At 52.7% G+C, this 57,671-nt stretch carries 53 protein-coding genes (2 of these 53 only partly in view); 29 read left to right on the top strand and 24 right to left on the bottom strand.

Going from position 1 to position 57,671, the window contains the following annotated elements:
- Both METH11B_RS0122655 and METH11B_RS0122650 read left to right on the top strand, forming a co-directional pair.
- On the top strand, positions 1-223 hold the 3' portion of the coding sequence (locus METH11B_RS0122655) for a transaldolase family protein (RefSeq protein WP_026604001.1). 452 nt of this gene lie to the left of the window's left edge; only the last 223 of its 675 coding nucleotides appear in the window; its start codon lies beyond the left edge, outside the window; it ends in the stop codon at positions 221-223.
- Positions 224-539: 316 nt separating this feature from the next.
- The gene (locus tag METH11B_RS0122650) at positions 540-2,201 is read left to right on the top strand and encodes a L,D-transpeptidase family protein (RefSeq protein WP_026604000.1); all 1,662 of its coding nucleotides are present in this window, start codon (positions 540-542) and stop codon (positions 2,199-2,201) included.
- A gap of 65 nt (positions 2,202-2,266) precedes the next feature.
- Here METH11B_RS0122650 and METH11B_RS0122645 read toward each other — a convergent pair whose 3' ends face one another.
- Positions 2,267-3,244 carry a YcbK family protein gene (locus METH11B_RS0122645; protein WP_026603999.1) on the bottom strand — a complete coding sequence of 326 codons (978 nt, stop codon included), beginning with the start codon at positions 3,242-3,244 and terminating at the stop codon, positions 2,267-2,269.
- A gap of 573 nt (positions 3,245-3,817) precedes the next feature.
- Here METH11B_RS0122645 and METH11B_RS29605 point away from each other — a divergent pair.
- From METH11B_RS29605 to METH11B_RS0122630, 3 genes are all read left to right on the top strand, one after another.
- Positions 3,818-4,039 carry a hypothetical protein gene (locus METH11B_RS29605; protein WP_020485396.1) on the top strand — a complete coding sequence of 74 codons (222 nt, stop codon included), beginning with the start codon at positions 3,818-3,820 and terminating at the stop codon, positions 4,037-4,039.
- Between the two features lie 286 nt (positions 4,040-4,325).
- Positions 4,326-5,648 (top strand): DUF3422 domain-containing protein, encoded by a 1,323-nt coding sequence (locus tag METH11B_RS0122635; protein ID WP_026603998.1) that lies wholly within the window; start codon positions 4,326-4,328, stop codon positions 5,646-5,648.
- Positions 5,649-5,890: 242 nt separating this feature from the next.
- Positions 5,891-6,061: a rubredoxin gene (locus METH11B_RS0122630; protein ID WP_020485394.1), complete on the top strand. Its 171-nt coding sequence runs from the start codon at positions 5,891-5,893 to the stop codon at positions 6,059-6,061.
- Between the two features lie 70 nt (positions 6,062-6,131).
- Here METH11B_RS0122630 and METH11B_RS0122625 read toward each other — a convergent pair whose 3' ends face one another.
- Positions 6,132-7,841, bottom strand: a complete 1,710-nt coding sequence (locus METH11B_RS0122625; protein WP_026603997.1) for a proline--tRNA ligase — start codon at positions 7,839-7,841, stop codon at positions 6,132-6,134.
- 163 nt (positions 7,842-8,004) lie between these two features.
- Between METH11B_RS0122625 and METH11B_RS0122620 the strand changes: the two genes are divergently transcribed.
- Positions 8,005-8,643, top strand: a complete 639-nt coding sequence (locus METH11B_RS0122620) for a response regulator (RefSeq protein ID WP_026603996.1) — start codon at positions 8,005-8,007, stop codon at positions 8,641-8,643.
- A gap of 43 nt (positions 8,644-8,686) precedes the next feature.
- Here the strand turns inward: METH11B_RS0122620 and METH11B_RS0122615 are convergent, their stop codons facing one another.
- From METH11B_RS0122615 to METH11B_RS0122605, 3 genes are all read right to left on the bottom strand, one after another.
- On the bottom strand, positions 8,687-9,592 hold the full coding sequence (locus tag METH11B_RS0122615) for an NAD(P)-dependent methylenetetrahydromethanopterin dehydrogenase (protein WP_036276354.1): 906 nt from the start codon (positions 9,590-9,592) through the stop codon (positions 8,687-8,689).
- A 47-nt stretch (positions 9,593-9,639) separates the two neighbouring features.
- A complete protein-coding gene (locus tag METH11B_RS0122610) occupies positions 9,640-10,548 on the bottom strand; it encodes an NAD(P)-dependent methylenetetrahydromethanopterin dehydrogenase (RefSeq protein WP_026603994.1) in 909 nt (302 codons plus the stop codon).
- 86 nt (positions 10,549-10,634) lie between these two features.
- Positions 10,635-11,429, bottom strand: coding sequence for an inositol monophosphatase family protein (locus METH11B_RS0122605; RefSeq protein ID WP_020485389.1), 795 nt, complete (start codon positions 11,427-11,429; stop codon positions 10,635-10,637).
- A gap of 90 nt (positions 11,430-11,519) precedes the next feature.
- On the opposite strand from METH11B_RS0122605, the gene METH11B_RS0122600 reads away from it, so the two are divergent.
- The 5 genes from METH11B_RS0122600 to METH11B_RS0122580 all read left to right on the top strand — a co-directional run bounded on the left by METH11B_RS0122600 (position 11,520) and on the right by METH11B_RS0122580 (position 15,218).
- Positions 11,520-12,245, top strand: coding sequence for an RNA methyltransferase (locus METH11B_RS0122600; protein ID WP_036276353.1), 726 nt, complete (start codon positions 11,520-11,522; stop codon positions 12,243-12,245).
- A 4-nt stretch (positions 12,246-12,249) separates the two neighbouring features.
- On the top strand, positions 12,250-13,002 hold the full coding sequence (gene cysE / locus METH11B_RS0122595; RefSeq protein ID WP_026147227.1) for a serine O-acetyltransferase: 753 nt from the start codon (positions 12,250-12,252) through the stop codon (positions 13,000-13,002).
- Positions 13,003-13,290: 288 nt separating this feature from the next.
- Entirely contained in the window at positions 13,291-13,776 is a 486-nt protein-coding gene (iscR, locus tag METH11B_RS0122590; RefSeq protein ID WP_020485386.1) for a Fe-S cluster assembly transcriptional regulator IscR, read from the top strand.
- Positions 13,776-14,879, top strand: a complete 1,104-nt coding sequence (locus tag METH11B_RS0122585; RefSeq protein ID WP_026603992.1) for a cysteine desulfurase family protein — start codon at positions 13,776-13,778, stop codon at positions 14,877-14,879. The genes iscR and METH11B_RS0122585 overlap by 1 nt, the downstream gene beginning before the upstream one ends.
- Positions 14,880-14,894: 15 nt before the next feature.
- Positions 14,895-15,218, top strand: coding sequence for a HesB/IscA family protein (locus tag METH11B_RS0122580; protein WP_026603991.1), 324 nt, complete (start codon positions 14,895-14,897; stop codon positions 15,216-15,218).
- Positions 15,219-15,268: 50 nt separating this feature from the next.
- Here the strand turns inward: METH11B_RS0122580 and METH11B_RS0122575 are convergent, their stop codons facing one another.
- Positions 15,269-15,613, bottom strand: coding sequence for an HvfA family oxazolone/thioamide-modified RiPP metallophore (locus METH11B_RS0122575; RefSeq protein ID WP_020485383.1), 345 nt, complete (start codon positions 15,611-15,613; stop codon positions 15,269-15,271).
- A 198-nt stretch (positions 15,614-15,811) separates the two neighbouring features.
- Here METH11B_RS0122575 and def point away from each other — a divergent pair, with 198 nt between their 5' ends.
- From def to METH11B_RS0122555, 4 genes are read left to right on the top strand one after another with little or no spacing between them, the layout of a single operon-like run.
- Positions 15,812-16,339, top strand: coding sequence for a peptide deformylase (gene def, locus METH11B_RS0122570; RefSeq protein WP_026603990.1), 528 nt, complete (start codon positions 15,812-15,814; stop codon positions 16,337-16,339).
- A gap of 11 nt (positions 16,340-16,350) precedes the next feature.
- The gene (locus tag METH11B_RS0122565; RefSeq protein WP_026603989.1) at positions 16,351-17,265 is read left to right on the top strand and encodes a quinoprotein relay system zinc metallohydrolase 2; all 915 of its coding nucleotides are present in this window, start codon (positions 16,351-16,353) and stop codon (positions 17,263-17,265) included.
- Between the two features lie 18 nt (positions 17,266-17,283).
- Positions 17,284-18,117, top strand: a complete 834-nt coding sequence (locus METH11B_RS0122560) for a quinoprotein dehydrogenase-associated SoxYZ-like carrier (protein WP_026603988.1) — start codon at positions 17,284-17,286, stop codon at positions 18,115-18,117.
- Positions 18,117-18,455, top strand: coding sequence for a DUF2845 domain-containing protein (locus METH11B_RS0122555; RefSeq protein ID WP_020485379.1), 339 nt, complete (start codon positions 18,117-18,119; stop codon positions 18,453-18,455). The genes METH11B_RS0122560 and METH11B_RS0122555 overlap by 1 nt, the downstream gene beginning before the upstream one ends.
- Before the next feature lie 108 nt (positions 18,456-18,563).
- On the opposite strand, the gene METH11B_RS0122550 is transcribed toward METH11B_RS0122555, so the two are convergent.
- The 5 genes from METH11B_RS0122550 to METH11B_RS0122530 form a co-directional block, all read right to left on the bottom strand.
- Positions 18,564-19,466 (bottom strand): EAL domain-containing protein, encoded by a 903-nt coding sequence (locus METH11B_RS0122550; protein WP_026603987.1) that lies wholly within the window; start codon positions 19,464-19,466, stop codon positions 18,564-18,566.
- A 28-nt stretch (positions 19,467-19,494) separates the two neighbouring features.
- A complete protein-coding gene (locus METH11B_RS0122545) occupies positions 19,495-20,493 on the bottom strand; it encodes a sulfate ABC transporter substrate-binding protein (protein WP_026603986.1) in 999 nt (332 codons plus the stop codon).
- A gap of 297 nt (positions 20,494-20,790) precedes the next feature.
- The gene (locus METH11B_RS29870) at positions 20,791-21,519 is read right to left on the bottom strand and encodes a VPLPA-CTERM sorting domain-containing protein (RefSeq protein ID WP_026603985.1); all 729 of its coding nucleotides are present in this window, start codon (positions 21,517-21,519) and stop codon (positions 20,791-20,793) included.
- 576 nt (positions 21,520-22,095) lie between these two features.
- Positions 22,096-23,598, bottom strand: coding sequence for a hypothetical protein (locus METH11B_RS0122535; RefSeq protein ID WP_026603984.1), 1,503 nt, complete (start codon positions 23,596-23,598; stop codon positions 22,096-22,098).
- A gap of 503 nt (positions 23,599-24,101) precedes the next feature.
- Positions 24,102-24,503 carry a hypothetical protein gene (locus METH11B_RS0122530; RefSeq protein ID WP_026603983.1) on the bottom strand — a complete coding sequence of 134 codons (402 nt, stop codon included), beginning with the start codon at positions 24,501-24,503 and terminating at the stop codon, positions 24,102-24,104.
- Between the two features lie 330 nt (positions 24,504-24,833).
- Between METH11B_RS0122530 and METH11B_RS0122525 the strand changes: the two genes are divergently transcribed.
- From METH11B_RS0122525 to METH11B_RS0122490, 7 genes are all read left to right on the top strand, one after another.
- Positions 24,834-25,220: a hypothetical protein gene (locus METH11B_RS0122525; RefSeq protein ID WP_036276348.1), complete on the top strand. Its 387-nt coding sequence runs from the start codon at positions 24,834-24,836 to the stop codon at positions 25,218-25,220.
- A gap of 433 nt (positions 25,221-25,653) precedes the next feature.
- A complete protein-coding gene (ftsH, locus tag METH11B_RS0122515; RefSeq protein ID WP_026603981.1) occupies positions 25,654-27,549 on the top strand; it encodes an ATP-dependent zinc metalloprotease FtsH in 1,896 nt (631 codons plus the stop codon).
- A 226-nt stretch (positions 27,550-27,775) separates the two neighbouring features.
- A complete protein-coding gene (locus tag METH11B_RS0122510) occupies positions 27,776-29,314 on the top strand; it encodes a TolC family protein (protein WP_026603980.1) in 1,539 nt (512 codons plus the stop codon).
- Positions 29,315-29,457: 143 nt separating this feature from the next.
- Entirely contained in the window at positions 29,458-29,928 is a 471-nt protein-coding gene (locus tag METH11B_RS0122505; protein ID WP_026603979.1) for a MarR family winged helix-turn-helix transcriptional regulator, read from the top strand.
- Between the two features lie 166 nt (positions 29,929-30,094).
- Positions 30,095-30,358 (top strand): YtcA family lipoprotein, encoded by a 264-nt coding sequence (locus METH11B_RS27285; RefSeq protein ID WP_036278150.1) that lies wholly within the window; start codon positions 30,095-30,097, stop codon positions 30,356-30,358.
- Positions 30,359-30,373: 15 nt separating this feature from the next.
- Positions 30,374-31,528 (top strand): efflux RND transporter periplasmic adaptor subunit, encoded by a 1,155-nt coding sequence (locus METH11B_RS0122495; RefSeq protein WP_026603977.1) that lies wholly within the window; start codon positions 30,374-30,376, stop codon positions 31,526-31,528.
- On the top strand, positions 31,525-33,798 hold the full coding sequence (locus METH11B_RS0122490) for an FUSC family protein (RefSeq protein WP_026603976.1): 2,274 nt from the start codon (positions 31,525-31,527) through the stop codon (positions 33,796-33,798). Before METH11B_RS0122495 ends, METH11B_RS0122490 begins: the two co-directional genes overlap by 4 nt.
- A 186-nt stretch (positions 33,799-33,984) precedes the next feature.
- Here METH11B_RS0122490 and METH11B_RS0122485 read toward each other — a convergent pair whose 3' ends face one another.
- The 5 genes from METH11B_RS0122485 to METH11B_RS0122465 all read right to left on the bottom strand — a co-directional run bounded on the left by METH11B_RS0122485 (position 33,985) and on the right by METH11B_RS0122465 (position 39,097).
- Positions 33,985-35,094: a HupE/UreJ family protein gene (locus tag METH11B_RS0122485; RefSeq protein WP_026603975.1), complete on the bottom strand. Its 1,110-nt coding sequence runs from the start codon at positions 35,092-35,094 to the stop codon at positions 33,985-33,987.
- 152 nt (positions 35,095-35,246) lie between these two features.
- A complete protein-coding gene (locus METH11B_RS0122480; RefSeq protein ID WP_036276344.1) occupies positions 35,247-36,425 on the bottom strand; it encodes a hypothetical protein in 1,179 nt (392 codons plus the stop codon).
- A gap of 63 nt (positions 36,426-36,488) precedes the next feature.
- Entirely contained in the window at positions 36,489-38,129 is a 1,641-nt protein-coding gene (locus METH11B_RS0122475; RefSeq protein ID WP_026603973.1) for a DUF4331 domain-containing protein, read from the bottom strand.
- A 92-nt stretch (positions 38,130-38,221) separates the two neighbouring features.
- Positions 38,222-38,911, bottom strand: coding sequence for a DVUA0089 family protein (locus METH11B_RS0122470; protein ID WP_026603972.1), 690 nt, complete (start codon positions 38,909-38,911; stop codon positions 38,222-38,224).
- 12 nt (positions 38,912-38,923) lie between these two features.
- The gene (locus tag METH11B_RS0122465) at positions 38,924-39,097 is read right to left on the bottom strand and encodes a hypothetical protein (RefSeq protein ID WP_155931181.1); all 174 of its coding nucleotides are present in this window, start codon (positions 39,095-39,097) and stop codon (positions 38,924-38,926) included.
- 283 nt (positions 39,098-39,380) lie between these two features.
- Between METH11B_RS0122465 and METH11B_RS0122460 the strand changes: the two genes are divergently transcribed.
- On the top strand, positions 39,381-39,998 hold the full coding sequence (locus METH11B_RS0122460) for a sigma-70 family RNA polymerase sigma factor (RefSeq protein ID WP_026603970.1): 618 nt from the start codon (positions 39,381-39,383) through the stop codon (positions 39,996-39,998).
- A gap of 5 nt (positions 39,999-40,003) precedes the next feature.
- Entirely contained in the window at positions 40,004-40,843 is an 840-nt protein-coding gene (locus tag METH11B_RS0122455) for a cupin domain-containing protein (protein ID WP_026603969.1), read from the top strand.
- A gap of 38 nt (positions 40,844-40,881) precedes the next feature.
- On the opposite strand, the gene METH11B_RS0122450 is transcribed toward METH11B_RS0122455, so the two are convergent.
- On the bottom strand, positions 40,882-42,474 hold the full coding sequence (locus METH11B_RS0122450; protein ID WP_036276341.1) for an ABC-F family ATPase: 1,593 nt from the start codon (positions 42,472-42,474) through the stop codon (positions 40,882-40,884).
- Between the two features lie 145 nt (positions 42,475-42,619).
- Between METH11B_RS0122450 and METH11B_RS0122445 the strand changes: the two genes are divergently transcribed.
- Positions 42,620-43,306, top strand: coding sequence for a glutathione S-transferase (locus METH11B_RS0122445; RefSeq protein WP_081733863.1), 687 nt, complete (start codon positions 42,620-42,622; stop codon positions 43,304-43,306).
- A gap of 12 nt (positions 43,307-43,318) precedes the next feature.
- Positions 43,319-43,621: a hypothetical protein gene (locus tag METH11B_RS0122440; protein WP_026603966.1), complete on the top strand. Its 303-nt coding sequence runs from the start codon at positions 43,319-43,321 to the stop codon at positions 43,619-43,621.
- A 97-nt stretch (positions 43,622-43,718) separates the two neighbouring features.
- Here METH11B_RS0122440 and METH11B_RS29600 read toward each other — a convergent pair whose 3' ends face one another.
- Positions 43,719-43,880: a hypothetical protein gene (locus METH11B_RS29600; RefSeq protein ID WP_165786391.1), complete on the bottom strand. Its 162-nt coding sequence runs from the start codon at positions 43,878-43,880 to the stop codon at positions 43,719-43,721.
- A gap of 205 nt (positions 43,881-44,085) precedes the next feature.
- On the opposite strand from METH11B_RS29600, the gene METH11B_RS0122430 reads away from it, so the two are divergent.
- On the top strand, positions 44,086-44,370 hold the full coding sequence (locus tag METH11B_RS0122430) for a hypothetical protein (RefSeq protein ID WP_026603965.1): 285 nt from the start codon (positions 44,086-44,088) through the stop codon (positions 44,368-44,370).
- A gap of 73 nt (positions 44,371-44,443) precedes the next feature.
- Complete coding sequence (locus METH11B_RS0122425; protein ID WP_026603964.1) at positions 44,444-45,697, top strand: hypothetical protein; 1,254 nt, start codon at positions 44,444-44,446, stop codon at positions 45,695-45,697.
- 58 nt (positions 45,698-45,755) lie between these two features.
- Here the strand turns inward: METH11B_RS0122425 and METH11B_RS0122420 are convergent, their stop codons facing one another.
- The 6 genes from METH11B_RS0122420 to METH11B_RS0122395 form a co-directional block, all read right to left on the bottom strand.
- Positions 45,756-50,180: an EAL domain-containing protein gene (locus METH11B_RS0122420; protein ID WP_026603963.1), complete on the bottom strand. Its 4,425-nt coding sequence runs from the start codon at positions 50,178-50,180 to the stop codon at positions 45,756-45,758.
- A gap of 5 nt (positions 50,181-50,185) precedes the next feature.
- Positions 50,186-51,130: an ABC transporter substrate-binding protein gene (locus METH11B_RS0122415; protein ID WP_026603962.1), complete on the bottom strand. Its 945-nt coding sequence runs from the start codon at positions 51,128-51,130 to the stop codon at positions 50,186-50,188.
- A 49-nt stretch (positions 51,131-51,179) separates the two neighbouring features.
- Positions 51,180-53,330, bottom strand: a complete 2,151-nt coding sequence (locus tag METH11B_RS0122410) for a TonB-dependent receptor plug domain-containing protein (RefSeq protein ID WP_026603961.1) — start codon at positions 53,328-53,330, stop codon at positions 51,180-51,182.
- Positions 53,331-53,536: 206 nt separating this feature from the next.
- Positions 53,537-55,261: a bifunctional protein-serine/threonine kinase/phosphatase gene (locus tag METH11B_RS0122405; RefSeq protein ID WP_026603960.1), complete on the bottom strand. Its 1,725-nt coding sequence runs from the start codon at positions 55,259-55,261 to the stop codon at positions 53,537-53,539.
- 19 nt (positions 55,262-55,280) lie between these two features.
- On the bottom strand, positions 55,281-55,724 hold the full coding sequence (gene cynS / locus METH11B_RS0122400; RefSeq protein WP_026603959.1) for a cyanase: 444 nt from the start codon (positions 55,722-55,724) through the stop codon (positions 55,281-55,283).
- A 77-nt stretch (positions 55,725-55,801) separates the two neighbouring features.
- Positions 55,802-56,611 (bottom strand): formate/nitrite transporter family protein, encoded by an 810-nt coding sequence (locus tag METH11B_RS0122395; RefSeq protein WP_026603958.1) that lies wholly within the window; start codon positions 56,609-56,611, stop codon positions 55,802-55,804.
- A 523-nt stretch (positions 56,612-57,134) separates the two neighbouring features.
- Between METH11B_RS0122395 and METH11B_RS0122385 the strand changes: the two genes are divergently transcribed.
- Positions 57,135-57,671: the 5' end (the start) of a hypothetical protein gene (locus METH11B_RS0122385; protein WP_155931180.1), read on the top strand. Its footprint extends 666 nt past the window's final position; the window shows 537 of its 1,203 coding nt (coding positions 1-537); the start codon lies at positions 57,135-57,137; its stop codon lies off the right edge, out of view.

Here is a 57,671-nt window from a genome sequence, read left to right as displayed (position 1 = left end):
AGCCTTAATCGACCACTACCAATTGCCCAGCAAACTTTTGGTTGCCAGCTTCAAAAACGTCAATCAGGTTTTGCAGGTGTTAAAACTCGGCGTGGGCGCGGTAACCTTGCCGCTGGACATTGCCCAGCAAATCTTGACCACTCCAGCTACCGACACTGCCGTTGCGAAATTCAGCCACGACTGGCAAGCGGCATTTGCCGATAAACTGTCTTTTGAAAGCTAAAGAGGAATGACGAGGAAATTTAGGGAACTCGGTTAACAACTTCGCCCTTTCCCTGATACCCCAAATTACAAAGCTTTGGCAAGCTTTTCGCGTCAATTGTTGTCATAACAGGGTACAATTAGACTAACATTATATTGCTTAGCTTTGCGGCCTGTCTTAACCGTAAAGCATACGATAAACACCCAATTCGAACCCTATTCGTGTAACCATGACAACTCAATCGCACGCCCTGAAAGATTCGCGCCATAGGTATGCTCGGTTAGCGTTGGCGGCCTGTATTTATTATGCTGGAACAGAGCAGGTGTGGAGCGCAGATATGCCCGCTACAGTGCAGGAAACCAGTCTGCCTTCGATAAATAGCGTTTCCGAAATCGTTAATCCTATTCCTGCCGACAACCCAATTGGCGCCATTCTGCTTAGTAAACGACATCCGCTGTTGTTACGCGCCGATTTTAGCCGCGTTAGCGAGCTTGTTAGCCAAATCTATCTTAATACTCAATTTCAACCGATCTGGTTTACGGCAAATCGCTCGGAAAAAAACTTTAACGATTTGTTGAGCATATTAAACAATGCATCCAACGATGCGTTGAATCCTGCCAATTATGACGTTGACCGCCTGAAACAACTGATCAGTGGCCCGAATCCTGATAACGCTGCCGTTGCGGGTTACGATGTGGCTTTGACCGTGTCCTTGGTACGTTATCTGCACGATTTGCGGCAAGGCCAAGTGGATCCGCGCGATGTTGAGTATCCGGTACACATCGCTCCCAAACCCGCTTTGGATTTGGCCGGCTTGTTGAAACAACACTTGGCATCACAAACATTGACCGAGGTAGTCGGTCAATTTGAGCCTAAAACTAAGCAATACCAACAACTCAAACAAATTTTCACGCGTTTGCAGCAGTTGGGAAATCAAACGGGACCTCAGGAATTCAAGCCCGGCAAAATGCTACGTCCAGGCGATAAGCATCCGCATATCGTGCATTTGCGCCAACGACTGCGGGACATGGGCTTACTGGACAATAGCGCCGCCGATAGTAAAACTTACGACAGCGATTTGGTTGCCACCGTCAAAAAAGTTCAGCAACAACAAGGTTTAACGGCAGATGGCGTGATTGGCTCGGCCACTGCCGCATTATTCAATCAATCTTCGAGCGAAAAAATCGCCCAGATCGCGCTGGCCATGGAGCGCGCGCGCTGGATTCCGGATACCACCGACGGACCGATGATTGTGGTTAATATCCCGGCATTTGAGTTGTGGGCGTTTAATTCAGTTGACGACCCTAACCCGCTGAACATGAAAGTAGTAGTAGGCAAGTCCCAGAGCAACCAAACGCCGGTACTGTGGGAAGAAATGAAATATCTGGAATTTATGCCTTACTGGAACATTCCAAAAACTATTTATGAAAAAGAAATACTGCCAAAAGCAGCAAATAACCAAGGCTATTTAGCTAGCCAGGAAATAGAACTGGTAAGACACCAAAACAGTGAAGAGAAAGGCGGCGGCAGCTATTTGCGCGCGCGGCAGCGCCCGGGCAAGAAAAATCCGTTAGGACGGGTTAAGTTCGTATTTCCAAATACGGCGGACGTGTATTTACACGACACCCCCGGCCATGCCGCATTTAACCGCCCACGTCGCGATTTAAGCCACGGCTGCGTGCGGGTATCGGCGCCGGAACAATTAGCCCAATTCGTCCTGGGCGATCAGGCCGGCTGGGACAAAGAAACCATCAAGCAAGCAATGTCGGCCCCTAAAACCCGCCACGTAACGCTAAAACGCGCCGTACCGGTACTGTTTTATTACGGCACGACATTTGTCGATCATCAAAACCAGTTACGTTTTTACCCGGACGTTTACGGCCAGGACCAACAACTGAAAAAGGCACTGGACAAAATCCATGCTCCAACTACAGCTAGTTCGACAGCGAATAATCAATTGGTGATGAGTAAAAGCCCGGACGTCGGCGCCAATCCATAAGCGGCAAAATCGAGCAGACATAAAAAAAGCGCCGCAAATGGCGCTTTTTTTATGAGCGAACGACTCTATAACTTCCAGGTTCTGAAGGTTCCGGTATCAAGGTGAATAAAGTTTGACTCAGGGTAATATCCGACTCCGCCACGATGCATAGCCAGCGCCGCACTATGAATACGCCGAAGATCGAAGCGCTCGATACGAATATCCACAGCCCGGCCTTGCATGTGGAAGCTGTTATTCGCAACGCCGGAGTTCTCGGCATGCAGTTTGGCGTTGGTCAATGGCGAACGATAACCGCAAATAACATCAAACGGTTGATTTAAACCCAAAATTTGTTTCAAATCGTGCAACTGATCCAGTAATTCCGGATCGATAGGATGTACATCGTCGGTGCGATAATCGCGCAACAAAAAGCTGATTTCATCCAACGCATCAGTAAGATAACGGCCTCTTTCAAAATACGTCAGACTTAATTTGTCCCCAGTATGCGGATTTTGAAACGCCAACGCCCGATGTGTCGCCAAGCGACCGTGATCAGCCAAGAACAACGAATCTTGGCTAGATTCCATGAATGGTTCTCTTGGCGCCGGCTGAATAATAGAATGTACTCTACCGCCCTGATTACCATGACGATTGGCATGGTATGACGCCGTGTTTACGTGTTGCTTTTTGCCTGTGTAAATATCTCGCACGCGAGACTCATGCAGGGAGTGGCGTTCCGCATGGGCGGTATGCAGGTGCCCATGCTCGCCGACAACAGATTTAAGGTTGTTTCCGCCAGCGCTTTTGCTTAGTTTGGCAGGTTGACGAACAGCCTTGGTCGCCTGAATGACTCCATGTTTAGGCAAACGCACTGCGCTCCTTGCCGACTTCGCCAATCGATGGTTTTTATCCGCTTTTACCGCTACGCTTTTCGCAGCATGCACTACGCCGGGCATCGCAATAGATAAAACCGCACCAACAGCCAGACGCCCAAAGAAGCTGCGTCGAGACAGCTCTACGTCGTCTTGCTTATTGTCTTGATTTTCTAAATTATGTCTCAGCATCCATAATCTCCTGATTAAACATCATTCGGATAGTGATGATTCCGAAGGCTAATGCCTATCGGTGTTTTGTAATTATAGCACTCTGTCACATTTCAAATTTGCTTTTGCCGACATTTTGCCACAAGGATTGCTTACACAGGAGAAGCTTGCAGACATTCAACCCACACCAAACTGCCACTCAATTCAGCTTGAAACCTCACTTTCTCCGCTTACTATTCGCGCTTTTAGAATTTTCCGGACAGCAATAAAAGCACCAGAAATAGCCTGACAACTGCGGACAAACCCAAACAATGTCACCGTTTTGATATGCGAAGCCTGCCAAGCCGCGCCCTATCGAAATAATCAGTTGCTGTCCGCAAAGTACTGTAAAAGCTGACTTGAAAATTAAGCCGCTAAAACTTGCGAGGGACAAACTACCCCCATAAAACGAAAACACCAGCTTTGTGACTCAGGCTGTTTTCTCGCCATTTTTTTAATAAAAACACAAAATATTTTTTACTACGAACCGCGTATCACAGAAGCATTTTGCTAGAAAGCGTATGGTATCTCGACTGCAAATCATTGGAGAACGACATGGAAAAGCTCATTAAAGCCCAAAATCAACTGACACTGTCTCAGCAGCTCTGTCATTCCTTTTTTTCCCAAAAAGGCTACGACCCCTTCATAAACTTTCATTCGCACGATGGCTGCGCCATGTACGACTCTTATTTACGCCACCAAAGGAGTTTTGCATCCGGGATAACAGGTCAAAACTGCCAAATCAGCTTTGTGAGCAAATTTACCAAACTGGAGTAATACTCAACGGCGGACCTAAAAGCCGCAACCGATTACTCAAACCCGAGAAACATCACTGTCAAAAAACGGCCTGCGCCAGAGCCAATGGGCTTGCCAATATCGACATCCATTTAAAATCAATAACTTGCTTGGCGCAAACCATTTCATCAACACACCTGAATAAGGGCGTCACACATTTCTGATACTCGGATTTTTTATCGCCCGTTGCCCGCATCCGCTTGGGCAGTAGCAACCTACCCTTCTCTACGTTATATTCATCGGTAAAAGCGATAAACGCTAACCCTTGATGCTACCCAATTTACTTGTGACTACTCTATTTCAGATCCCGGAAAATCATCCGCAACGGTTTATCTTGCACAACGAAGTCCATGCTAGGGCCTCGTCTATTCTCAGCTTGCCAGTCAGGGCCAGTTACTTGGCGTTATCGCTAACAAGCGACGAGAAAATGCAAGAACGTCGGCATTTGAAAGCACTCTGCGAACGGTTTGGAACTGCACCGCCCGACCTGGATGCGGACCACTTTAGCGCCAGCTTCGATGCGTTTCAGATGAGTTGGGAGCAACACGGCGAATTCAGTACCTACAGCTTTTATGCCTACGACACCGCCGCGGAGCCGTTTGCAGACCCTGCTTTAAAAAAAGTCCCAGTCGATTGGTTATCGCAGATCAGCGGAAAAGTGATCGTTGCCGCTCATGCCAGCGTCGTCTCAGCAGCAGACGTTAATTACCAAGACGAAATGGATTTATCGCCACTAACCACCTACTTTGCCGGCAACCCGATCGTCGGCTCAAAAGTAACTGGCGGAGCGGCAGCCGTATTTACCGATTTTCGGATTCATGTCGATGGCTTTAGCCGATTTTTGGTGGTCAATCAAAACTTGAGAACCGCGCAGGCCGGACGCTTATTGCATCGTTTGTTCGATATCGAAGTTTACCGCGTGATGGCGCTGTTAGCGTTCCCTATCGCGCGTAAACTTTATCCGGAATTAAAAAAGGCTGATCGGCAGCTGTATACCATCACTAATTCGATGACCCAACCGGATAACGATGACGCCAAACTACTGGATGAGTTAACGGCGTTGGCGGCTGAAGTGGAGAACCATATTTCCACCCATCAATTTCGCTTTGCCGCAGCCAGCGCTTACTACCAATTGGTCGGCCAACGCCTGGAAGACTTGCGCGAAGTGCGGATTCAGGGCATTCAAACCTTGGGCGAATTTATGAAACGGCGTTTGGAACCGGCGATGCATACCTGCAATTCCGTATCGCACCGTTTTACTCTAGTCTCCGAACGCGTGAGCAATGCCAGCCAGTTGTTACGCACCAAAGTCGACATTATTATCGAGCGGCAAAACCAGGGCTTGCTATCGTCCATGGCCCTGCGGGCAAAAATGCAGTTGCGCATGCAACAAATGGTGGAAGGCATTTCGATGGTAGCCATCACCTATTATGCTGCGAGCCTAATCGGCAAAATCGCCGAAGCATTGCACAGCTTAGGATGGCATGTTGATGCCGAGTTGGTGGAAGGCGTCTCAATTCCGTTTATTCTGGTGATCATCGGCATTAGCACCAAGCGAATTCATAAGATCATTGCAAATACGACAGAGTGAATACCATCCCATCATGGCGCTCGCCCTGAATCGGCCAAATATTTAACAAGGTAAAAATGATATTTATTTATGAATATCATGCAATTAGGTAACCTTGAGAATTGACTGACTAAGCCCGACCAGACATCTTTAAGGTAATCCGAACAATCCCCTCCAAATCTTCGTGGTTTTTTGTGCGCAGAGCATCGGCTACAATCGCCGGGCTTTCTTTAAACCGTGATTACAATTCGAGGAATCAATCCATGGCAGAGTATAGAAAATACAAATGCAAAACCTGCGGCCACATTTACGACGAGCAATTGGGCGATCCACGCAACGGCGTCGCACCTGGTACTCGCTGGGAAGATGTACCGGAAGATTGGGGCTGCCCTAAATGCGGCGCGGTAAAATCCATGTTTACTCTGGTACGCTAACAAGCGTCTAGTGCAGTCAATAAAAAGGGCGCAATTTGCGCCCTTTTTCGTCTGATTAATCTAATCGACACTAAGCAAGTTTTTCCTTTATAAAACTGACTAGATTGCCGAACTCAACATTTTGGCTTTCTTTATCCATCCGTCCTTGATATTCGACGGTGCCGCTATCCAGGCCGCGGTCGCCGATTACAATCCGGTGTGGAATGCCGATCAGCTCCATATCCGAGAACATGAATCCCGCTCGAACCTTTCTGTCGTCTAGTAACACTTCGATACCCGCATCCGTTAAATCTTTATAGATTTTCTCGACCGTATCGATCAAGCGATCCGACTTATGCATATTCATTGGGCAAATAGCCACTTGAAACGGTGCTAGTTCGTTAGGCCAGATAATGCCGCGTTCATCGTGACCTTGTTCGATAGCCGCCGCGACCACCCGCGAGATACCAATGCCATAGCAGCCCATGATCATGATTTGGTTTTTGCCGGCTTCGTTAACAATAGCGGCGTTCATCGCTTCGCTGTATTTAGTGCCCAGCTGAAAAATATGGCCCACTTCAATGCCTCTGGCAATGGTAATTTGCCCTTTGCCGTCGGGACTCGGATCGCCTTCCACCACCATGCGCAAATCTGCAATGTGCTCCGGCAACTCTAAGTCGCGCTGCCAATTGACACCTTGATAATGTTTGCCGTCTTGGTTGGCGCCGCAAATAAAGTCGGACATCAAAGTCACGCTGCGGTCGGCAACTATCTTGATGCGTAAACCGATAGGACCTATCGAACCGGGTTTGCAGTGGCAGGCGCCGAGAATTTCTTCATCGCTGGCAAATTGCAGTGGCGACAGGACACCGTCGATTTTTTCGGCTTTAATCGGGTTTAATTCGTGATCGCCACGCAGTAACAGCGCAACCAAGCTGTCGTCCTCGCCCCTGACGATCAAGGTTTTCAGGCATTGCTTGGCATCAACCTTAAAAAATCCGCTGACGTCTTCGATGCTGTGCTGATTTGGCGTATCCACCAAAGTTTTGCTTTGGGTCGGCTCGGCGCGTGTCCCGTCCGGCATGACAGCTTCGGCTTTTTCGACATTCGCGGCATAATCGCTGACGGTGGAAAAGGCAATTGCGTCTTCGCCGGATTCGGCAAGTACGTGGAATTCATGGGAAACCGCGCCGCCAATTGAGCCGGAGTCGGCTATCACTGCCCGGAATTTCAAACCAAAGCGGTTAAAAATATTGGTGTAAGCTTGATACATCACGTCGTAGGTCGCTTGTAGCGATTCCTGATCGAGATGGAAGGAGTAAGCGTCTTTCATGATGAACTCGCGCGAACGCATCACACCGAAACGCGGACGGATTTCGTCGCGGAATTTGCTCTGAATTTGGTAATAAGTAATAGGCAACTGTTTGTAGCTTTTCAATTCATAACGAGCGAGATCGGTGATAATTTCCTCGTGCGTTGGACCCAGACAAAATTCGCGGTCGTGACGGTCTTTCAGTCGCGCCAACTCCGGTCCGTATTTTTCCCAACGACCGGTTTCTTGCCATAGCTCCGCAGGTTGCAAGGCCGGCATCAGTACTTCCAAAGCACCCGCTTTATTCATTTCCGTACGGACAATATGCTCAACTTTACGCAACACTCGCAAACCCAGCGGCAGCCAGGTGTAGACGCCGGCGGCAAGTTTACGGATCAAGCCGGCGCGTATCATGAGTTTATGACTGGCTATTTCGGCGTCGGCCGGTATTTCTTTGACGGTACTAAGAGGAAATTGGGAAGTGCGCATATTGGCCCTGAGGTTGTTTTATCAAAACCGCTATTTTAACGGCTAAACGCCAAAACCACGAATCAACGACGCTATTTGGGTCTATCCTAATAACTTTTAGCGTTGCTGTTGTTGATGAAATTTGGGAAACTTGACCAGATAAAAGACCCAGAAAAAGGAAGTTATGATTAAAGTACTGCTGGTTGATGATCATGAGCTTGTCAGAAGCGGCATAGAAGCTTTGCTGGCAGCTGAAAAGGATATTGTAGTGGTCGCCGTTTGTAATTGTGGCGAGGAAGCTTTGCGGATTGTCGAGCAAGAGCCGCCCGATGTCATTTTGATGGATATTAATATGCCTGGCATAGGCGGATTTGAAGCGTGCCGCCGCATATTGCAATCACGGCCGTCGATTAAAATCATTGCTTTGTCGGTGCACAACGACGGCCCCATACCGCAACAGTTGCTGAAACTAGGTGTGGTCGGCTTTGTATCCAAGGCTTCGCCGGTCAGCGAAATGGTGGCGGCGATTAAATCGGTAATTTCCGGTAAGCGCTATTTGTGCCAGGATGTGGCCAGTAATTTGGCTTTTCAGTTTTTGCCAGGCGCGGATGTTTCGCCTTTTTTACAGCTTTCCCAACGTGAGGCTGAAGTGGTGCGCCTGATTTTGCGCGGCAGGAGTATTCAGGAAATGTCGGAAGCCTTGCAACTGAGCGACAAGACCATCAATACCTATCGCTATCGCTTGTATCGCAAGTTGAATATAAAAAACGATGTGGAATTAACCAGGCTGGCGGTCAAATTTAATTATTTGGATGCCCTTTAAATAGCAGGGATGCGTGTTCGGCTAACGCACATCCCTGAAATACTTAGACCAAGGTGCGGGCTTTGGTAAAAGCTTCCCGAAAATCCAGAAATACCGGTTTCTCAGCTTCCAGCATCATTTTCAACAATTCGTGTTGTAACTGGTATTTAACATTACCTATCGCCAGCGCGCCGACACCGACGGCATTAGTCGATTGATTTGCCAAGGTTAATGGTGCCGATAAATCGTTTAACTCTATGCCTTCTATACCTGATGGCGGTACGGCATTAACATCACCGGCTACTTTCAACTGCTTGGCTTGCGCCAGGACGGCGGCATTGATGACGCGGATACCGGCCTTTGCCGTGCAGAATACTAAGTCTGCATCGGCTATTAACGCTGCTTTTTCTTCGTCATTATGGGCAACCCCTCCAGTCATGCTAGCGCCAAAGCGCCGGTTGTATTGTTTGGCAGCATCCTTTGCGGAATCGATCGATAGATGATCCACCAAGATTGTTTCTGCACCTTGCAAGGACGCTATCACGCCGGTGGCGATACCGACCGGGCCGGTGCCGCCGAACACAACCGCCTTGCTACCCTTCAATTCCTTGCCATGATGTTCTTTCAGCGCTTTTTCCACGCAAGCCACCAAAGCAGCCGCTGTGGTACAAGCTCCGCTGGGATCGGCAAATACTGAAACCTCAAATGGCGGCACCATGGCCGGCTTGGTGGCTTGCAACATGTCGATAGCCATGCCCATATCCCTGCCGCCGATAAAGATCGCGGTTTTTTTGCTGGCCGACGGACTACGCGAAAAAATCGCATCTTGGGTCAAATTGTGAATGGTCTCCAATTTGACGTTGGAATACGGCATCAGCACATCAAAGCCTGCGTCGAGTGCCATGTTAATGTCAAACGGACTGTTGTTTGGCATCGGGTCGAACATGTGAAGTATGCTGCGTTTTGCCATTTTTACCTTACCCTCTGTGATAGGCAGACTTTGGGGAGCTTAGCTAATTACTTAGACGATTTGATGAATTCGCGAGCGACTTCGAAAGCGTGTTCGAAATGTAAGAATAGCGGTTGATCGCTTTCCAGCATTCTTTTCAGCAAACGGCTTTGCGCTTGGTATTTGATGTTGCCTATCGCCAGAGCGCCTATGCCTACCGCGCCACTGGTGGATCCGGCTAACGGTTTGCCGTTATCGAACGCATCCACACCGGCAATACCGGCTGGAGGTACCGCGTTTACATCGGCCGCTACTTTCAATTGCGCAGCTTGGGAGATTAATTCTGTGCTGAGCAATTCAATGCCCGCCGCACCCGTTGCAAAAACCACATCGGCGGTTTTCATATATTCGGTCTTATCGGCGTCGGCGCCTGCCAGCACTGTAATTTTGCCATCGCCAAATTCTTCGCTGCATAGCTCTGCGGTGCGCTCGGCTTTATCGAGTTGCCTACCGATGATTCGGACTTTAGCGCCCGCTTGAGCGGCAATCACCGCAGCCGCTTGACCGACCGGACCGGTACCGCCCAAGGCGATCACGTTTTTACCTTCCAGCGTGGTGTCGAATTTTTCAGCCAGTTCTTTTTCAACTGCTGCGACCATGCCGGCTGCCGTAGTGAATGCGCCGCTAGGATCTGCGAATACTGATACTTCGAAAGGCGGGACCATGGAATTCTTGGCCATTTTCAACATATCCATTGCTTGCTTGGTCTCCCGGCCACCGATAAAAATAGCGGTGCGCAACAGGCCTTTCGGACTGCGCGAAAAAATAGCATCTTGGACCAAGCCCCTGACTTCGCTGGGTTCAACGTTGATGTAGGGGATTGCTGAAATCCAGCCGGCGTCCATCGCCATATTGACGTCGAACGGGCTTAAGTTCTTGGCTGTAGTCAGCATGTGCAGGATAAAGGGTTTTTCCATGATGGCCTCTTATAATTTGATTAGCCGGTAAGTATAAAAGAAAAGACAAGACGATAACAATTCTAGGCTAAATGCCAAATTGCGCTTTATTTTAAACGCGCCGGCACATGCGGCTCGATAGCATGGTACATCAACTGGTGCATCTTGGGGTTGCCAACGATAATGTTACCGGACTGTAAGTATTTGTCGTTAAAGGAAAAATCCGTGGCAACACCGCCGGCTTCCTGCACCAGCAACACTCCGGCGGCAATATCCCATTCCTTCACGCCGATTTCCCAATACGCATCCAGACGACCGCAGGCCACATAAGCCATATCCAGCGCGGCGGCTCCGGCGCGGCGGATACCGGCAGAATCTGCGCAGACCGCTTTGAACATACCTAGATAGGGCTCTATGTTTTCCATGGTTTTAAACGGAAAACCAGTGCCAATAAGGGCACCGCGCATACTGCTTTGTTTGGTTACCCGGATTTTGCGATTATTCAACATCGCCCCGCCGCCGCGTTCGGCAGTGAAGAGCTCGTCGCGGCTGGGGTCATAAATCACACCCAATTCCAGTTTGTTTTTGTTTTTTAGCGCTATAGACACGGCATATTGTGGAAAGCCGTGTAAAAAATTAGTGGTGCCATCCAGAGGGTCGACAATCCAGGTGTAATCGTTACCTTTATGCTCGCCGCTTTCTTCGGCCAGAATGCCATGGTCGGGAAACGCGGCACGGATGACTTTGATAATTTCCTGCTCGGCAGCCCGATCAACTTCGGAGGCGTAGTCGTTACGGCTTTTTTGATCGATGGTGAGTTTCTCGATATTTTGTGAAGAGCGTTGGATTAGGTCGCCGGCATTCCGCGCTGCGCGGACGGCAATATTAAGCATCGGGTGCATAGATCGAATTGGAAATGAGCAGTTAGAAAACTCGGATAGCATAGCAAATTTTGCTAGAATCGCTGCTTTTTTAGCCGCAGAGGCCGGGCATTGCTATCACATTTTAAAGTGGTTTTAGTGGAGACTTCCCATCCCGGCAACATCGGTGCGGTGGCTAGAGCTATGAAAAATATGCGGATGGATCAACTCCGATTGGTATCTCCAAAATTTTTCCCGCATGCTGACGCCACGGCCAGAGCTTCCGGGGCCGACGATGTGCTAAGAGCCGCAACTGTCTTCGATTCCTTGCCAGATGCTATCGCCGACTGCCGGATTGTATTGGGTTCCAGTGCGCGCGATAGGACCATCAGCTGGCCAAGTTTGACTGCCAGGCAAACCGCCGAAAAATGGGTAGGTGCATTACCGAAGCAAAATATAGCCTTGGTGTTCGGCCGTGAGAATTCGGGCTTAAAAAACCATGAATTGGACTTATGCCATTATTTGTTGCGGATTCCGTGCAATGCAGAATATAGCTCGCTGAACTTGGCGGCGGCAGTGCAAGTTGTGTGCTACGAGCTATTCGTCGCATCCGGCCAGGAAATGGTCAGTACGGTGGGCGATATGGGTGAAGAACCTCTGGCGACAGCCGAACAAATGGAAGCCTTCTATGTGCATCTCCAGCAGACTATGGCGGATATAGGTTTTCTACACCCGGAGCGTTCTAAATCAATCATGCGTCGCTTGCGGCGAATCTTTAATCGGACCCAGCTCGATACCAAGGAGCTGGATATCCTGAGAGGCATTCTGCGCTTCTCGCAAAATCACAATGCCGAATAACGCCATGCTGGCCAGACTTAAAGAAGATATAAACTGCGTATTTGCCCGAGATCCGGCCGCACAATCGGCTTTTGAAGTAATAACGACCTATCCTGGTTTCCACGCCGTACTGATTCACCATTTCAGTCATTGGCTGTGGTTACGTGGTTTTAGGTGGGCGGGCCGTTATTTATCGTTTTTGGGCCGCTGGCTGACCGGCATCGAAATTCATCCCGGCGCGCAAATCGGCCGGCGGTTTTTTATCGATCATGGTATGGGTGTGGTAATCGGCGAAACAGCGGTGATAGGCGACGATTGCACGCTATATCATGGTGTGACCTTGGGCGGTACCAGTTGGAACAAGGGCAAGCGCCATCCGACATTGGGCAACGGCGTGGTAATAGGCGCCGGCGCCAAAGTGCTGGGACCGATTGAAATTGGTGATGGCGCCAGAGTCGGTTCAAATTCGGTGGTGGTGAAATCGGTGCCCGTTGGTGTCACGGTAGTCGGGATTCCGGCCCATATCGTCGATGCGAAAGCCAAGCAAGAAAAAGCGCGACGCGACGCAATGGCCCAGAAAATCGGTTTCGACGCATACGGGGCGACTGGTGATATGCCGGACCCCATCGCGAATGCCATCAATCTGATGCTTGATCATATCCATCAGCTCGATAAGCAAATAGCCGATATGCAACACGTGCTAAACGATGCCGGCATCGATTGCCAGCGTCAGGCCATGTCGGCATTGGATGATTGTGAGATAAAGGATAAGCAATAACATAATCAGGTATTTTCTAACAACAAACCCTCCAGCGCTTGTCATCTGCGTGACTCAAACTGATTAGCGTTTGCCTTGAGCTTCTTGCAGAGTCGCGAGATTTCTACCCCGCAAATTCCCAACGAGTTCAAGCTGTAAAACGCTTGATCTGTCCTCAGAATTCAAAAATATGCGTTACAGATTGTCTGTGTTTAATACCTCAAGAACCAGTTACGATTGAATACTTGACCAAATTACTGGGTTTATTTATAGTCAGCATTATTTTCATTAGTTTGTAAGGGGTTTGAAATGCGGCTTACCACAAAAGGGCGTTACGCGGTCACCGCGATGCTGGATTTGGCTTTTCACAGCCAATCCAACCCGGTGACTTTGACTGACATTGCGACTCGGCAAACCATTTCCTTGTCTTATCTTGAACAATTGTTTGCTCGTTTACGCAAGGCCGGCATGGTCAAAGGTGTACGAGGACCTGGTGGCGGTTATACGCTCAGCCGTAGCGCCCGAGATATCAACATCGCCGACATTATCGAGGCAGTCGACGAACCTGTCGATTCAACCAAATGCGGTGGCAAGGCCAATTGCCACAACGACGAACCTTGCCTGACACACGATTTGTGGATGGGCTTGAGCGAGCAAATTCGCGCTTACTTAAAAGAAATCAGTCTCGGGCAATTGCTGGAGCGCGATTTTGTCAGTGACGTGGCAAAAAGACAGAGCAAACAAGTCGAGCATGTAATCGAAATGCAACCCAGGCAGGAAAAACGCATCGCGTAATGATCTATCTGGATCATAACGCCACCACCCGCTGTGACGAGCGAGTGGTGGAAGCGATGTTGCCTTACTTGCACGGCATGTATGGCAATCCATCCAGTCTTTATAAGCTTGGCCGCATAGCCCGTAGCGCCATCGACACCGCCAGGGAGCAAATCTTGGGGCTGATCGATGCACCAGGAGCGCAGATTGTATTTACCAGCGGCGGGACTGAAGCAAATGCATTGGCGCTAGCCAACGCCCGCGACCACGGGCTGGCGATTTCTGCAATCGAACATCCCTCCATTTTCGAAAACGCCGCACACTACCGGCGGTGTTTTCGCGACGTGCAAACGCTTGAGGTGGATGGCGCTGGAATAGTGCCATTACTCGCGTTGGATAAAGCCAATTGGCAAGCCGGCGACATGGCCTCGGTGATGTTGGCCAACAATGAAACCGGAGTTATTCAAGACATTGCTGACATCGCCGAACGTTTGGCTGAGCGAGGTGTCAACCTGCATACCGATGCCGTCCAGGGCTTGGGTAAAACATCATTTTCGTTCAAAAAGCTAGGCGTTAAATTGATGAGTTTATCCAGTCACAAAATATACGGGCCAAAAGGCTGCGGGGCGTTGGTAGTTTCAGAAGATTTTGTTTTAAAGCCCTGGCTGCGCGGAGGCGATCAGGAGCATGGCTCACGGGCCGGCACGGAAAATGTGGCGGCAATAGTGGGTTTTGGCAAAGCAGCGGAATTGGCTAAGACGGAAATGAACGCAAGGGAAGCTCGCATGCTTGCGCTGAGAATGCGTTTGGAGCAAGCTCTACGCACCATTCCGGGCTTGGCGATATTTGCCGAACACGCCAAACGATTGCCGAATACCGTGCAGTTTGGTATCCCCGGCATTAGCGGCGAAATGTTGTTAATGCGGTTGGATCAGCGCAATATCGCGGTTTCCAGCGGCTCCGCCTGCTCAGCGTCGTCCGGCGAGATCAGCCCGGTGTTGACGGCTATGGGGGCGGACGCCTCTTTGGCTAAATCAGCGATCCGCGTGAGTTTGGGTAAAGACAATCAAGAAACCGAAATCGATCAATTCGTCGATGTGTTAAAAGCATTGATAGCAAATTAACTAGGAGAATTAGCAATGGCTATTACCGTTACCGAAAGTGCCGCGAGGCAAATCCAAAAGCAGTTACAAAAACGCGGAACTGGCCTAGGTTTGAGATTAGGCGTTAAAACCTCGGGATGCTCGGGGTACGCCTACGTGCTCGATTATGCCGATCAGGCCGAAGCCGACGAAGTGATTTTCGACCAATACGATGTAAAAGTGCTGGTGAAACAGGCTGATCTGGATAAATTGAGCGGCATTGAGTTGGATTATGCCAAAGAAGGTTTTAACGAGGCCTTTAAGTTCAACAACCCCAATGTAAAAGGTACCTGCGGTTGCGGGGAGAGCTTTTCGGTTTAGCGTAAGAAACGCCGGCTTTCCTATTTAGATAAAGCCGGCGTCATCGGCGCTTATTTCATGTTCGCGCCGCAGTTTCCTTCCATTTTTTTGCCTTCAGCAGCTTTGTCCGCAGCTGGAGCAGCCGGTTTGTTACCAGCGCACTTGCCTTCGGTAGCAGCTTTGCTGTCAGTGCTTTTTTTCATCATAGACGCGCCGCATTTCCCTTCTCCGCAAGAGCCGTCTTTCATTTTATCGGCACCGGCTTCAGGTTTGGCTTCGGCAGTCAGCATATAGCCTGAGCTCAACTCAGACAACGCAAACGGATTGCTATCGGCTTGAGCAAAATTGCCCGCCAGCGTTGGCAGCAGAGATGCGCCGATTGCGATGGCGAACGGGGTTTTGTTGATTTTCTTCATACTATCTCCTGTGGAAAAAACGAATTGTTCTAATAAGTGGTTTGCCACCGGAACCCTGCATTTCCGGCAACTGGCCTGTTGTTAATATCACAAAAAAGCCTTGTAAAGTAAAGGCAGGAAGATTCTGCCAATCGGCAGTATACTTTCGCCCGAAACGACTCATTTCCGCAACCTACCAATGCGCTATCCAGCAAAACCATGACTTCAAAAAAACCGATTGCACAACTGGGAGCCGAGGTTTTGCGCCAGCAGGCGCAGCCAGTTGACGACTTTACCTGTCCGGAGTTCCACAAACTGATTGAAATCATGCATGAGACTATGCTGGAGGCCAATGGTGTCGGCATAGCTGCCCCGCAATTGGGTGCTTCCCGGCAAATTTTGATCATCGCTTCCCGGCCAACAGCCCGTTATCCGCATGCTCCGGAAATGCCGCCGATTCTGATGGTCAATCCAAGTTTCGAAATTGTTGACAGCACTTTACATAAAGATTGGGAAGGCTGTTTAAGCGTACCGGGTATCCGGGCCCTGGTGCCGCGTTACCAGGCTATCGTAGTGCAATATCAAGATCAGCAAGGCGAAATCTACAGCTTAGCGTTGCAGGATTTTCCCGCCCGAGTATTCCAACACGAATTCGATCATCTATTGGGATTGGTCTATCTGGATAGGGTTGAAAATAACCAAGATATTATCTCCGAAACCGAGTTTTTCAAACGCATCGCCGCATAGGAGCCAACTGAATGAAGTTTGTGTTGTTGTTAATAGGCCTATTGACCAGTTACAGCAGTATGGCTTTGCCGCCGCTGTCTTTCAGTCAAGTGGCGCCGGGCATCTATCTGCATACCTCTGCACACCATTGGCCGGATCGAGATAATCACGGCGAGATTGCCAATATCGGCTTTATTGTTGGTGAGCGCTGCGTGGCGGTCGTCGATAGCGGCGGCAGTCCGCAACAGGGAGTCGCGCTACGCAATACCATCAAGCAAGTTACCGCTAAACCGGTTTGTTATGTGATCAATACCCATGTGCATCCCGATCATATCTACGGCAATATCGCCTTTAAGGGACCGGGCGTGCAGTTTGTCGGCCATCATAAGCTGGCGCGCGCCATGGCGACGCGCGGCGACCATTACCTCGGTCGTGCAGCGGAATTGCTGGATATTCAGGTCAATCAAGACAATATTATTCCGCCCGATATAGAAGTAAAAGACACAATGACTTTGAACCTGGGTAATCGCGAACTGCTCCTGACCGCCCATCCGAGCGCGCATACCGATAACGATTTGAGCGTTTACGACAAGTCCACCGATACTATGTGGCTAGCCGATCTGTTGTTTTTAGAGCATATCCCGGTGATAGACGGCAGCATCAAAGGCTGGTTATCGGAGATGGAGCGCTTGGAGAAAAATCACTACAAATTAGTGGTGCCCGGCCACGGTCATTTGGTTAAAGATTGGCCGGTAAGCCTACAAGCGCAAAAAGCCTATTTGACTGGATTGGCAACTGAAGTGAGAGCCATGATCAAGCAAAGCAAAACCTTGGAGCAGGCCGTGAATAGCGTCGGCTTGCCTGCTAAAAAGAATTGGCAATTATTTGAACAATTCCACCGCAAAAATGTGACTATCGCATTTGCCGAGCTGGAATGGGAAGATTAAATAGTGGAGAGTAAAAGCATGCATAAACCTTACAACCTTATTTATCTGTTGGCTTTAATGATTTTGCCCGCGACCGCCGCCGCGGAAGGCGATGACATTACCTGGAACACGGTTTTGAAAAGCCAGTTTTTCGCCGGTAAAAATATCGAAGAATCCAATGCGGTTATCGAGTTGGATGCTCCTTATCGGGCGGAAGATCCGGCGATTGTACCGGTTAAAGTCACCGGCAAGTTTGCACAAAGCAAGGATAAATACATCAAAAAAATCTGGTTGTTTGTCGATAAAAACCCGTTTCCATTTGTCGGTGAATTCGAGTTCTTTCCGGAAAGTGGCAAAGCCGATTTAGCGTTGCGCGTGCGCGTCAATACCTATAGCGACATTCGCGCGGTGGCCGAAACCAATGACGGCAAGTTCAGCATGACCAAAAAATTCGTGAAAGCCAGTGGCGGCTGCTCGGCACCGATCGGCGCTGATCTGGATGAAGCCATGAAGCGGCTGGGCAAGGTTAAGTTTAGGCTCGACGACAGCATTCAAAGCGGTCAACCTGCCCTGACCCAATTGATGATCAGCCATCCCAACCTCACGGGTATGCAGATGGATCAAATGACCCGATTTATCAGAAAATCGCACTTCATCGATCAACTGAAAGTGACGTTTAACGGCAAACCCGTGCTTAACGCCAAAATCGATATTGCGATCAGCGCCGACCCGAATTTCCGCTTCTACTTTGTGCCGGATAAGGCCGGCGAGTTAAAAGCCGAATTTACCGATGTGTCTTGTGAATCGCCCACCAGCCGGAATGTTTGCAGTAAGGGCGGCAGCTACTCGCAAAGTTATACGGTAAGCCCATAATGGCAGGTTCGCCAATCAGAGGGATACTGTTGGCATTGGGCATGCTGGCATTTGCCGGCGATGCGCTTGCGCTGCGCTGTGGACATAAACTGGTCCAAGTGGGCGACTATAAATCGGAAGTGTTGGAAAAATGCGGGGAACCCGATTCGGTCGAACAGCGCCGAGCAATCCGCGGCAGCCGCTTGCGGCATCCCTACGGTGCATTGGAGATAGACCAGTTCGAAGAAGTACTGATCGAGGAATGGATTTACAACTTTGGGCCGCGCAAGTTTCAACAGCTGTTGGAGTTTGAAGACGGTGAGTTGAAAAAAATCCGCAATTTAAGCTATGGATACTGAAGCGCAAAAAGAACCCGCCGAAAAACGGCGGGGTTAGCAGGATTGCCACAGGAGAGCCCATCTCACCGAGCCATCGGTAAAACATTAAAAATTTACGATCATCACACCTTACATACCATGCTGGGCCGGGACACTGAAACTACCAAAATGCTGAGGCGCACCGGGCATTAAAGGATTGTCTTGCACCACCGACCTAGGTTTTTGCCAGTGCCCAGCCGCGGCCGGCCGGCCCAGGAAGTAACCTTGCAGCAATTTGCCGCCGGCATCCAAGGCAATATCCAGTTGCACTTCGTTTTCGATGCCTTCGATGATCGCTTGCGCGCCCAAGGCCTGGATGATTTCGATCAATTTCGGCAACACCCGACGAATCTTGGCATCGGTTTGCGCCTGATGGATAATACTTAAATCCAGTTTCACAAAGCTGGGCGACAAACGCCACAAACGATCCAGATTGGAATGCCGGCTACCAAAATTATCGATAGCCACCTGAAAGCCGCGATCACGATAATTGTCCACCGCTTCGAGCAACTGTTGATCGGCTTCCACCGCGTTTTCCATGATCTCCAGCACGACTTTTGTGGTCGGCACCGAATGCAGATGCAGAATGTGTTCGAACACCTTGCCGTGCGTATTCACGCTCACCAGCAATTTGGGATGTACGTTTAAAAACAGCAAGCCCTTATCCGTCGGCAGATTCAGATAGTTAAGCATGTGCAGGGTTCTCGCCACCCTATCCAACTTCACCAGTTTGCCCTGGTTATCCGCCCAACTAAATGCAAAGTCCGGACTCACGGCTTCCAAGCCGGTGGACGTGCGCAGCAAGGCTTCGTAGCCAAGCAGGCCCTGGGATTTGCCGGCATCGAATATCGGTTGAAACTCGCTGCGCAATTTCAGGCCAATAAATCGGCTCAAAACTTCCTGTTGCTGGATTTCCAGTTTGAATTCGTCCAGATCCAGATACAAGGCCCGTTCGAGATCGTCACGGAGCAATTCGATGGTATTTTCCACCATGGCTACACCCTCCACTGCCTAATCATTCTTAGCGCCCGTAAATTTTGTCGAACACACCGTTATCGTCGAAGTGTTGTTTCTGTATAGCACTCCAACCGCCCAGTTGCGTGACGCTGACTAGGTCCAAAGTCGGGAATTGTTTGGCGTATTTAGCCGCGATGTCTTTGTCGGTCGGCCGATAGAAGTTTTTGGCGATAATCTCCTGGGCCTCCTTGGTGTAGAGATATTTCAGGTACTCGGTCGCCAGGTCCTGGGTGCCGTTCTTTTTCGCCACCGCTTCGATCACCGCCACAGGTGGCTCGGCCAAGATGCTAAACGGCGGGGTGACCACTTCGAACTTATCGGCGCCGAATTCTTTCAACACCAGGTAGGCTTCGTTTTCCCAGGTAATCAGTACGTCGCCGATTTCCCGTTCGGCAAAAGTGGTGGTGGAGCCGCGCGCGCCGGAATCCAGTACCGGCACGTTTTTAAACAGCTTCTCCACAAAAGCCTTGGCGGCGTCCTTGCTGCCGTTTTTCTTTTCCGCGAACGCCCAGGCTGCCAAATAATTGTAGCGGGCGCCGCCTGAGGTTTTCGGGTTGGGGGTAACGACGGACACGCCGTCCTTGATTAAATCATCCCAGTTTTTGATGGCCTTGGGGTTACCCTTGCGCACCAGGAACACGATAGTCGAGGTGTAAGGCAAGCTGTTGTTAGGCAATTTGCTTTGCCAGTCTTTTGGCAACAAGTTGGCTTTCTCGTGGATTTGATCAATGTCGCCCGACAGGGCCAAGGTCACCACATCGGCTTCCAGGCCATCGATCACGGCGCGGGTTTGTTTGCCGCCGCCGCCATGCGATTGCTGGATGGTGACGTCTTCGCCGGTTTTGGTTTTCCAGTATTGGCTAAACAGTTGGTTATATTCTTTATACAACTCGCGAGTCGGGTCGTAGGAGACGTTCAGCAAGGTGCGTTCAGCCAGTGCGTTGCCGCTCAGGGCCAGGGCTATACCGAAGAGTAAGGGCTTAAAGGTATGGGTAAATCTCATGGGTGCTCCTGAAAAAGGGTTATCGGATCTGCTTGCGGCAAGCTGGGCTTTGTTTGACCACGTTGCGTATGCTACGCAAAGACGACAACCAACAAAAACGATATATTTAGAATTGAATATCTGATATTAAGATATTAGATTCCGGATACAGACCTAACCGACGCGTGGTCAGGTTTGCCATAAACAAAGGCTTTCAGGGAAATTTCGGAACAGCAGCGAGTAAGGAGTTCGCTAGTTTTGGTGCGATACCAGACCGTAAAACAGCGGGAAGCCGAAGCTTCCCGCTGCTAACCAAGGTCAAACCGCAACTATCTTACGCCGCCCTACCGCCGCCAATCCGGCCAGCGCACTGCCGAATAACCAAACGGCGCCGGGAACCGGCACTTGCGAGACGGTGATGGTATTGCCAGCCAGAGAAAAATTCAGGGTATCGGAGCTCAAGGTGAGCCGATAGTCGCCGTGATCGCGGGCGGCAAGCCCTGTCGGTAAGGTCAAGTTATCGTTAGTATTGATACCGGCGACAGCTTCACTGGTCGATAAGGTGTAATCGGCCACCAGATACAAATAATTGCCGGCCTGCAAGGTTACGTTAAATGCCGGATCGCGCAAGAAAAGGGAACCGTCCGCCGAACCGTCGGTGTTAGTCAAAATCGGCTGATTGCTGCTATCGGGGCAGTGATTGCCGTCGGAATCGTCGCAACGCGCCAACATATCGCCAGCATCCAGCAAGCCGTCATCGCGGTAGATATAAGTATCCGGATCCAGAAATGTAATTTCACCGTCGTTGTTCAGGTCGATTTCCTGGTAACCGGCGGTGGATGTTTGCTTTTGAGTGGCCTCATAAGCCAACAAATCGACTTTGAAAGTACCGCCGCTAAGCATATTGATTTTCCAAGTATCGTAGGTAGTGCCGCCGCTTACTTTATAAATGGTTCCTGACACTTCCAGAGTATTTGCTTGGGCCTCGGCAATGAACGCATACCCCGCCAATCCGGCGATACCAATTGATTTTATTAGTTTATTCACGATTATTACAACCTTTATGTTGATTGAAATTAGAGCGCATTGGGAACTTGATTTTCAGGGCCTCTAAAAATTCGTCATTCCCGCGTATTCGGAAGCGGTTAATCCGCGCGGCGGGTCCAGTTTGCAAAGTCAGCGACAGAACCGAATATGAATGATTGGAAGTCCCAAATCGTGTTAGCCGTTTCTACGCCTACGGCTAAGCACGCTGATCCACATACAACATTCAGACCACAAAACATTTTTCTTTAAATACAGAAAGATACGTAGATGGCGAGTGGTAATGCGCGGGGAATTTTCCGTGAAATAACTCATGTGCAAAGTTATTTGCCACAACTTATGCCCTTTGGGTATCTGAATAGGCATGACGGATTTTTTGGTTTAACTGAAGCAGCTTATTAACCCGATTCTCAAATATCGTCGCTCTCGCCAACGCGGGAATAGCGGAAGCGAGCAATTTAAGGGCCCACTGAATAGGCTGAAGAGAGGGAGCGCAACCGCTCATACAAAGTGTTGATTACGCTCGCAATCAGCGTGCTGAAGCGCTGATGAAAACTGCTTGCCCAGAGTTTCCTTAAATCAGCATACTTGAATGTTGCACCGTTTCCCGCGAACCAGCCAGCCAAGCCCGCCGAGCGCGGAAAAGAACAAGTAAAAGGTGCCCGGCAACGGAACCGGTGCCGATTGCAGCGGACTCATATGCCAGGCCAATGCGTAATCCCAGTTGAACGGACTGGCTTCACCGGACTTGACCCGTAATTCGTAGTGATGACCGGTGACCAGACTAAGCCACAGGTTCTCGCTGTTGTCGGCGCTGCTCGCCGAGAACGCGGCGATATTTTGGGCCGTGCTATCGAACAACTCCAGATTCAGGTCGTGCAAAGTGCTTGTCATATTCAGGTCGTTCGATACCCCAAGATTCCATACCAAAGACGCCTGCAAATTCAAATCCATCGCGGCGGCGAACTTATATGTAGCCAGACTATTACTAGCCAAACCGCCAAACTCGGTATCCACGTCGAATCCGGCCAAGCCGATGCCGTTCTGGGCACCGCCATCTTCCAGGCTATCTTGTTCGCCACCGGCGATGATTTCGTAACTATGCAAAATATTCAGCTGGCCGGCGCCGAATCTATCGTCCAGACCATTAATGGTTTGGTGCCCGCTGCTGCGATAGTCGACGATATTGTCCGTGGTTGAAGTATTTTTCGTCGCTCTGTCGGCACCCGCCAGCAACGCGGCTTTAACGGTTTCGGCGCGCTCGGCGTTGTAAACCGTTCCCACGCCTTCAATATCAATAGATCCCTGCGATAGATTGGCCGCGCCCTTGTGGCCGGTCTCGACTAATAACGCGGCAGCAGCGGCTACTATGGGTGTCGCTCCACTGGTGGTGGTTTGCGGCGCGACTACATCAGGACGCGTCCGTCCCGCTATATATAAAGAATCCACCGCATCGGACCCCCTATCTTGTCTGCCATCGGTACGACCCACCGCAATCGCGTTGTAAGCGCTACCCAATAAGGGCGAGTCGCTAAGGCCATTGTTCATACCAACCACCTGGATGAATTCGTTGCGCTGCACTTGCCTGTCAACAAGGCGCAAAATCATCGCCGTTTCCGACGCGCTGTCGCCTTTGCCAATCCAGCTATGGTTCGCAATCCGACTGGCGTTGACTGGAGCCAACGCAGCTGGACTAATGAGACTTTCGATCCAGGCGTTGGCATCATAACTGGCGATATTGTTTATACCGTGGGCGATAGAATCCTTACCATAAAATCTGGCACCAACGCTGTCGGCGTGTCCCGATGGTGAGGTACTGGCTTTTTTTCCCGGAAAACTGAACGTCTTACCGACAAATTGGGTGTTACGAATATTCGGCGCATAGATGGGGTAATCAGTGTGGTCCCTCGATTCGACTAATGACGCTTCGGCGTGAACCACATTGACGCCCTCGCCGGTCGGAGTGTTTGCGCCCAATTGAGTTAGCAAGGCTTGATAGCCGATATCGGCTTTGTAATCGGCGGCAGCTGCGGATGCCAAAAACAACAATGGAAACAGATAAAACCCAGGCTTTTTAATCATTGTTATCACCTTTTTAATCTCTTGACGTGCGGTTATCTCTACCCAGCCGTTCCGGAAATTACCTCGCGGGTAACCTAGTAGTCCGGCTGGTGACTGCACCAGGATTGGGCATTACTCTGAACGCCTCTAACGTCCCAACACTGGATCTGTCGATTAATCGCAACTATAGACCAGATATCCAGTATTGCCGGATGCTCCTCTATCGTTGAGTTTTGAAGTTAGGGAAGGGGTTTAGGTTTTGCATGCCCTATGGCGGTCAGTCCCGCGCAGAGAATCCTATGCAGCCACAGGCTCCCGCCGGTGCGGGACTTAGGAAATTTGAGTCCCAGGTTAAAAATCGGCAAGACAAAGGGAAAAGTGTTTAAAACATTTTTAGAAAGCAGTCATGCAAAGAACCCTGGGCATTCAAAATGCCTTGCTAACTAGCGAGATTGCAGCCCCTGCGGGTTGTTGGCCAGGGGCTTAGGTCGGTAAAAGCCTCGGGTGAAGCGAGATTTACGCGATCAATGAATGCGAATCAGATACCCGTCGGTTTTTTCACAACCGGGTTTGCTGTGTGCGGTAATACTCAAGCGCGCGAAACCACCTTCTATAGGTCTATCCACTTTGCCCTTTATCTCCAAGCGACCGCTGGGTTGTTGAGTAATTTGCAGTTGTTTAGAGGTGAAATGATATTTGGTTTCGCCGGCACTGACATTAACCACAACCGAGGTCGGCGTGGTATTGGCCGAAGCCATCAACGAAAACTCGCTAAACGATTGCAAATATTTATTGGTTGCCGGCTGAAACTCCGAAAACACCGGTTTATCGCAGTGCTGCGAACTCTGACTGCTGCCATAGGCATGTGCCGCAGTACCACTCAAACTCAACAAAGTGGCGGCAGCAATTTTTAATAGCGTGATCATTTTTTCTCCGAGGCGTGGTTATAAGAATAGTTATGCCCTTAGCTTACCAATAAATCACGGAATTGCTGGCGATCAATTCAATCCAGCACGTGCCTTCGTACCAATTCTCACCGTTACGATTATGCATATTCAAATAAAAATTGTGATGAAAAACACACAAGTAGTTCTGATGGAAACAAATTAAGTTCTAATAAGAACCATAATCTGATAAACTCTACCCACACTAACAATTGAAACGAAGCTCTCGAAACATAAGTTCGTTTTGATCCGGAAGTGCCGAGGCCCAACCCGCTATCGATTTATTTTTTCTTGTTTACCGAGGTTAACATCATGATGTCACGCAAAGAATTCATAATTTTCTCTATAGCAATCTCCCTTATCAGTGCGCTGTGCTTTCCTGTCTCCGCGGCGACTTTTAGCCACGAAGAAGTAAGAGCCGCTCTGGAAAGCACCATTTCCAAAGTCAAAGCGTCGATATCCGCGGTGGAAAACGGCGCGGACAAAGAAACCGTCGCCGAACTGGTCAGCAATGCCAAACAACAGCAAAAAGACATCGAGAACAACGATCTCGAAGTCAAACGCCAGCATGCAGGCAAACGTCTGAATACCGCATGGAAAGCAGCCCGCGGCGGCGATTTGCAGTTGGCCGGGGAATCGTTGAAAGAAGCTTTGAGCCGCTATGAAGAAATGAACAAACTTTATGTTTCCAGCCACTAAGCCCTAAACACAGGCCGGTTCAGCCATGTATCAACGGACCGCATCGGTGCACAAAATAGGGGCGTTTTGTGTGCATATTGGACACAAGGCTTGAACATTACCGGGTCCAAGCCTTGTGTAAATGCTCCCTTTTACGACCTGCATTGTCGATAACGCCGGCATATTTGATGCGCGTGGCCGGCCTTGGACCTATGTTCCAAGCGTTTTCTTACCTCCGAAAAGAAAAACGTGACAGTTAACTCGTTCGCCAACTGGCGAAGCGGCGATGCAGGTCTTTTTATATCGAATTAATGGCGCAAAAATTGCTGATTTTCTTATGTCGAACCAGTGTTTTCTTCTCGCCTGGCTTGATGTGGAAAACGTCCGTGCACAAACCCAAGTCTTGCCTAAGCGTATTACTTGAACCTTGCATCCTAAACAGGAGATCGCAATCATGAAAAAGCTCTTAATCGCCCTGTCCATAACCGTTGGCATTGCTATCGCGCTATTCGCGGCATTCAATCCCAGGCTATCTGCTTACAACTCACAAAACGACATTTCCTATTCCGATTTCATCAAGGATGTGCGCAGCAAGTCCGTGGCCGAAGTGGTGATAGACGGGAAATCTATCGATGGCCGCCGCCATAATGGCACGCGCTTTACCACATTCAATCCTGGCGATGCGCGAATCATAGACGACCTATTGGAGTATGACGTCAAAATCAAAGTCGAGAGACCGGAAACCCAATCTACCCTAACCCAACTCTTATTCTCATGGGCTCCCACTTTGCTGTTGATCGGGGTATTGATCTATTTCATGCGTAAGCAACAACAGGGTGCCGGCGCGCAGAACGGCTTTGGTAAAAGCCGGGCCAAATTGATGACCGAAGATCAAGTCAAGGTGCGTTTCAACGATGTGGCCGGCGCCGAAGAAGCCAAACAGGACGTAGCGGAAATGGTGGACTTCTTGAAAGATCCGGGCAAATACGAAGCCTTGGGCGGCAAAATTCCGCGCGGTGTGCTGATGGTAGGCCCTCCCGGTACCGGTAAAACCTTATTAGCTCGGGCCATTGCCGGCGAGGCCGGAGTGCCGTTCTTCTCGATCTCGGGTTCCGACTTTGTGGAAATGTTTGTCGGCGTCGGCGCTTCCAGGGTGCGGGATATGTTTGAGCAAGCTAAAAAGCGCGCGCCCTGCATTATTTTTATCGATGAAATCGACGCAGTCGGCCGCCAGCGCAGTACTGGCGGCAATATCGGCGGCGGCGAAGAACGCGAACAAACCCTTAACCAACTATTGGTGGAAATGGACGGTTTTAGCGGCAACGAAGGCATCATTGTCATTGCGGCAACTAACCGTGTCGATGTGCTGGACAAGGCTTTGCTGAGACCGGGCCGTTTCGATCGCCAAGTGCAGATCGGCTTGCCGGACATCAAGGGCCGCGAACAAATTCTCAAAGTCCACGCCACCCGAGTGCCCTTGGCCGAAGATGTCAACATCAACGATCTGGCGCGCGGCACACCCGGTTTTTCGGGTGCCGAACTAGCCAATCTGATTAATGAAGGCGCCTTGTTCGCTGCCCGCAACAACCAAAGGGAAGTAACCATGCACGACCTGGACAGCGCCCGCGACAAAGCCATCATGGGCGCCGAGAAACGCACCATGATCATGAGTCGCGAGGATTTGCTGATGACTGCTTACCATGAAGCCGGCCACGCCATCGTTGGCCGCTTGATGCCGGAACACGACCCGGTTTATAAGGTCAGCATCATGCCGCGCGGCGGTGCTTTGGGCATCACCATGTTCCTGCCGGAACACGACCAATACAGCGCCTGCAAAGATAAACTGGAGGGCCAGATTTCCAGCCTGTTCGGCGGCCGGATTGCCGAGGCTCTGATTTACGGCAAAAACAAAGTCACCACCGGCGCCTCCAACGATATACAACGCGCGACTCAATTGGCGCGCAATATGGTCACTAAGTGGGGCTTATCCGATCGCCTAGGCCCCATGGATTGCGGCGACAACGACAGCGGATTTATGGGTTCAACCAAGCCGATGTCCGAGCAAATGGCGCGCCTGATCGATCATGAAATAAGACAAACCTTGGCAAATAACTATCGGCGCGCCGAGGCCATCCTCAAAACGCATATGGATATTCTGCACAACATGGCGCAAGCCTTACTGGATTGGGAGACCCTGGATAAATATCAGATCGACGAGTTAATGCAGGGCCGCAAGATCGCACCCCCCAAGGCTGTCGAGCCGGCAAAACGGCACTGCGACAACGGCAAATCGCCCAGGCCGACGACAGAAACGGTAGCTCCTATCGGCAAAATACCGGCTTTGTCGTGATCTCAAGACCCGATAGACCTTTCGCACGGCAAATTTCAGCACATTCGTTCCCTCGCCATCCGGGAAAGGGTTGGGGGCGAGGGAATCAAAAAACCGAAATTTGCAGTGCGATGACTGAATAAAACAGTAACCGCATTAATGAACTGTTGCTCGCGGGCCCCGAATAAATGATAGAGTTCGGGGCCAAAGAATAGATTAATGACTAGGGGATTTTTTCCAAATTAGAGTGATTCGACAACCCAATAAACGCTTGAAAAAATTCGTTTCCAGCTCGGCAATATTGCCCTATTTAGCGCCAGCCTATCGCAACGTGGGGGTTGCGGCACTGACATTGTTGACAGCCTGCACCTTACCGAAGCCGGCGCCAATTGCGGAATATGATCCGCCAACCCCTGCCCGGCCGGCTTTGTCCAGGCACGCTTATCAAGTCCAAAACCGCCCGTCAGCGCCGGATACGTCCAGTTCTCCAACTGAAGATCCTGGAATCGATACCCAGCAAACCTACGATTTGGCGGCCTTGGTGGATTTGGCCCTGCACACGCATCCGGAAACCCGGATTAGCTGGGAGGAAGCAAAAGCCGCCACCGCGCGCCTGGAAAGAAATCGCAGCAGCTGGTATCCCACCCTGACGGCAATGGCATTCGGCCAGCATTTTACCAGTAGCTTCCCCATCCCCGGCAGCGCGCTGGTCAGCAACGGTTACGCGACTCTCGCCAGTCTGGACTTGGCATGGACCTTATTCGATTTCGGCCGCCGGGAAGCACTGGTCGATGCCGGTGCACAGAGGTTGAGCGCCGCTAATTTTGCCTTCGACCGTAAACACCAGGAAATTGCCTATCGGGTGGCCAGCAGTTTTTTTGTTTATCAGGCCGCCTTGGCCAAGGTGACGGCGGCTCAGCAAACCTATGAGTCGGCGAAAACCAACGCCGATTCGGTTCAAGCCAAACTCAAACAAGGACTGGCCACCAAACCCGATTTGTTGCTGGCACTGCAAGAGCAGGCAAAATCCAGTTATGACCTGCAAGATGCGCGCGGCTCGGTCACGCAGACCCGTGCCGATCTAACGACGAGCCTGGGAATATCGCCGGCTTACAGCCTGCAACTGGTCGACCTGAGCCAGCTACCGTTGCCCTCAGAACTGGCGCAATCGGTGGAAAAAATCGTCGATCAGGCTTTGGAACAACGTCCAGATTTGCTGGCGCGTCTTGCCGAATTGCGGGCCCGCGAAGCCGAAGTGAAGAAGGCCAGAGCCGAATTCTGGCCCAAGGTTTCGTTGCGCGGCATGGTGGGTAATCAATACTGGGGCAATGTGCATACCAAGCCATCGGGCGGCGAAAGTTATTCCGCCAACACCATGGTCGATACGGCCATGGTGAATGTGGAATGGACCTTGTTCGACGGCTTTGAACGCAGCAATGCAGTGCGGGAAGCGGAGGCCAAAAGGTCGGCGTCCCAAGCTCAGCTGGAGGCCTTGCGCCTGGAAATCATGCGCGACATCTGGAAAGCCTATGCCGACACCAAAACCGCACTGGAAAAACGCGAGTTTGCCTTGGCTCTGTTGAAAGCCGCCGAGGAATCCTATGCGGCTACCCAGGAGTCTTACACGCACGGCTTTTCGACGGTAATCGAGCTGTTATCGGCGCAAAAGGATTTGGCGCGTGCCCGCTATACCGAAATCGATAGTCGAGCGACTTTATTACGTTCTGCCGCAACGCTGGTTTATGTGTCAGGCGAGCAAAATCCGGAAGTGTTGGATGAGCATTAAATGACTGTCTTTCATACTGTGGCCTCTAAGCATTTCTAGTTCAACACAGCAAATACCGGCTAAGCGATTCACCAGGTTTTTCTTGAGCGTGAATAGGCTTATAGCTATTATCGAATCCTAATTAGAACAATTATTTTTAGATTATGTCCTCCGACTCTACATTTCCGACCGTACTGCGCCAGTTACTCCGCACCCACCAGGCCTTTTTGTCGTATGCGGCCAGGCACGTTCACCGGCTTGAATTAACCTTGCCGCAATACGATGTGATCATTACGCTGGGCAAAACCGCCGGCATGCAGCCCAAGAAACTTGGCGAGGAAACCTTGATTACCAAAGGCACGCTCACCGGTGTGGTCAGCCGCTTGGAGGACAAGGGCCTGGTGGAAAGGTCTGCCTCGAAAAAAGACGGTCGCAGCCAGATCATCCGCTTGACCGAGGCGGGCCGCGCGGTTTACGAACAAACTTTCCCCGAGCATCTGGCCCATATCGGCCGCCTGTTCGACAATTATGCGACCGAGGAAATCTCGAAGCTGGAGGCGGATTTACAGAGGCTGCATGAAGCGGTCATCACCGCGCGCGGCGATCATATTGAACAAGTCGATGATGAATTCTAGCGAGTACCGAAATGTTCATACGTTTGAGGTGAAGCGCACAATGATCTCTGGGCAATTACTTAAGTGGGCCTCTAAAAATAAAAACACCTCCTTCTCCCCCCGGGAGAAGGTTGGGATGAGGGAATTAAAATCAATTACTTACCCCCCTCTCCCTGAGGGCGAGGGAATGTTTAGAGGTTCCCTTAAAACGTTTTTCCCGGCGAGTCTCTCGATTTTCCTGACCGCTTGCGATCCGATGCTAAGCCTGGAAGGTTCGTTCTGGCCGGCCTGGATCATCTGCATCCTCGGCGGGCTGGCGACCAGTATGCTGCTCATGTGGCAGTTGGTGCACTACCGCCTGGCAGCGCATTTGGGGCCACCGCTGCTGATCGCCCCCAGCCTATGGGCTTTGTGCACCTTTAGCATCTGGCTGGTGTTTTATGCAGCATGAAAACGGCGGTACCTGATGGAAAACAGTCAAAACCATAGTCAAGGGTTAAGCCTGAAAAATCGGATGTTGCTGGGTCGGGTCATCGGCATAGCCATCGTGCTGGGTGCTGTGGCGACCGGCTCGCTGGTTTGGCATATCAACTATCAAAATCCGCGCACCAACGATGCGATGGTGCGGGCCAACATCGTCGGCATCGCCCCGGAAGTCAGCGGCCGCATCGTGGAATTGCATGTCGAAGACAATCAATATGTCAAACAGGGCGATTTGCTGTACGTGATCGACCCGCGCCCCTATCAGGCCAGATTGGACAAAGCCAAGGCCGAATTGCTGCTCGCGGAAAAAGATGTCGATTCCCGGCGTGCTTCCAGCGGTTCCGCAGAAATTGCCATCGAGCGTCTGGAACACCAGCGCGCCGCCGCCGACGCCGAAGTCAAAAAAATCGAGGCGGAAGACGAGTATCTGCATAATTATCTGGAGCGACTGGAACCCTTGGCGGATAAACAATATGTCACCACCGATCAGCTGAAACAGGCGCGTTCCCGCTATGCGGCTTCCCGCGCCGAGTTGGCGGATGCGAAAGCTAAAGAACTGTCCGCTCGCAGTGCCATAGAAGAAGCCAAGAGCGATAGCCGCCGGGCGGTATCGTTAATCGCCCAAGTCGGCGACGTCAATGCCCGCATCGAAGCGGCCAGAGCCATGGTTACCGCCGCCGAACTCGATCTGGAATATTGTTATGTGCGCGCGCCGTTTAACGCCTATGTCACCAATTTGAATACCCGCGAAGGCGAATACGCCAAGGCCGGCGCGCAAATGTTCGCTTTGGTGGATGATCGCCACTGGTATGTGATCGCCGACTTCAAGGAAACCTATTTGCGGTCGATCAAACCCGGCCAGGAAGCCGAAGTGTTTCTGGTCGCATATCCGGGCAAGCGCTATCCCGGCGTGGTGACCGGGATCGGCTGGGCCAATTCGCCCGACAATATCAAACAGCATGGCGTATTGCCGGAAGTTGAACGCACACTGAACTGGGTCATTCTGGCTTCGCGTTTTCCGGTACGGATCGAGATTAAAGAGCACGACCCCGAGCATCCGCTCCGTATGGGGATGACCGCCTTTGTTACGGTGCGGAAACCAACTGCCGACGCAGCAGATACAGCCCTGCCGCCATGACCATTGGCGACAGCCGGCCTGGTTTAAGCTCGCAAACAAAACCCAACCGGCTTTGGTTTGGCACCAGCCTGGGGCAATTCCTCCACGCGGAACTCAAAGATTCGCCGACACGGCGCGTGGCCGCCCTGCGCTTGTTTGCCGTCACACTGACTATCGCACTCGTCAGCCAAACCTTGCATATTCCGCCGCTAGGGGCAATCTCCATATTGATTTGCCTAAGCTACGACGCATACGCCAACGCCGGCCAATCCCTGGCGTTTGGAATACGCCAGCTCGGTTACCTGATGGTCACGACCTTGGTATCGGTATTGACGCTGATGCTGGCTGGCAACGACCCTTGGTTACTGCTGCCGCTATCGTTCGTCATCTTGGCCTTGTCCCTGTTTCACGCCCGGCTGATCGCCTGGCCCACGGGCATTGCTTTATGGTATTCGGTGGCGGTGCTGTACAGCCCCAGCACGCCCGATGAAAACATTTACCATGCCTTATGGAACATCCCCATTATCGGTGTACTGGCGCTGGGAACATGGACGGTAGTGCATTTGACCATCAAACCGCAAGATCCTCTGAAACTGTTACAAGCGGAGATTGCCATGCAATTGGCCGCGGTGGAATACATCTTCAGCGCCCGTCTGGCCGATGCGGGTGCATATAGCCCCAGGCCGGAAGCAGCCATGCACGCCGCTGCCGGCAGCCTCGGCAAGTTGCTGGGTTTGCTGGCCAACGCCGAATTGATCCATCCGGCGTTACACGAACGCCACCAGACTTATCGGGCGCTGCTGCTGGAAATAGACGGTTTGCGGCAGTTGGCGGATTGGCTTAATCAGGTGCTGGCTGCGGAATATCGAGCCCAGCCGCTGACACCGGAAAAACTGCATGTCTATCGGGCTATGCAAAGCGCCTGCGCCAATTTGCGGCAAGGCGTGGTGGGATCACGCGATGTGTCCGCAGACGTCACGCACTTGTTAAGCGAGGAGGTGTTGCAAAGCTATGCCCGGGAATCAAATCCGTCGTTGTTAACCGCTTTGTGGCGGGCCTTGCAACGCATTGCCGGTTTGACACAGGCTTTACATCAACCTGTAGATGCGGCGGACAGTAAGGACATCGGCCAGGAATCCGACGATAACCCTGAACATAGCTGGCTGCCGGCCTGGCTTGCTTACGAGTATTGGGCAAGCCATGCCGACAGCGTGCAATTCGGCATCAAGTTCTCCCTGGGCGCGATCCTGTGCATGCTGATCGTCGAAAGCCTGGGTTGGCCCGACATCAACACCGCGATTCCTACCTGTCTGGTCGCCGCACAAACCAGTCTCGGCGCCGACTACCGGCTCTCGCTGTTACGAGTGTCGGGCGCCGCCGTCGGCGGGATCTGCGCTTACTTTTACGTATTGGTCTTTCAATCTCAGCTCGATACCATCGTCGGCTTTGCGTTTGCCACAGCGCCATTCTGGGCGCTGGCAGCCTGGATTACCGCCGGCAGCGAACGCATTGCCTACCTGGGCCGGCAGCTTGGTTTTTCGTTTGCGCTGTTTGTGCTGCATGATTTTGGTCAAGTCACCGACCTATATCTGCCGCGCGACCGGGTCATAGGTATTTTGCTCGGACTTATCGTGATGGGCGTTATCGATTACGCGCTGTGGCCGCGGCGCTCGATTGCACTGGCCCGCCACCACAGCGTAGCGGCGTTGCGCACACTTGCCAGCTTCACCAAGCGCTTACCCGATGTCAGTCACCTGCTGACTTACACCTTACCCTTACGGCTATCGGCGGAAAAAGAGCTGGCCGCCGCTCAAGACTTGTTGGCACACGCGGTATTGGAACCCGATGCGCGCTTGGTCGAGAAAGTGCATGAACGAGCGGCGCTGCGGACTATTGTGAAGGACGCCGGCCATTTATCCGGCTTGCTGCAAGTCCGCAAACGCTATCGCTTACTCAGCGGCCAGCGCTTCAGCCACTTTCCTGATGAATTGCAACAGCTCAGCCGGGCGTTCGATGCCGAACTGGCAACCGCCCTGGAATATGCCGCAAGACTTCTGCAAGGCGAACAAGCCGGCAACCGGATCGAGCTTGCCAATCATCAAGCGCGTCTAAAGCAAAGTTATATCGATCATCATCGTATCGACAATCTGGCCGACGATTTGGCCGTCGAGTGGGAGCTACGCTTTATGCTGGACCAACAAATTGTGGAACTGATAGCCCACATCGAAAAAGCAGTGCTGGCTGCCAGGTCATATCCGCAACAATCCGCTCCGGACCTTGATGTGCAATAAGGCCGCGCAGTGAATCCAATATAGCCCCTGGGCTCCCGCCGGCGCAGGAGCGACGATATTTACTAATCCGGCCTGTTTATCACGGGTATTCCGTTGAGGTTGAGTGCGGCGAAGCCCAGGCTGGTCTGCCCTTCTAAATTTAAGGGCCGGGTTAATAATCAGCAGCACCGATATACGCCAAGTTGCTCAAAATATGTTCATCTGAAAATCCAGACTTCGTTCCGCTAACCAGACTAAAGCCACGGCGACGATGGATGCTGAGCCGGTTTTCATCACGACTAGCGGATAATAGCGATAGCGGCTAAAGCCGACTATCAAAGGCAAAACCGCACCGACAATCGCCAACTGCCCTGCTTCCACACCCAAATTAAAGCCCAATAGTGGTAACAGCCGCTGCGTGTCCGACAAGCCCATGTCCAACAACACGCTGGCGATGCCCATGCCGTGGATCAAGCCGAAAGCAAAGGCAAACCAGGTGCGGCGTTTTACTAACACCGGATAAATATTGTTCAACGCTGCCAACACCACGGACACGGCAATGGCCGATTCTACCCAGCGGGACGGCAGACAAATGTATTGCAGCACCGTAAGGCTCAGGGTGAATGAATGTGCCAACGTGAAGGCGGTAACCACACCTAGCACGTCGAAAAATACCGGTCTAAAGCCTGGTTTTGGCTGCCAAGCACCCCGCTCCCACGCCAAAGCCGCCGGCAGCAACAGACTTAACAAAAATAGAATATGGTCAAAGCCGATCCAGATATGCCATAGCCCGGCATAGCCGAATCGCGCCACGGTCCGCCACCCGGAATAATCAGCGTCCCGCACAAATTCGCTACGTTGGTAGTCAGGACTAAAGATCGCGGTATCGGTTTTAGCGGCATGAATGACGCTTATCAGCCCGCGATGCTGCGGGTCGAGATCGAAAAGCAAGCGATAGTCTATCGACAACGGCGTGGACGCAGACGGACAAATCGCCCGGAAATTTAATACGGCGTAATGACCATCGCTGTGTTCGTCCACCCGTAAATCCCCTGCTTGCAGCGAACAGACTTGCTTAGCCGTCGTCATTTGCAAACGACTCAGCGCATAGGCATACACAACATCCCGACTATTTCGCAACTCCGCCCAGGTAATATTGCCGTCGTCGTTTGCATCCAAACCCAAGGCGTAATCCAGGTCGCGCAAGGCAATATCCCATTGCCCGGAGATCTGCCGCCCGTCAACCTGCACCGTCATGTAACTATCGCTGGCCTTATGGGCAAAAACATTAAAACTTGCAGTCAGCAGCCAGACCATGATTAACCCGACCCAAATGATTCCGCGTATTCGGTTCGAGCTTAACCCGTCTAAGCTTGGTGGGGCCTGCCCTTCGACAGGCCTGCCCTGAGCGCAGTCGAGAGGCCCAGGGCAAACAGTATTTAAGGGGTGAAGGAATTTTGCCGGCCCGTTCATACTCCGCTCCCACCAATTTGCGCGAGTAGCGTTTGCAGTCGCACATCTTGCAATTTGGACTCGGTTAAAAACATCAGCAGCGGTTGCAGCTGTTGTTGCGTTTTGCCGCTAGCCAGCGCCGCTTCCAACAAAATGCGCGCGTCGCGCGGCTCGCGCTGCACCGCCCAATTGGTGTGCGCCAAGGCCAGCGCCGATTCGGGCTGGTTTAACACATGCAATAAAAAGCGCGCCTCGTCGCCTTGATGGCTGGTATCGCCGCGCATCCGGCTCGCGGCAAAGCGAGCGGTCAGCGCATCTATATGCACAGCGGCGGTTGGCAGCCGTAAGGCTTTTTCGGCAAAAGTCAGGCGCAGTAACAAGCCGTCGGCGCGCGTATCGTTGGCTAACAATTCCACCACGTCTTGGAAACGATTCCGGTCTAATAAATAATCGGCATAGGTAGCCAACAGATAACCATTGCGGCGCGGCACTTGCAGCGCCTGCCGGTAATAACTGTCGGCCGCATCTGTATTACCCATGCGCTCGGCCATTTCCGCCAGCGTGATCAATGCCCATTGTTGGTCTGCCGGTGCGGCACTGTGCGCAGCGCTTACTGCTCGTGCCAACTGGCGATAAGCGGTGTCGAGCTGGCCGGAAACACTCAGAATGGAATTCAGACAAACTTGGCCGATCAGCGGCTCTGCCAATTTCAACAAAGGTAAACAGCTGTTCAGAGCATCGGCGTGTTGGCCTTGCACTTCCAAAATCGCCGCCCGCGTCAACCAAGCTTGCGCCAAGCGCGGCTGACGCGCCAAAGCCCAATGCAAATATTCCAGAGCCGCCGGAAATTCGTGGCGATTTTGAAACAAGGTGGCTCGCAACGTCAGGACTTCGGCACTCGGTTGCGCGACTGTCAGCCATGGCGCCAACGCCGCTTCCGCGTAACCGAAATAGCGCGGATCCGATTCAGCGCGGCCCAGTTCGATATAGCGCCGGACTAAAGCTAAAGCCGGTTCCAAGTCATTGGGCTGAGCCGCGACTTGTTTGCGCAAGTAACGAATTTCCAGCCAGCTTTCGCCCCTGGCCGGCAAGACTTCGACGATTTCGTCATCGGTCTTGGGTAAATAAGCTTGCGCCCCCGCATCACTGAGTACAGCAACAGACATTATTAAACCTAATGTAAGCCAGTGCTTCATTGGCTCCTCCTTCGGATGTTTATCGAACAGGGGGGCGAGCAGCGCCGCCCCCTTCCCTCTTTTCTAATTGTTTGGACAACTCCCCACAGCCAGGGAGACGGCATCGAAACAACCGGCCTCACCAGGATCGACATGGCGGCTTTGCCGGCCGCTATTGGCAAAAGCTACATAAGGAAACACTTCCTGGTAGCTTCTATCGTTGGTGTTAACGCCGTCGGCAACCCGGTTATTCGGAAAGCTGTTAAAGGCCGGATTCAAAACCCCAACCACAGCCTGCGCAGCAATATCGGTGACGTCGTCGGACACCCGCCGACCATTGGGAAAGCCGGCAGTATCGCCCGCCAGAAATGCCATGCGTTTCCGCGCGCTTAACGCCGTGGGGCCGATACCGGTGTTTAAACGCAGCAAATCCGCGACCGGTCCGCGTTGCGAGGGAGAACAACCTGGGCAAATCGGCGCGGCATAAAACACCAAGGGACCGAGATCGAAACTGGGGTTGGCCGGATTAACTCGCGGTGGCGTCGGAATGGGTACCGCACCGCCGTAAGCAGCGTTGACGACTCTGGCCAATAACGGATCCAGCACATAACCGGCAAAACCAGCGTCATCCTTGGGCTCGCTCATGCTGAATTTGTCTTTATCGCCGGTGCCGATCAACACCTCATTAATCAGCGGGTTACCCATCCGTTGAATCTGCACATAGGCATTGGCAAGTTTAGGTTTGCCGCCCGGTTTATCCGCATAGGCTTTGGTGCGTGGCCGGGAGGTGGTGGCGTAAGTACCGACTACCGCCAAGGCTTCGCCGGCGCTATGTTGCTTACCGTCTTGGGTGAGCAGGGCAATAGGCAATTCGATGGCGATAGAGTTAACGTTAAACCCAGCCACATCGTCCGGCGCGAAGTTTTTGGTCTCAGCGATATTTTGATCCTCGGAAAATACCCCCGGCACACCGACGCCGGACGCGCCAGCCCTAAAATTAAACGTATCGAAAGTCGCACCCAAATCAATGTAAAACGGATCGTCGACGGTACCGGCAAATACGCTAACGCCGCCGCCTAAATCATAAATTCCCTGGCTGGCCAGATTTTGATAGTTAGGCATCGTGCGCGGCCCGACGTTGGAAGGCACCGCATAGAGCTTTTGCTGATTGGTCAGATCGATAACTTGCCGGTTGGCACCCTTCCCTTTGATCAGCGTCACCGTATAACTTTGCCGCAAACCCAAACCTTCCGAGCCAGGGCCATCCAGTGCGGTAATGGCCGGCGGCACAATCAAGGTACCGGCTGCGATCGGGTTGGGTGAATTAGCCGGCGCTACAATGCCGGTGCCGGCACCGACAAATCCGGTAAACACGCCGGGCAAGCGGTTTTCGGTTTTAAATCTGAACTGGAGGGTAATGTCTTCGTCGGCGTCGAAATTGTTATCCACTTTCATTTCATACAAAATTTCCGGATCGAACGGAAAATAATTCGGGCCGTTGCTGGGTTCCAGCAAGGGATCGACATTTAGAATCATGGTCACTTTACTGGGATCGTTGTAACTGACAAAGGCGTACCAATCGGTGATGTCGGCCTTGGTATCCAACGCTGTTAACGGCGCTTCGCGATGATTGGCGGCCTCAACGGACGGTATGCCGCCCATCAATAATAAAGCGCTGGCGAACATGGTCAGCGGCCAACTGCTGTAGTGATGTAAGTCTTTCATAGTCTAATTCCTCATTAATTAAAGTCGCAGCTTCAAGCAACTGCGTTAGGGAATACGCGGAAAATCGGCAAACGGATGCCGGAAAATGGAATTTATGCCAAACGGACCGGACTGGCCGCTTCCGCGTCGGTTCGCGGTGCGGATCTAGCCTTTCCCAGCCGGCCACCTAGCAAAAACAAGCCGGACAAACTCAGCAGCATCAGGGTGGGCGGCTCCGGCACACTGACGATTTGGGCATTGGCCACGTTGAGAATGTGTAGATCCCAAGCCGCCGTGCGATTCGGTTCCACCGGATCGCCATTGCTATCGGTTAAAGATCCCTCGCAAAACCGGCCGTTCGAACAACCGAAGGCGGCGGTAAATTGGGGATCGGCATCCCGTAAAAATCCGTCGGCCAGCGCGGCACTTACCGAAAAGTTGTCGTATTGAGTCAAGGTTGCCAGGTAATTCCCGGCGACAAGATTGATGGCTAAATAGCTGTCGAATTCGCCGTAATTGAAATTAACCCCGTTCGACAATTGGCTGCCGCCCAAGCCGCCGTCGTCTTGCTCGGCCAATTGGTTGCCTAAGCCGTCCCACAACGTCAAAATCGGATCGAAACCGCCGCCTAGCCAGGATGAGGTAAACAAGGTCACCGTGCCGGGCGAGCCGAGCGAAAAGGCAAAGCTCAGCTTATCGTTATCGTTGGCAAAGTTGCCGTTAAATTCAAAGTCCGCGGCCTCAACCGCTGTCGCTGCGGTCAGGCAGACGCCCAACAACGCAACCGGAAATAGCTTTTTCATCGTGGTTTCCTCTCAGTCTATGGTTAGAAATGGCAAACCGGCGGCGGATTCCAGATGCGGATGGCGATACTCGGCATTCGCGCCGGCTTGCGATGACTGATACGCGGCCAATTCGGCATTGGATGCAAAACAGGTAAAAATACTTGCGGCCGGGTTTGTACAACGAACTGGGTCGGTGCTTGGCACATAAGCATCTTTCGATAGGAAACGACGAGTGTTATTAACCCAGAGCACAAGCCATAATCGCTTCGGTAGTTTGACTATTTGCCACGCGCAAACGGCTGTTTTATAGTGGTCCAACCACAAACTCCTACTCTCTGCCCTCTTAAATGCGGCCACCAATCTTGGCAAACCAAGAAAAATCCACAGCCCTTATGTCGCCTGGTTCACACTTTGAGCGCTATCCCAACATCGCCTCGCATCCAAACCAACCGATGCAGCGTATAGCTTTTAAAGGGATGCGAGGACGATGACGGATAGCGATTCGGACGACGACCAGAACCGACAGCTGGCAACGACCGCCGACGAAGCCTTACTGAGGGAATGGATCGCCGACATCGTGGATCAGGATCAAGCCGCGCTGGGGCGCTTATACGATAGCCTGGTCGATCAGGTCTACGGTGTGGCACTACGCATCACCCGGCGGTCGCAGTGTGCCGAAGAAGTGGTGCAAGACACGTTCTGGCAGATCTGGCGGCAGGCGCCGCGCTTCGATGCCGAACGCGGTTCGGTAAAAGCCTGGGTGATGACGATGGCTCGCAGTCGGGCACTGGACGCCTTGCGGCAACTGGACGGCAATCTAAGCGAGCTGGAACCGGACGCTCTGGTGCTGATCGAAGCCCCAGCCGAACAAATGCCGCCGGATTTACTATCAGCGGTGCAGCAAGGCCATCGCTTGCAAACGGCCCTGGCGGCTTTGGAGCCCTTGCCCCGGCAATTGCTGTCTTTGGCATTTTTCCGGGGTTTGAGTCACGACGAAATCGCCGTTTGCAGCGGTTTGCCATTGGGTACTGTGAAATCGCATATCCGCCGGGCTCTACAGACTATGCAGCAATTATTGACAGCCGATGCCGGCGAGGTTAACTAAACAACATGACAGACAAATTCCCGCCTTTGGATAGCGCAGATGCCAACGATTTGCGGCAACTAGAAACGCTGCTGGCCGACGGTTTCGCGCCGATTCCGGTTGCCGGCGAACGCCGCAATTCGTTACGCCAAGGCCTGATGACGCAAGTCTCTGCCAGCCTTGCCAAACAAGCCGGCTTACTCACCGTGCGCGCCAGACACGGCGCCTGGCAAGCCCTGAAAACCGGCATCCGCGTCAAACCACTCTGGGACGGCGGCCTGCAAGGCCACTCGGTATTGATCGAATTCGCCCCCGGCGCCAGCCTGATACCGCATCGGCACAACTGTCTGGAAGAAGGCATCGTCTTGCACGGCGATTTGCAAATGGGCGACTTGCGGCTTGGTCCCTTGGATTACCACGCCTCGCCGGCCGGCAGTCGGCACGGCGGGATAAGGTCTGCTAACGGCGCACTGGCCTATTTACGCGGCACTTCACTGGGCGATAGTCGCGAGGTGTTGCGGGAAGTACTGGCGGGTCTGCTGCCGTTTGGCAAGTCTGAGTCGTTTAGCGTGTTTACCAAGCAAATAGACGACTGGCAGGAAATAGCTCCCGGCGTCTGGAAAAAACCGCTGTGGCAGGACGGGGAACGCGAATCCGGTTTTTATCGCCTGGAAGCCGGCGCTAAATGCCCGGCACACGGCCATCGGCTGGAAGAGGAATGCATGATGCTGGACGGCGACTTGTTTATCGACGACGTCTTGCTGCGCGCCGGCGACTACCAACTGGCGCCGGCCGGCAGCGCGCACCGCGAGGTGTATACCGACGTTGGTGCGACACTGTTCGTGCGCGGTGCCAGAAATTACTGACCGATTTATCCGCGCCGGAATGCCCTGGCGGCTTAGCCTTAGTTGATGTCTTGACTGTTTAAATAGTCTTCGTAATTACCGCTGAAATCGACGATGCCGTTCGGCGTCAGTTCGATAATCCGGGTCGCCAACGACGAGACGAATTCGCGGTCGTGACTGACGAAAATCAGCGTGCCGGGATAATTTTCCAAAGCCGCATTCAGGGATTCTATCGATTCCATATCCAAATGGTTGGTGGGTTCATCCAGCACCATGACGTTGTTTTTTTGCAGAATCAATTTGCCGAACAACATCCTGCCTTGCTCACCACCGGAAATGACTTTTACGGATTTGTTGATTTCGTCATTGGAAAACAACAAACGCCCCAGCGTGCCGCGTATGGTTTGATCGTCGTCGGATTCTTTGCGCCATTGGCCCATCCATTCAATCAGCGGCATGTCTTCGGCAAAATCCTCGGCATGATCCTGCGCAAAATAACCGACGTCTGCGTTTTCCGCCCACTTCACTTCGCCGCTGTCCGGGCTCAAATCGCCGACCAGGGTTTTCAATAAAGTGGATTTACCAATACCATTCGGACCGATGACTGCGACCCGCTCGCCGACCGCGATCATCATGTTCAGATTCTTGAATAATGGCTCCGCACCGTAGCCTTTGGCCAAATCTTTGGCTTCCACAGCTAAGCGATATAGCTTCTTAGCTTGATCGAAACGAATAAACGGATTGACCCGGCTGGACGGCTTGACTTCGTCGAGCTTGATTTTCTCTAACTGCCGCGCCCGGGAAGTGGCTTGCTTGGCCTTAGAAGCATTCGCCGAAAAGCGCGCCACGAAGGTTTGCAGTTCGGCAATCTGGGCTTTTTTCTTGGCGTTGCCGGCCAGCAATTGTTCGCGCACTTGGGTCACGGCGGTCATGTAATCGTCGTAGTTGCCTGGATACACCCGCAATTCGCCGTAGTCCAGATCGGCCATATGCGTGCAGACGCTATTCAAAAAATGCCGGTCATGCGAGATGATGACCATGGTCGAATTGCGCTCGTTCAGCACGTTCTCAAGCCAACGGATAGTGTTGATATCCAGGTTGTTGGTCGGCTCGTCCAGCAGCATGATGTCAGGATTGGAAAACAAGGCTTGCGCCAGCAAAACCCGCAGTTTCCAGCCTGGCGCCACCGCGCTCATGGGGCCATTATGTTGTTCCAGAGGAATATCCAAGCCTAGTAGCAATTCACCGGCCCGGGCTTCGGCGGTATAGCCGCCGAATTCGGCAAACACCGTTTCCAGATCAGCAGCGCGCATATAATCGTCTTCGCTGGCTTCCATATTGGCGTAGATGGCGTCACGTTCCGACATCGCCGCCCACATCTCGGCATGACCCATCATCACTACATCCAGCACTCGTTGCTCTTCGTAAGCAAATTGATTCTGGCGCAAGATACCCAAACGCTCGTTGGCATCGACGCTGACGTTGCCGGATGTAGGTTCCAGGTCGCCGCTGAGGATTTTCATAAAGGTCGACTTGCCGCAGCCGTTGGCGCCGATCAGGCCGTAGCGGTTGCCGTTGCCGAATTTCACGGAAACGTTTTCAAACAGGGGCTTGGCCCCGAATTGCATGGTGATATTAGCGGTAGAAATCAAGAGAGTGTCCGAGGATTAAGAGTAAAAAGAGCGTTGTCGCCGTTTCAGGCGTGTGACGAAATAAATGGGTTGACGCGAAAATGGGTTATTTTACCAGACTTTAATCAACGATCATTTACAGTAATGTGTCACTGACAATCCCCATATGATTGCATCGTCCCCCACCGCAGAACCGATTTCCCCCATCTTGTACAGCTTCCGCCGCTGTCCGTATGCGATGCGGGCACGCTTAGCCATTGCCGTATCGGGGCTAAGCGTCGCACTCCGAGAAATCGAGCTCAGCAATAAACCGGAGGCGATGCTAAGCGTTTCGCCAAAAGGCACCGTACCGGTATTAGTGTTGCCCGACGGCCAAGTGATCGAACAAAGCCTGGATATTATGCGGTGGGCCTTGGCGCAACACGACCCGCAAGACTGGCTGGACCAAATGCCGGAAGATGCGAAGCGATTAATCGACTGGAACGACGGCGATTTCAAATACTATTTGGACCGCTACAAATATGCGGACCGCTATCCGGAACAAACCCAAACTGTTTATCGTCAACAAGGCGAGGTGTTTTTAGCCGAGCTGGAAACCCGCTTGCAGCGGACTCGCTTTTTGTGCGGCTTAACTTTCGGCTTGGCCGACGCCGCCATTGCGCCGTTTATCCGGCAGTTTGCCGCAGTGGATAACGCTTGGTTTGCCAGCTCGCCCTACCCGGCCTTGCAACAATGGTTGGACGACTTTTTAACATCCAATCTGTTTGCGGCGGTTATGCGAAAATACCCGCCCTGGAAAGCTAACGACCCGTTAGTCCTTTTCGGGAACGAGGCCGGCCTCGTACCATTTTAAAAGGTGCCCGACATGTTAAAAATCTACAAGAAAACCATACTCATCGACAGCTCCGGTGCGCATCCCCGCCTTGAGTCACCTCCACAAAGCAAGCTGTCCAATCTGCTGACCATTCCGGCGATGATTGCCGGCGCGGTCTTGGGTACCGTGGTGTTTTCGGCGTTTTTTGCCTTACTGCTAATTCCGCTGACAATAATCGGTATCAGAGGCTGGTGGTTGCTGCGAAAGCTGAAAAATGCGCAGGTTGACGGGCAAAGCCTGGAAGCTGAATATACTGTGGTTTCAGACCCGGCAAAAACCTCCAAGTCCGACTGAGAAATCGCCTGCTTGACTACAAAAAAAGCCCCCACCTTGAGCAGGGTGGAGGCTGTGGAATGTGTAGCTTTACAACGAGGAGGTACTACGAAAAAACTTAAAATCGGACCGGTTTAGCCACTTCGATATTGCTAAACAGGGAAGCAGCGCCAAAAAACAGTGTGGAAAGAACAAACTGACCGGACAGGAAGCTGAACATACCGGTAGCAAAAAACAATCCGGTGACGATGTCTTTATACAGATTGCTTGACTTGTTCATTTTTCCACCTTGACTGGGTTTCAGCCGATTCATTGAAGACGGTTTAACTATAAACCTTTGCCATTTATTTACAATAAGGCATTTATTACATGATTTGTTTCTTATTTTGAAACAAATTTAGTTAAACACCACCTTTCACCAGCCAAATTGAACCCCAACTCGGTTCAAACTTAAGCTACCAATTTTGATGCAGGAGGATGCCGCCATGAGCCACCATTTAAATCTGCTACGCGCGATATTCCAGGATCCGGTTAGCGGCAACATCCATTGGCGGGAAATAGAATCGCTGTTGCACCACCTGGGCGCCAACCTGCAACCTAGCCACGGCGCGCGCTTTCACGTGAGTTTGAATAACGTCGAAGGCGTGTTACATCATCCGCATCACAGCGGCATTTGCAATAAACAGGAAATCAAACATCTGCGCGAATATCTGGCAAGCGCCGGCATCAGTCCGTCCACATATGAAGAACAGCGCAATAAACCGCATTAGCTCAAGGCCGGCGATAAGGTATTAAGCACTTAGCATGGTCATTGCCCACAGCAAGGATTGAACAGAACGACCCATGAAATGGATTGCAAAAAGCTTGCTACTGACCCTCTTTCTATTGCCCGTATTATTGGGATTGGCATTGTGGCTGGCCATTGACGACACGCCGAAACTACAGACCCGCGCCGACCTGACCCCGGAACAGATTGCCCGCGGCAAATTGATTTTTCGGCAAAACGATCCACGCCGTTTAAAGTCAGGTGCTATCGCCCGAGTCGTACTGGATCAACAAGAACTGGACCTGGCGATCAATTATCTTGCCAACCAATACGCCAACGGCGTGGCGGGCTTACGGATCGACAAAGGCAGGGCCCACATTGACGCCACCCTGCGTTTGCCCCGCAATCCCATAGGCCAATATCTGAATTTGACGCTGGAGTTCAAGCAAACCGCCAACTTACCGGAAGTCGATCAACTGTCTGCTGGCAAAGTCCGGCTACCCGGCATGCTGGCCAAACCCTTGCTGAGTTTGGCGCTCAACACCCTACAACCGGCGGCGGATCGGCAAGCCTTCGCCAACATTGTCAAACATGTGCTGTTTCAACCGCAGCGCCTGACGGTTACCTATCGTTGGCAAGCAGACTTACCCGGCAAATTGCGCGGTGCATTACTAACGCCGGAGGACCTGCAGCGACTAGAGGCTTATCAGCGGCGTTTAGCCGAACTAAGCCAGACAGATAATAAAAGCGTCAGTCTCACTAATCTCAGCAAACCACTTTTTATACTGGCATTACAAAGAAGCGCCAGCGGCGACCCGATTGCGGAAAACCGGGCATTGATTTTGGTACTGACGCTTTATGTCAATCAACAGCGCCTGACGAAAATCATCCCCGAATCGCGGCTCTGGCCGCGCCCGCTTTGGCGCCAGGTAACGTTGAACGATAGAGACGACCTGACCAAACATTATATGGTTTCGGCGATGCTGGCCGCCTATTCGGGCACCCCCTTGGCTGATGCGGTGGGATTGTTTAAAGAAATCGAAGATTCCCGCAGCGGAAGCGGCTTTTCGTTTAACGACCTAGCCGCCGACCGGGCCGGCACGCGCATGGGCGAACAAGCCGTCGCCAGCCCGGCGCTCGCTCGAAAAACCCAAGCGATTATGGCTGTCGCCAACGAAAATCAGATGATGCCGGCCACCGCCGATTTACCGGAATCGCTAAGCGAAGCCGAGTTTATCCGCCGCTTTGGCGGCACCGACGGCGAAGCCTACAAACAACTGATGCAAGACATTGAAAATCGCATCGCAATGCTGCCGGTATCTCGGGAATGATGGCTGAGCGAAAACCTCGCTAAGTGGGGAGGCGGCTGCAAACTGCCAGTGCCTAATCCTAGATCACATTGACTCGCGCCAACAAGGCCGAAAATTCTTCGGCCGCCATCGGCTTGCCAAACAGATAACCCTGCGCCTCGTCGCAGTCGTTTCTCAACAAATATTGCGCCTGTTGCTCCGTCTCCACGCCTTCCGCTATCACCTTGAATTTCAGGATTTTGGCGATGGAAATAATCACCATCACGATGGCGGCGGCGTCAGCGTCGTCGGGTATGTTCGCCACAAACGAGCGATCAATTTTCAGCTTGTCGAAGGCAAACTGCTTGAGTTGGTTCAGGCTGGAATAACCGGTACCGAAATCGTCTATCGAAATTTGCAAGCCGGCTTCCCTGAGCTTGGCCAGGACAGCCCGCTTCCGCACCGGATTGCGGATGAACAAACTTTCCGTCAGCTCCAATTCCAGATATTCGGCAGGCAAGCCGGTTTCGTTGACGATAGCGATGACTTGCGCGACAAAGTCTTCCTGATCTAATTGCCGAGCCGACACGTTGACCGCCATCGTGAAGGGCGGATAGCCGCTTTGCCGCCAAATTTGGCTCTGCCGGCACGCCTCGCCTAACACCCACGCGCCTATCGCCTCGATCAGACCGATTTCTTCGGCGACCGGAATGAACTGATCGGGCGCTATCAAGCCCAGCTCGGGATGCCGCCAGCGGATCAGAGCCTCTGCGCCGACAATCCGCCCGGAATCCAGATCGATTTGCGGCTGATAGTGAAGAAAGAACTCGTCCCGTTGCAGCGCCCGGCGTAAGTCGCTTTCCAGACGCAGTTTGGTCGACACGACAAATTCCATGTTGTCTTCATAAAAACAGTAGGTATTGCCCTGTTCCTTGGCACGATACATCGCGGTATCGGCGTGCTTGATCAACAAACCGCTGTCGGTGCCGTCGGCCGGATACAGCGAAATGCCGATACTGGAGCTGACGTAAAACTCTTGCTCCATCAACGCGAATGGCTGGGCGATGGCGATACGGATCTTGTCGGCGACGGCAGCGGCGACTTGCGGATTGGTGATGTTTGCCAGCAACAGCGTAAATTCGTCGCCGCCGAACCGAGAAACCATGTCTTCCCGCCGCACACAGCCTTGAATCCGCTCCGCCGCGGCTTTCAACAACTGGTCGCCGACATCATGCCCCAAGGTGTCGTTAGTCAGCTTGAACCTATCCAAATCCAGGAACAGCACAGCATGAAGCTGATTTTGATCCGCGCTGACGGCGATCACCGAGTTCAGCCGGTCGATGAATTGCGTGCGATTGGCCAGATTGGTCAAGGGATCGTGGTAAGCCAGGCGATTCAAGGTCCGCTGCGTCAGGCTGGCTTCCAACAAATGCGCGATACGTTTACGCAATACCGCAAAATGAATCGGTTTGGGAATGTAATCATTAGCCCCTATCGAGAAAGCCAATTCCACCGAATGGTCGTTTTCCAGTGCGGTAATCATCAGTATCGGCACGTCGGCGCCGTGGGGCAACGCGCGAATTCTGCGGCAGGCCTCAAACCCGTCCATTTCCGGCATCATCGCGTCCATCAAGATCAAATCAGCCATTTGCCGCTGACACAGCGCCAGCGCCTGCCGGCCGGTGCCGGCCAAATCCACCCGGTAGCCGTCTTTCTCCAGAACATCTTGCAAGGCAAAACGCATGGCTCTATCGTCGTCCGCCACCAGGATTCTGGGCCCCCCCTGCGGGATCGGCTCAGCGGCGGCTTCCCCGCCCATTTCCAAGCGCAACAGTTGTTCGATGAAGCGGTATTCGTCACGCAACTGCTGCAACAAGGCCTCGCCGTTTTCAATCTGTGCTTGAGTCGCCTGCTCTTCCAGTTGCCGGGCAATAAGCGCTAGCTTTTCCGCGCCCAGGTTGCGGCTGGCGCCTTTCAGGCCATGGGCCGATTCGCGTAATTGCGAGCGATTGTCCGTTGCAAGCGCCAGGGCGATTTGCTCGATTTGCGCCGGCGCATCTTCCAGGTAATAGCCGACCATCTTCACAAAACCCTGGCCGATTTCATCGCGCAATTGCCGTAAAACCGCGTGATCCAGCGTCTCGAGCGCGTGGTCCGGCGACAGCGGCTCGGCGGTCACGCACGGCCTGCCCTCGAACCAACTCAACAGTTTCTCCTGCAACGGCTTCAGCTTGATCGGCTTGGCCAGATAATCGTCCATCCCGGCCGCCAGACATAAATCGCTATCGCCTTGCTGGGCGTTGGCGGTCATTGCTACGATGGGCAGCCGGCCCAGCGGTTCCGGCAACAGTCTGATGCGTCGAGTCGCCTCAAAGCCGTCCATGGTCGGCATGTGGCAGTCCATCAGAATCAAATCGAAAGCCTGATGCTCCAGCCATGACAAGGCCTCGACGCCGGAGCCGGCGATTTCGTAACGGCAACCGAGTCGCTCCAACATGCCCGCCGCCACCATTTGGCTGGCACGGTTGTCTTCGACGATTAATATCCGCCGCCCGAGTACGACGGTTTGCTCGACCTCGGGCGCCAAGTCGGCCGCGGGTTCCTGATAATCCTGACCGGCGGTTAATATGAAATCGTATAGCTTGGAAACCTGTACCGGCTTGGCCAACTGCGCGGCAACGTTTGGCAAGCGCGGCAGATTGACGGCATTGCCGGGGTCGGACAGCAACACGATTTTGACATCCGCGAGCGCCGGATCGTGAACGATCATATCCACCCAAGTGGCGTCGTCGGCATCTCTCAGATCAATGATGACAAAATGATACGCCTGGTCCTGATCATTGGCGGAACGCAGCATATCCACGGCTTTGATGCCGTAGCCGCTATGCCGGTAGTGAATTTTCCAGCGCTCCAGACTTTGCGCCAAAAATTGCCGCATTTTGTCATTCTCGGTAACGATCAATATCCGCAGATTGGCGAAATAGGCTTGTCGGGCCTCTGAGATGCCCTCGGTACCGCGCGGCGGATTGAAGGGTACGGTAAACCAGAACGAACTACCTTGCCCTTCCCGGCTTTGGACACCGATTTGCCCGCCCATCAGCTGCACCAATTGCAGGCAAATCGCCAAGCCCAGGCCGGCGCCTTCATAATGCCGGGTTCTGGAACCGTCGGCCTGGACAAAGGCATCGAAAATACTGCTTTGCGCCGCCTCGGGTATACCCATCCCGGTGTCGCTCACGCAGAATCTCAACTGGATGGCATCGCTTGCCGCCGCTTCGGTGTGCACATCGATGGCGATGCCGCCTTGTTCGGTAAACTTCAGCGCGTTGCCGACCAGATTAATCAGCACCTGCCGCACCCTGGAGGCTTCGCCGTTCAACACCAGCGGTATATCGTCGGCTAGCGAGTAAGTGAGTTGCAGATTTTTTCGATGCGCCTGAGCGGACATCAATTCCACGACTTCATCCAAGGTTTCGTAAAGCACGAAATCGACCGGCTGCCGCTTCATCATCCCGGATTCGATGCGCGAGAAATCCAGAATATCTTCGATCAACTTCAACAGCGCTTCGCCGGCGTTGCGGGCTACCATCGAGTATTCCAGCTGCTTGGGCGTCAACCCCATGTCCTGCAACAACTCCAGCATACCCAGCACCGCGTTCAGCGGCGTGCGCAGCTCGTGACTGACATTGGCGGCAAACTCGCCTTTTAGGCGCGCCGATTCTAAAGCCGTGTCGCGAGCGCGTTCCAACTGCCTTTCCCGAGTTTCCAACACCGCCATCATCGTGTTGAAGGCTTCGCCCATTTCGATGATGTCGCGCGGCCCGCTCAACCGGGCCCGAACGTTTTTTGCGCCGGCCGAGGCCTTACGCATCCTCAGCGCCAGTTGTTGAATCGGCAAAGTCAAGCGCCGCGACATCGCCAATAGAAACAGTAAAAACAGCGCGGCCGAGCCGCTGGACGCCATCAAAGTGGTCCAGCGAATTTTTTCTTTCATGACATTGAGCGATTGCTTGCCCATCACCAAGCGCACGTAGCCGACCAATTCCGGCGTCTGCATTTGCGCCTCGAACGGTGACGTCTCTTGCCCCGTGGCGTTGCGCGCGAATACCGGCGCGGCAAAATACCAGGCTTGTTCGTTCTCATGCACCAAGGCCAGGGATTCCGGCCAGCGCACCGCGTCGGCATCGGCGGCGGGCATGGCCGGTTCGCCGCGTTCGAACAAAGGCTCCAGAGCATTGTTGTAAATGGCTACGCCGCGCACATCGGGAAACGCCAGGAAGCGTCGGGCCGGCTCTTCCGCATTCTCCTTGCTGGCATACAGCAAGGCCAACGTGCTCTGTGCAGCAAAGGCCTCCGTGGATTGCCGGCCTTGGGCAACCCATTTATCGCGGACGATGTAGTAAGACAGCGTGGAAATGCCGAATGCCGACAATATCGATATCACCACCAGACCGAAACAAAAGGTCACGGCAAGCTGTTGCAGGAAACTCGCCCGCTTGAACCTAGGCCATCGCAAACGCTTCATGGCGTCTAAGGCACCGGAAAAACCATCGCGAATTCGCGGCGTGTCTGGCTGGAAAAACGCAAACCCAGATGTTCCGCGGTGCGTAAATTGACGGCTACCAGCAAATCCCGCAGCAGTTCGACGGATTCGAATTTGCCGCCCGCCTGCAATTGCTGGATAGCCAAACCGGCCAAACTGCGGCCCATGCTGAAATTGTCCGGGTACAGCGAAAATAATGCGCCTTTGCGCACATGGTCGAGGTTGCTGGAAAACACCACAAAATTTTTCTCCCAGGCTTCGCGCAGCACTTCCGGCAACAAGGACGATTCGTCCATGGCGGCGTTTTCGCGCGGCAGCCAGAGAGCGATGGAATTGTCTTTAACTTCCAGCAAAATCTGCCGGAACTGATCCGAAGAATCGTGTAAGTTGCCGGTCGGTTGCGCTACCAGCGTCAAGCCGCGTTCAAGAGCCGCCCGCCCGGCGCGCTCGATCTCCCAGGCTGTTTGCCGTGGATCGTAGATCACGGTCACTTTTTTCACCTCCGGCACCAGTTTTTTCAGATGATCAAACATGGCTTCCGGGGCCGGCGTCAGGCTGATGCCGGCCAAGCCTTGCACTTCGTCCGGGCGGATCATCGTCGCCCCGATCACCACCGGAAATTGGGAAGATACCGCTTTGGCGACCGCCAATCCGGCGCGGCCCAGCGTCACCACCACATCGATCCTGTCGTTTTTCAGGTCCTGAATCAATTTTTCGACGGACTTGTCGCGCTCGTTCAACAAGTAATGCCCTACCGGCTTACCCAGCTCCTGTTCCATGCCCCGCGCGATCTCCATGAACACCGAACGATAAGGCTCGCGCACATCGGGATAAATGATGGCAACGGTAGGCGCTTGCGCCCAGGCGCCGTCGCCAATCGGCCACAGCAGGCACAAAACCAACCCTAATTGAAAAAATAGTCGCGGGAACAAAATGACTCCTGAATGATTGGTGTAAGCGAGCGACGACTAGGCGTCTCGGCTAAAATTTAATGCTGACTTCGCCGTAAAAACTGCGCGGCGCCAACGGCAAGTCGTTGGGAATCGCAGCCGGATTGCCTGCCAGACTGGGTTCCCGGGCGCTGACATCGAACAAATTACGCACAGAAAAGGCCACTTCGAAATGTTTGGCCAAATTCTGCCGGCGTAGCGTCACATCCACCCAAGTATAATCCGCGACCGGCTTGCGCGTATCGCCGAAACTGCGGTCCCGACCCACAATCCACTTCGCTTGCGGACTGAGCTGCCAGTCGGGCAGAAACTGCCAGTTCAGCCGCAGATAGACCTGATGGTGCGGCGCATAGCCGCTATCGCGGTCCAGGGCCTGGTCACGGCTACGTTGATAGGCGTAGTTGCCGATAATTTTTAAGGTGTCGGCGGCCTGCCATTCCGCTTCCAGTTCGGTACCGTAGCCTTGCTGGATACCGGTATTTTGCGCCGTCGAAGTGGTGGCACCGGCATCCGGCACGAAGCGGATGATGTCCTTCCACCAGAAGTTAAAGAAATTCAAACCCAGGCGCAGGCTGTCCGTCGGCCGGTAGTCGAAACCCAACTCGACGTTTTCCATGGTTTCCGGGCGCAAGGCGGCATTCCCGAGCTGCGCCGGGTTGTTGATGATATACATTTCCTGAAACGACGGCGCCCGGAACGCCGAACCGTACATCAGTTTGGCGGTCAAATCGTAGCGAGCTTCCCAAATCAATGCCGCGCGCGGATTGAAGGTATTGCCGAAATCCGAATAGCGGTCGTAACGAGCGCCGGCGGTCAAACTCCAGTCGTTGGCAAAGTTCCACTGATCCTGCAAAAACAGATAGGCCACTTTCCGATCCACCTCGGGGATAAACGTCGAGGAGGTGCCGGAAACGTCGGTCAGCGGGATGCCCGGCAGCGACGGTATCGGCGTGCCGGTGGCGGGATCGATGCCGAAATTCTGGCTGACCCGCGCCTTGAACAGGCTGTCGTAATTAAAGCCGATACCGCTGCGCAATTGATGTTGCTGAAAACCGCTGTAAGCGAAGGCTTGGCTGATGCGGACATGGCGCTCCCACACCTCGGGATTGCCGATATAACCGTTCGGAAACGTCACCGGCGCACCGGCGCCAATCTGGCCGTTGGCACCGATCGGTAAAGTAGTCCCGGCTGGAAACAGCGTCAGATTACGCTCGATTTCCTGGCTGGATTCGAAATAACTGACCTGAGTAGTCAAATCCCAGTTTTCGATGTCGTCGGTGTGATAGGTCAGATCGGCGTTCCAGCGGTCGCCGGCATAGCGGTTGACCGGATCCAGGGCTTGAGCGACGCCGGAGCCGATGCCGAGATCACTACGGTGTTGCAATCCGCCGCGAAACCGCCAATTACCGCGCGACAAATCCAGCCGGGCATCGAGATTGTCGCGAGACATATTCAGCGGCCCCGGCGCCAGCGAGGCGCTGGTCCCCAGCAAGCGGTCGAACTGGCTTTGCAGGTCGGCATCGACGATGGCGTCCTGACCGGCGGTCTTGTGGTATTCAAAAGCCAGCGCGACGTCGAAGCAGGCCCATTCGCCGCCATGCAAGCCCCAGCCGTCGTAAGTGTCGAAACTGCCGACCCGGCCGCCAAGCTCGGTGCCTTCGATGTCCTGTTTGGTTTTGGTGATGACATTGATCACGCCCGCGAAGGCGTCGGCGCCGTAGACCGCCGATCCCGGTCCGCGCACGACTTCGATGCGGGCAATGTCGCGGATCGGCATGCCGCCCCAAACCTCGCTGCGGCTGCCGGTATAGGAGTTGGTAATCGGAATGCCGTTGACCATCATCAACACTTGTTGATTGAACTGCGAAAAAATGCCGCGAAAGGTATAGATAGGGTTGTAGCCGATGGTGTTACGTTCGACATGCAAACCCGGCACGGTTTCCAGCACTTCGTCGATGTCGGTGGCGCCGATCTGCTTAATATCGGCGGCGGTAATCACCGTGGCGATGGACGGCGCCTTGGAAATCGGTTGTTTGTATCCGCTGGCGATACTGACCATTTCCTCGGTACCGTAAATTTGCGATAAGGCTCTTTCTTCTTCCTCCGGAGAAACCGGTTGCGCTTGAGCGGTCGCGACTATTAGGTAACCGCAACAACTAAGAAGCAGCGGGCGGAAAAACATGGATAACTCCTGTTTTGAATTGTAATTATTAAGAAGTTACGTATTAACCGTAGGGCTAATTTTCCGGGAGAATACCAGGGAGCATGAGGCGTTTTCTAAATTTCAGCCCTTCGTTAAATTCAGATCAATTCTTCTAGGTTTTCCGGCACAGCCCATAGGATAGCAGAGGCGGGAAAATAAGGGACATCGATACCTGCGACGAAATTCTATCGCTTAATCAACAATATCGCGATAACGCCGGCCAATATGAAGGACACACCTTTCCAGAACGCCGCCGGGTTGCGTTCCAACAATGCCGGTCCGGTCTTGGTCAAAAATGCCGGATTGGGATGGCGTAAATCAAAGATAAACTCGGATAAGTCTTCGTAACGTTTATGCGGATCGGGATGCGCGGCCTTGCGGATCGCGTCGTCCACCCAGCCCGGAATATCCCGATTGCGATACAAGGTAGCGTCGTAGCTGAGTTTGTGTTGTGCGGCTCTGGATTTGCATTTAGCCACTTCCGCGCCGTAAGGCAGTTTGCCGGTCAGCATTTGATAGGCAATCACCGCCAGGGAAAACTGCTCGGAACGCACCGAGCCCTGCTCGCCCAGGAAATACTCCGGTGCGGCATATTGCGCGGTGCCGAGAATGTAATGGTGGCCGATGGGAGCGCCCATCTCCATCACCCCCGCCACCCGGGTCGAACCAAAGTCGATGATTTTCACGGTGCCGGTGCCGTCTATCATGATGTTGTCCGGGCGTAGATCCTGATGCAGCATTTCCAGGCGATGAAAGCCCCGCAAGCCCTTGGCAATTTGTTCGACAATGCCGCGCACGGTTTCCAGGTCCGGCTGCGGATGGTCGATCATCCACTGCTTAAGCGTTTGACCGTCGATAAATTCCGTCGCCACATACAGAAAATTGCGTTTGCGGGTCTGCGCGCACGGTTTTAACACATGCGGGTTGTTGATGCGCCGGGCAATCCAGTCTTCCATCAGAAAGCGCTCGAGATACGCCGGATCACCGCGCAAATCGATGGACGGGGTTTTAATCGCCACCTGCGCCTGGGTTTCGCTGTCCACCGCCAGATAAATATGACTGCGGCTGCTGGCGTGTAATTGGCGGACGATGGTGTAACCGTCGAACACCATCCTGGCTTCCAACTGCGGCGGGAACGGCAAGTCGGTTAAAGACTGATACAGTTCATTGGCGCTGGGTAGCGGCAGTTGGTCGATGCGGACAATTTGTATCGACAGATTATCGCCGCTGCCATTTGCGTAGGCCGCCTGGACGATGGCTTTGGCCGCGCCGTCCAAGTCGTCGTCGGCTTGGCGGATGGTTTGGCTCACAAAGTGCGCACTGACGTATTCGTAAACGCCATCGGTCGCCAACACGAACACATCACCCAAGCTGACAGTCAGCGCCTGATAATCGATTTCCAGACGCGAATCCATACCCATCGCCCGGCTCAGGTAACTTTTCTCCTGAGAAATCCATAAGCGATGATCGTGGGTCAGCTGTTCCAACTCGTCGCCGACTAGCCGATAAATCCGCGTGTCGCCGACATGGAACAAATGCGCGGTGGTGGATTTGATCACCAGCGCGCTCAAGGTGCAAACATAGCCGCGATCCATGTCATAACAATCGCGGCTTTGCCGAGTTTGCGCGTATAACCAGGAATTGGTGGCGGTCAACACCCGTTGCACCGACTTCTTCACCGACCAGGCTTCCGAGGTGCAAAAATAATCCGCCAAAAAGCCAGTCACCGCCGCCTGGCTGGCAATATGGCTGACCTCGCTGCTACTGATGCCGTCGGCCAAGGCTATCGCAATGCCTTTGGCGCTTAACTGCGGCTCTTTAGCAATATAAACGCCGTGAAAATCCTGATTCAGCGCCTTGCGGCCTTTATCGGAATATTGACCGACGGTGACGCTCAATGGCCCGGACATGGCTTAAGGCACATTCGCCTTAGTAGCTTTTATAAGGCAGAAACTTCCCGCTCATCACGATTTTGACCCGATCACCTTTCGGATCCGGTTCGCGTTGCAAGTCCATGCTAAAGTCGATAGCGCTCATGATGCCGTCGCCGAACTCCTCGTGAATCAAGGCCTTAAAAGTGGTGCCGTAGACATTCACCAGCTCGTAAAAACGATAGATCAAAGGATCGGTCGGCACGGCGCTAGGCAACGAACCTTTGTATGGCACCACTTGCAGTTGGGCGATAGCCTCGGGCGGCAAATCTAGCAGCGCGCCGATGGTGGCGGCTTGTGCGGCGTTCAAGGTCATCTGCCCCAGCAAGGCGGCAGTGGTCCATTCCTTACTCAAACCTATCGACTCGGCGAGTTGTGCCCAGCTCAGTTGCTTGGCCAGTTTTTGCGTCACGACCAATTCGGTCACTTCGTTGCGTGTCATCTTTAACTCCTTTGCCCATTAAACAGAGAAAAGCCTCGGGCCTAGCAGCGTCGAGGCCGGAATAGAATAACGATCAGTTAGAAAGAGCGTTTCGGCGCGGTTCTGACGTGCGTGGAATACAGGGTCAAGCCGGTGAAGGCCAAGCCGCCAACCAAATTGCCTAAAACAGTCGGAATCTCGTTCCAGACAAAATAATCCATAATCGAGAAATTGCCGCCCATGATCAAACCTGAGGGAAACAAAAACATGTTCACGACCGAGTGTTCGAAGGTCATGCCAAAAAACAGCATGATCGGCATCCACATCGCGATCACCTTACCGCTGACCGACGTCGAAATCATCGCGCCCACCACACCCGTAGACACCATCCAGTTACAGAGCATGCCGCGAATAAAAATGGTAAACCAGCCGGCGATGCCGTATTTGGCATAACCCAGCGTCCGCGCTTCGCCAATGCCGGCCAGTTTTTTGCCGACCGCATCCGGTTCGACGGAAAACCCATAGGTAAAGACGATGGCCATCATCACCGCCACCGTCAAAGCGCCGAGAAAATTGCCTAAAAACACCAAACCCCAGTTTCTGAGGATGCCGGGCAAAGTTACACCGGCGCGCTTGTCCAGCCAAGCCAACGGCGTTAATACGAACACCCCGGTCAGCAAATCAAAACCCAGTAGATACAGCATGCAAAAACCGACCGGAAATAAAATCGCGCCAAAGATCGGCGAGTTGGTTTGTACGGTAATCGCCACGGCAAACACCGCCGCCAATGCCAATATCGCCCCGGCCATGTAAGCGCGGATCAGCGTGTCGCGGGTTGACATGAAGATTTTGGATTCACCGGCATCGACCATCTTTGTGACGAATTCTGACGGAATCAGATAGGACATAACTCACCTTTTAAATGTGGGAACAACATGAATATCGGTGTTTTGCAAGCACCGCCGTTCGTTTGATTAAGCCTGTGTGCGCAAGCTAAAGCTCCCCTGGAAACGGGCGTGTTACTCGTAGGAATGTCTTGAAGAAATAAAGGCAGGCACGACGGACGAGTAAACGATGCAGCGGGTATAAAACCAGCAACGTTTCAACGCCGTTGTTGAAGGGAACCGAGGGTGCGCCATTGCACCGCGTAACTTGCAGCACGGATTGTGCCAGCCATCCGAATCCAGCGACGGCAAGCTCTAGGCTGCGAATCCAAGCAAGCCAAACCCAGGTTTCGCACCAAAACGGACTGCCAACGCACCAAAACAGGAAAAGGCGAATCTAAAATACACCGCTCAACAGCGACCCAGCCAATATCGACATCCGCGCCCCCATCCCCTATTTTCTGCAAAAACATCAAGTAGCGGCTATGCTTCGCCGACGATTACCCAGCATCCGATTCTAACGTCACCGCCCTATGTAGCTGAGCCTATGCCATCGTCGTCGCTAAATAAAAAACTGGTTCTTACTTACAGTGTATGGAAAAAACTCCTTGCTCTATTCGGATTGGCGCTAGCCTTGCTGATGGCCTGGGCCGGGTTTTTGAGCCATTTTTTCATCCTCGAAGTTAGTTTTATTTTGTTAGGGGCTTATTGGGCTTGGGTGATTCTTGGCACCATGTCGACAATATCGATTACGCTTTATCCAGATAAAATCGTCAAACGCAGTTGGCTAGGCGAAACCACCATTCCAACCCATGCTTTGCTGGTAGCCGATAGCCAAGATCAGGATGGTGCAAAATCCTGGCGTTTTTTTCACGGCTCCAACAAAAACACCCGGGAGTCGATTCAAGTAGCAGGCAATTTTTTGTCGCCGGAACTGAGACTTTGGCTGGACTCCTACCGCCGCAACATCTATCGGCTGGGCAGCTTTTCCAGCCGCCCATTGAGCAGCAACAGCGCCGTCTGTGTAGAATTTGACAAAGCGCTGTCATCCTTCCGTTTCATGGCCGTGCTTACCGGCGTATAC

Origin of the sequence: Methylomonas sp. 11b (assembly GCF_000515215.1) — a bacterium.
Lineage (GTDB): Bacteria > Pseudomonadota > Gammaproteobacteria > Methylococcales > Methylomonadaceae > Methylomonas.
Note: the sequence above shows the minus strand (reverse complement) of the source record. Positions and strands in the feature narration are given on the sequence as shown.

Coding starts and splice junctions, on each gene's coding strand:
- METH11B_RS0122650 (WP_026604000.1), top strand. CDS start 540: ATGCCCGCTACAGTGCAGGAAACCAGTCTGCCTTCGATAAATAGCGTT.
- METH11B_RS0122645 (WP_026603999.1), bottom strand. CDS start 3,244: ATGCTGAGACATAATTTAGAAAATCAAGACAATAAGCAAGACGACGTA.
- METH11B_RS29605 (WP_020485396.1), top strand. CDS start 3,818: ATGGAAAAGCTCATTAAAGCCCAAAATCAACTGACACTGTCTCAGCAG.
- METH11B_RS0122635 (WP_026603998.1), top strand. CDS start 4,326: ATGCTACCCAATTTACTTGTGACTACTCTATTTCAGATCCCGGAAAAT.
- METH11B_RS0122630 (WP_020485394.1), top strand. CDS start 5,891: ATGGCAGAGTATAGAAAATACAAATGCAAAACCTGCGGCCACATTTAC.
- METH11B_RS0122625 (WP_026603997.1), bottom strand. CDS start 7,841: ATGCGCACTTCCCAATTTCCTCTTAGTACCGTCAAAGAAATACCGGCC.
- METH11B_RS0122620 (WP_026603996.1), top strand. CDS start 8,005: ATGATTAAAGTACTGCTGGTTGATGATCATGAGCTTGTCAGAAGCGGC.
- METH11B_RS0122615 (WP_036276354.1), bottom strand. CDS start 9,592: ATGGCAAAACGCAGCATACTTCACATGTTCGACCCGATGCCAAACAAC.
- METH11B_RS0122610 (WP_026603994.1), bottom strand. CDS start 10,548: ATGGAAAAACCCTTTATCCTGCACATGCTGACTACAGCCAAGAACTTA.
- METH11B_RS0122605 (WP_020485389.1), bottom strand. CDS start 11,429: ATGCACCCGATGCTTAATATTGCCGTCCGCGCAGCGCGGAATGCCGGC.
- cysE (WP_026147227.1), top strand. CDS start 12,250: ATGCTGGCCAGACTTAAAGAAGATATAAACTGCGTATTTGCCCGAGAT.
- iscR (WP_020485386.1), top strand. CDS start 13,291: ATGCGGCTTACCACAAAAGGGCGTTACGCGGTCACCGCGATGCTGGAT.
- METH11B_RS0122585 (WP_026603992.1), top strand. CDS start 13,776: ATGATCTATCTGGATCATAACGCCACCACCCGCTGTGACGAGCGAGTG.
- METH11B_RS0122580 (WP_026603991.1), top strand. CDS start 14,895: ATGGCTATTACCGTTACCGAAAGTGCCGCGAGGCAAATCCAAAAGCAG.
- METH11B_RS0122575 (WP_020485383.1), bottom strand. CDS start 15,613: ATGAAGAAAATCAACAAAACCCCGTTCGCCATCGCAATCGGCGCATCT.
- def (WP_026603990.1), top strand. CDS start 15,812: ATGACTTCAAAAAAACCGATTGCACAACTGGGAGCCGAGGTTTTGCGC.
- METH11B_RS0122565 (WP_026603989.1), top strand. CDS start 16,351: ATGAAGTTTGTGTTGTTGTTAATAGGCCTATTGACCAGTTACAGCAGT.
- METH11B_RS0122560 (WP_026603988.1), top strand. CDS start 17,284: ATGCATAAACCTTACAACCTTATTTATCTGTTGGCTTTAATGATTTTG.
- METH11B_RS0122555 (WP_020485379.1), top strand. CDS start 18,117: ATGGCAGGTTCGCCAATCAGAGGGATACTGTTGGCATTGGGCATGCTG.
- METH11B_RS0122550 (WP_026603987.1), bottom strand. CDS start 19,466: ATGGTGGAAAATACCATCGAATTGCTCCGTGACGATCTCGAACGGGCC.
- METH11B_RS0122545 (WP_026603986.1), bottom strand. CDS start 20,493: ATGAGATTTACCCATACCTTTAAGCCCTTACTCTTCGGTATAGCCCTG.
- METH11B_RS0122535 (WP_026603984.1), bottom strand. CDS start 23,598: ATGATTAAAAAGCCTGGGTTTTATCTGTTTCCATTGTTGTTTTTGGCA.
- METH11B_RS0122530 (WP_026603983.1), bottom strand. CDS start 24,503: ATGATCACGCTATTAAAAATTGCTGCCGCCACTTTGTTGAGTTTGAGT.
- METH11B_RS0122525 (WP_036276348.1), top strand. CDS start 24,834: ATGATGTCACGCAAAGAATTCATAATTTTCTCTATAGCAATCTCCCTT.
- ftsH (WP_026603981.1), top strand. CDS start 25,654: ATGAAAAAGCTCTTAATCGCCCTGTCCATAACCGTTGGCATTGCTATC.
- METH11B_RS0122505 (WP_026603979.1), top strand. CDS start 29,458: ATGTCCTCCGACTCTACATTTCCGACCGTACTGCGCCAGTTACTCCGC.
- METH11B_RS27285 (WP_036278150.1), top strand. CDS start 30,095: ATGTTTAGAGGTTCCCTTAAAACGTTTTTCCCGGCGAGTCTCTCGATT.
- METH11B_RS0122495 (WP_026603977.1), top strand. CDS start 30,374: ATGGAAAACAGTCAAAACCATAGTCAAGGGTTAAGCCTGAAAAATCGG.
- METH11B_RS0122490 (WP_026603976.1), top strand. CDS start 31,525: ATGACCATTGGCGACAGCCGGCCTGGTTTAAGCTCGCAAACAAAACCC.
- METH11B_RS0122485 (WP_026603975.1), bottom strand. CDS start 35,094: ATGGTCTGGCTGCTGACTGCAAGTTTTAATGTTTTTGCCCATAAGGCC.
- METH11B_RS0122480 (WP_036276344.1), bottom strand. CDS start 36,425: ATGAAGCACTGGCTTACATTAGGTTTAATAATGTCTGTTGCTGTACTC.
- METH11B_RS0122475 (WP_026603973.1), bottom strand. CDS start 38,129: ATGAAAGACTTACATCACTACAGCAGTTGGCCGCTGACCATGTTCGCC.
- METH11B_RS0122470 (WP_026603972.1), bottom strand. CDS start 38,911: ATGAAAAAGCTATTTCCGGTTGCGTTGTTGGGCGTCTGCCTGACCGCA.
- METH11B_RS0122460 (WP_026603970.1), top strand. CDS start 39,381: ATGACGGATAGCGATTCGGACGACGACCAGAACCGACAGCTGGCAACG.
- METH11B_RS0122455 (WP_026603969.1), top strand. CDS start 40,004: ATGACAGACAAATTCCCGCCTTTGGATAGCGCAGATGCCAACGATTTG.
- METH11B_RS0122445 (WP_081733863.1), top strand. CDS start 42,620: ATGATTGCATCGTCCCCCACCGCAGAACCGATTTCCCCCATCTTGTAC.
- METH11B_RS0122440 (WP_026603966.1), top strand. CDS start 43,319: ATGTTAAAAATCTACAAGAAAACCATACTCATCGACAGCTCCGGTGCG.
- METH11B_RS29600 (WP_165786391.1), bottom strand. CDS start 43,880: ATGAACAAGTCAAGCAATCTGTATAAAGACATCGTCACCGGATTGTTT.
- METH11B_RS0122430 (WP_026603965.1), top strand. CDS start 44,086: ATGAGCCACCATTTAAATCTGCTACGCGCGATATTCCAGGATCCGGTT.
- METH11B_RS0122425 (WP_026603964.1), top strand. CDS start 44,444: ATGAAATGGATTGCAAAAAGCTTGCTACTGACCCTCTTTCTATTGCCC.
- METH11B_RS0122420 (WP_026603963.1), bottom strand. CDS start 50,180: ATGAAGCGTTTGCGATGGCCTAGGTTCAAGCGGGCGAGTTTCCTGCAA.
- METH11B_RS0122410 (WP_026603961.1), bottom strand. CDS start 53,330: ATGTTTTTCCGCCCGCTGCTTCTTAGTTGTTGCGGTTACCTAATAGTC.
- METH11B_RS0122405 (WP_026603960.1), bottom strand. CDS start 55,261: ATGTCCGGGCCATTGAGCGTCACCGTCGGTCAATATTCCGATAAAGGC.
- cynS (WP_026603959.1), bottom strand. CDS start 55,724: ATGACACGCAACGAAGTGACCGAATTGGTCGTGACGCAAAAACTGGCC.
- METH11B_RS0122395 (WP_026603958.1), bottom strand. CDS start 56,611: ATGTCCTATCTGATTCCGTCAGAATTCGTCACAAAGATGGTCGATGCC.